This is a genomic window from Shewanella sp. CG12_big_fil_rev_8_21_14_0_65_47_15 (assembly GCF_002783505.1).
Taxonomy (GTDB): domain Bacteria; phylum Pseudomonadota; class Gammaproteobacteria; order Enterobacterales; family Shewanellaceae; genus Shewanella.
In genome coordinates, this window is the sequence record NZ_PFGL01000021.1 from 57672 (window position 1) to 112195 (window position 54524).

Below are 54524 nucleotides of genomic sequence, written 5' to 3' on the forward strand. Positions count from 1 at the left end.
TGAAATTTTACCCCTTCGACCTCGGCCTCATGCACTTCATAGGCTTCGGCGGGCATTTCTGCGCGGGTGCGGCGGTAAATTAAGGTCACATCGCAGCCTTCACGTACCGCGGTTCTGGCACAATCTATGGCGGTGTTACCGCCGCCAATCACGGCGACTCTCTTGCCGAGTTTGAGTTTTTTATCCAGACAATGGTCTTTTAAGAAATCCACTCCAAGGTAGCAACCGTCGAGTGTGCTGCCGGGGTAATCCATAGGCACGGCTTTTTGGGCGCCAATGGCGAGACAAACGGCATCAAAATCATTCACTAATTGCTTTAACTGGATCTCATGGCCGAGGCGAGTCTGGGTATGAATGGTTAAGCCATTACGACATAAGAGTTCAATTTCCTTATCTAAAATCGCCTTAGGTAAACGGTATTCGGGAATACCATAGCGTAACCAGCCGCCAGCCTGTGGCATGGCTTCAAAAATCTCCACCCTATGGCCTTGGTTGGATAAGTAATATCCGGTGCTTAACCCCGCAGGACCCGCGCCGATAATGGCCACTTTTTTACCTGTATCGGCAAGGCGGGGAGGCATATAACTCATGCCGCCATTTTCACCCTCGGCTAAATCCAGATCCGCGGCATGGCGCTTCAGTTGACGAATCGCAATGGGTTCATCGACGAGTCCGCGGCGGCATTCTGTCTCACAAAAGGCGGGACAGACTCGGCCAATCGATAGCGGCAGTGGCAGGGTCTGTTTAATCACTTTGACCGCTTCGCTGTGGTTGCCTTGGGCGATATGGTGAAGATAGCTTTGCACATCGACCCCTGCGGGACAGGCTTGCTGGCAGGGCGCTTCACAGTCGGCAAAATGATCGCTTAGGATCTTAGACAGGGCCTGTTGGCGTTTTTTACTGAGAAATTCCGATTGGGTAATGACCCGCATCCCCGTCTCGGCATGGGTTTCGCAAGCGCGAACGCAGCGCAGACTGGCATCGGCATTTTCAATTTGGACCAGGCACAAATTACAGGCTTGTTTATCCGAATGTGGCTCAAGGGTGAGTTGCCTTGAGGCTGGGCTTTGTTCGCATAAACTGGGGATAGCAATACCTGCCGCCCGCGCCACCTCTAGTAGTGTGTCGGTTGGCTTGGTCGACACGACTCGTTGATCATCAATTTGAAGTTCTATCATCCCATGGCCTTTTATATTTGTAGGGTACTTGCTGCAATGGCGCTGGGCCGCAGGCTTAGGTCGCTTCGAGTATACCCAGACTGTTTTAGAAGACGCTTATGGGCGGGGGAAGTTTGATACTGAATTGCAGCTTGTATCACAAACGCATTTGAGATTGTGCACTGGCGGGGTTTTGTTACTCGAGTTTTGTGACTCATTTGGCATATATAGGGCATCTAATCGCTATCGCTATTGATAGTTAACCCCTTTTTTCTGTGGCACCCAAATCGTTCGGCTAAATTTTCGCAGGATCAGGGTATTCACTAACGGATAGTTGTGAGTCTCGCCCTTCGAGCTATGGCTATTATGGTTGGAAAATAATCGCTTAAATCCCATTTAATAAACGCTGTGGCCTAGGTTTACAGGCGTTGTTAGGTTAAAATCCGCGGTTGCATACTGTTAATCACCGCCTCCTTTAATGGAAGATCAATTAAAGCGGCCAAATAAAGAAAGTTGAAAATTCATGTTTGAAGTTAATCCAGTAAAATTCAAAATTAAGGAGCTTGCCGAGCGTACGCAGCTTCTTAGGGGGTATCTTTGACTACGATGCTAAACATGAGCGTCTAGAAGAAGTCACCCGTGAGCTTGAAAGTTCCGATGTGTGGAACGAGCCAGAACGCGCCCAAGCCCTAGGCAAAGAGCGCGCCAGCCTCGAAGCCGTAGTCAAGACGATCGATGATATGGACTCAGGTCTTGAGGATGTCGAAGGGCTGCTAGAACTGGCCGTTGAAGAAGACGACGAAGATACCTTCAATGAAACCACCAAAGAGCTGGATTATTTAGAGAGCCGTTTGGCCGAACTCGAATTTCGCCGTATGTTCTCCGGCCCACAGGACGCCTCAAACTGTTACTTAGACATTCAGTCTGGCAGTGGTGGCACCGAAGCCCAAGATTGGGCCAATATGGTACTGCGTATGTACCTGCGTTGGGGCGATGCCCACGGTTTTAGCCCTGAGCTGATGGAAGTGACCGACGGTGATGTGGCCGGCATTAAGGGCGCGACTATTAAATTTACCGGTGAATATGCCTTCGGTTGGTTACGCACCGAAACCGGCGTGCACCGTTTAGTGCGTAAATCGCCCTTCGATTCCTCGGGCCGTCGCCATACGTCATTCTGCTCGGTATTCGTATACCCTGAGATTGACGATGATATCACCATAGATATCAATCCGGCGGATCTGCGGATCGACGTATACCGCGCCTCGGGCGCCGGTGGTCAGCACGTTAACCGAACCGAATCTGCGGTGCGTATTACCCACTTACCGACCAACACGGTAGTGCAGTGTCAGAACGACCGTTCACAGCATAAGAACAAAGATTCGGCGATGAAACAGTTAAAAGCCAAACTGTTCGAACTCGAAATGCATAAGCAAAATGCCGAAAAGCAAGCGGCCGAAGATGCTAAATCCGACATAGGTTGGGGCAGTCAAATTCGCTCCTATGTATTAGACGATTCCCGTATTAAAGACTTACGTACCAGCGTGGAGACGCGCAATACCCAAGCGGTACTCGATGGCGATCTGGACCGATTTATCGAAGCCAGTTTGAAATCAGGGCTGTAATCAATTCAAAGGTATAGACGAGAAATAAGATGACTGAACAAGTACAAGATGAAAACAAACTGATCGCCGAGCGTCGTGCCAAGCTAGAAAGCATTCGCCCAAACTGTAGCGCTAATGCTCACCCTAATACCTTCCGCCGCACCCATAAGGCGGCCGAGTTGCAGGAACAATACGGTCAAAACACTAAGGAAGAACTCGAAGCCTTAGGTTTTAAAACCAGCATCGCTGGCCGTATCATGGCAAAGCGTGGCCCATTCCTGGTGATCCAAGACGTGTCTGGTCGTATCCAAGCCTACGCTGAAAAGGGCGTACAAGCAGAACTGAAGGATCGTTACCAAGGTCTGGATATCGGTGACATCATCGGCGTAACCGGTCAGTTGCACTTGTCTGGTAAAGGCGATCTATACGTCAACATGGAAGAATACCAACTGCTGACCAAGGCATTGCGCCCGCTGCCAGAAAAATTCCACGGCTTAACGGACCAAGAAACCCGTTACCGCCAACGCTACGTGGACTTAATCGTTAACGAAGAGTCTCGTCAAGCCTTCGTGATGCGTTCAAAAGTGGTTGCTGCTATCCGTAACTTCATGATCAAAAAAGAGTTCATGGAAGTTGAAACCCCAATGATGCACGTGATCCCAGGCGGCGCTTCGGCCCGTCCATTTATCACGCACCACAATGCGCTGGACATGCCAATGTACCTGCGTATCGCGCCAGAGTTATACCTCAAGCGTTTAGTGGTCGGTGGTTTTGAGCGTGTGTTCGAAATCAACCGTAACTTCCGTAACGAAGGCCTGTCGCCACGCCACAACCCAGAATTCACTATGATGGAATTCTATATGGCCTATGCTGACTACAAAGATCTGATGGACTTAACCGAAGAGCTGTTAAGCTCTATCGCGATTGAACTCTTAGGCAGCGCGCAAATGCCCTACGGCGAGCACACCGTCGATTTCGGTGGCCCATATGCCCGTTTAAGCATGTTAGAAGCGATTCAGAAGTACAATCCTGACAACGCGACTATCCAAGCCATGACCTACGAGCAAGTGAAAGATCTTGAATTTATGCGTGAATTGGCAACTAGCCTTGGCATCAAGATCGAGAAGTTCTGGACCTGTGGTCAGCTATTAGAAGAAATCTTCGGTGAAACTGCTGAATGGCAGTTAATGCAACCGACTTTCATCACTGGCTACCCAGCGGACATTTCGCCACTGGCACGTCGTAACGATGACAATCACTTCATCACCGACCGTTTCGAATTCTTTATCGGTGGCCGTGAAGTAGCTAACGGCTTCAGCGAGTTAAACGATGCTGAAGATCAAGATAGCCGCTTTAAGGCGCAGGTTGATGCCAAAGACGCCGGTGACGACGAAGCCATGTTCTACGATGCGGACTATATCACTGCACTGGAACACGGTTTACCGCCAACAGCGGGTCAAGGTATCGGTATCGACCGTTTAGTGATGTTATTCACTAACACTCACACCATCCGTGACGTGATCCTATTCCCTGCGATGCGCCCACAGGCCTAAGCGCTTTATGGGTTGCAGATTAAACCTGCGACCCAAGCAGCATTGAGCGAACAGTAAAAAACCAGCCGTTTGGCTGGTTTTTTGTTTTGGTATATTCACTCTGTTAACTGATTAAAGGTATGAAAATACGTATTGAAAGTGGCTCTTCATCATCGAGTTAAGAAGCTCATCGCTGCTTTTGGATGAAGTTTTCTACTGCTAAAAATCATTTCCGCAGTGTTAGTCGCTAAGGTAAGTAAAAAGTTTAAATCTAGATGCTTAGTTATTCTCTTGGTCTAACTTTTTAAGCTGTTACATTTTTGTGATCTAGCTGGCGAAAAATACTGATATTGCTGATAAAAGTCGAGTTGTATTCTATGCCTTTCACCATAGACCTCTTATACTTAGCCTCAACTCTGTGCCGTAGCACATTCGACTTATTAACGACTCAGTGAAATCTACATGAAGATCCCTTTTCTGCTTGGTAGTTTTATCTTGGTATGCAGCAGTTTAACTGTTGCCGCGACAGCGCATTCTGCCGATTCGGCCTCTGTCACTACAAAAAGCACCGCCGCTAAAACCACTGCTACTAAAACGACAGCCGCTAAAAAAGCCCCTGCCAAGCAGGAAGTGGCCGCCAATAGTGCGCTGGTGGTGGATCTTAAAACTAACGAAATACTCTATTCCAGTAATCCCGATGCCGTTAGACCGATTGCCTCTGTGACTAAGCTGATGACGGCTATGGTGACCTTAGACGCTAAGCTACCTATGGATGAAAAGCTCGCCATCAATATCAACGACACTAAAGAAATGCGCGGCGTGTATTCTCGGGTGCGTATCGGCAGTGTGATTAGCCGTAAAGATATGTTATTGCTGACATTAATGTCATCTGAGAACCGCGCTGCCGCCAGTCTTGCCCACCATTATCCCGGCGGACACAAGGCCTTTATCAAGGCGATGAATGATAAAGCCAAAGCTTTAGGAATGAAAAACACCCGTTATGTTGAACCCACAGGATTGTCTGAAAAGAACGTCTCCAGTGCCAAGGATTTAGTCGTATTACTTAAAGCCAGTCAAGGCTATCCCATCTTAGGTCAACTAAGCTCAACCGAAAAGAAAACCGTCACCTTCGGTAAACCCAAATACAGTTTAGATTTCCGCAATACTAACCGTTTGGTTTACAAGGATAACTGGAATATTCATCTGACCAAAACCGGCTTTACTAATGAAGCAGGGCATTGTCTGGTGATGCGTACCGAAATGGCTAAGCGTCAAGTGGCTTTTGTGGTGCTCGATGCCTACGGTAAATACACCCATTTGGCCGATGCCAACCGTCTACGTAATTGGTTAGAAACGGGCAAAGTCACGCCTATCCCTGCGGAAGCTAAGCAATATAAAAAGCAGCGTAGTCAGCAGCAATTGGCTAAAGTGAGCCAACCCTAAGGTTTACAACTTGGTGCGTATAAGACAGATAAAAGACCGAGTGGCATTGCTACTCGGTCTTTTTACTTTTGCTTACTGCCAGTTAGGCATGTTCGAACATTAAGAATAAGTACACAATAAACAGCACTATATGGGTTGCGCCATGTAACGCATTGGTTCGACCGCTGCTAAAACTCACCTTGCAAACCATCAAACTCGTCACAAGTAGTACCATATCCGCAGGCGCTAGGCCTAAATGAACCTCTTGATCTATCACGCTACCTACAATCAACACCGCCGGAACTGTGAGGGCAATGGTGGCGAGCACTGAACCAAAATAGAGATTCATTGCGCGTTGCAGTTGGTTATTCAGCGCGGCTTTAAAGCCGCCAACGGCTTCGGGTGACAAAATCAAACAGGCCACAATAAAACCACCTAATGCTGGCGGTGCACCTAGGGCCGCCACACTGTAATTGATTGGCATAGCTAAGGTTTTTGCTAGCAGAATCACTATCAGTAAGTAACCTATCAGCAATATGGTGTGATAGGCATTACTGCGCAATATACCGTGGTGTTCCTTGTGATCCTCGTGGTCTGCATCGACGAAGAAGTGGCTATGGCTCTTGGTCTGGATCACTAAAAAGATGCCATAAAGCAGAATCGAAATAATGATCAGCATCCAAGACATGGGCTTAGACATGCCGCCGATAGTGCCGCCTTCGGTAAAATTGGGTAGTACTAAACAGAGCAGGGCAAGGGGAATGATCGCCACTAGGTAGGATTTGACCCCATCTAAATTAAAGTGTTGAGTGTGATAACGCCAGCCGCCAAGTAATAGAGTGAATCCGACTAATCCATTGATAATTAACATGACGACGGCGAACATAGTATCACGGGCCATCACAGGGTTAGGCTCACCCGTTAACATAACAGAGGAGATCATCACCACTTCGAGTGAAATCACCGACAGGGTCAAGATTAAGGTGCCATAGGGATCACCTAGTTTAATGGCGAGCGCGTCCGAGTGGCGCACCACTGTGAATATTGCCCAAGTCACTACGCCTAATAGGGCGAGTGATACTGGGATATAAGTTGAGAGGGCAGTGCCATCGGCAAGTAAGCTTTCGCCACCCGTCTTAAAGAATACTAAGGTGAGTATTCCCAGTAGCAGGGCAAGCTCATCTTTGATAAATGTCTTCATAGGCTATTTGTCCAAATCGAAAAAGGGCCGTCAGTATAGACATTGGTTATGGCACACTTTGCATGAAACTTCTTTTAGGTTTGGGGTTAGAGGCAGAAATTTGAACTTGATCGATTTTTTATTCAGAAGTCCTGCATTTTGGGGGATAGCTATTGGCTGTGCACTCGATGTAGTGCACAGCGCTTAAGTTTTAAGTCATGGGTTTTAGCTAATGGGCTTAAGCTTAAATGTTTAGGCTCAAATGCTTAGGCTAAAAAATAGGGAAAACATGGTCCGAGGTAATCACCGGAGGCGGTATTTCCTGATTTAAAAACTCGCCATGATGGTAGCTATTGATCACTTCTATCCAGCCATTATCCCTAAACTCGTATTGTTTACCATGAAACCTGCTCTGTTCGTCATAATTAGCTATTTCAAACACATAGTCTTCGGTATTGCGCAGTTCCCAGTGGCCGACTTGTTTACCTTGGTCGAAGCGTCCGTACCAATAACGTCTCTCAGAATTTGGCCTTGGGTTGAAACCGAACTCACCATGGGTGTACACCCAGTCGCCATCCTGCTGCCCATTGCGGTATTCGCCCTTCTCATACAATTGGCCGTTAGTGGCATAACGTTGTACTAATCCATCGGGCTTGCCATGGTTAAAAGTTATTAATTCAAGTAGTTGCCCAGAGCTGGTTTCATTATGGAATTCACCGTGGAGTTCACCATTAGCGTCGTAGCTAAAGGTGAGGGTGGCATCCTCTTGTTGTTTCTTCCAGGCGCCAACGGGCTTGTCGTTGGCATATTGGCCACTCTCGGCCACCCACGGCTCCCCTGTCTCATGGTTAATTTTCAGCATCTCGTAGGAGCCTTCGCGCTTGCCATCTTGGAAATATTCGCGGGTAATGACTTTTACAGTTTGAGTACGGTTTAGGGTTTGCAAATATAAACCCGTCAATTTGTTATCGATATGCTCGCTGCGGCTGATTAACTCACCTTGCTCAAATGTTTCGTTGAGGACCCATTTTTTAAGCTTGTCCTCCTCTGTGTTAGAGGTAAGTTGGCCTTCACTAAAGCGTTGATGCTTACGGTAAACCCAGTTGTTGTCTTGGTGTTTTTCTTCGGTTGAACTGAGCATTTCGCCCTTTTCATTGTATTTAACCGATAACTTCACATTCCATGGCGCCTCTATGATTTCCTTTTGGGCTATCTGGCCATTTTTAAAGTAATCCAACTGTTCACCGATTTTATAATCATTGTGGTAGCGGTAGTGGCGCTTTACCTTGCCATCGTCGAAATATTCGAAGTAATCCCCGTGTTTCTTACCTTTGACATAAGCTTGGGTCGAAATGATTTTACCAAAGCCCCAATTGGTCTCGTTGCCATGTGCAAGCCCATCCACCATAGGGGTTTCGAGGTGTAAGTTGCCATTGTCATAATACTGGGTAACACAAGTGCCACTATTACAGACTTTGCCCCTAAGCTTGCCCTCGCTATCAAAAAGCTCGCTTATACCGACTTCTTTGCCATCTCTATAGGTCGTTTTGTAACGGATATTCCCGCCTTCCCAGTAACCCGTTTCAAGGCCTTGTTTAACACCATTTTCATAGTGTGATTCAACATACAATTGACCCGTGGCGATATATTTTTTGAGCAGGCCATGAAGTTGACCTTGCTCGTTGCGAAAGCCTTGTTCATAGGGCTTGCCATCCTCAAAGTTACATTGATAAGCACCGCGGAATTGTTCGCTCGCGAGTGTTTTACCTATATTGTTATCGGCGAGGGAACTGGCGCAGAAAAGCGTATCTTTATCTTTGTAATAAATCTCAGCCTTATAATTGCCGTCGATCACTTCAGTCGATAGTTTTAAATAGTACAGAGCCTGTTTTTCATCTTTGACAACCTTCCAATGTTCATCGAGTAGCACATTGTCTGCATTGGCACTGGCATTGGCATTAGCACTGATAAGTGCGAGTGCTCCAAGGAGCAGTTTTAATATAAATAGACGCATAACTGCTCCTTATGGCAAAGGCTTAAAGGTGAATTCATAGGGGATGTCGACGGGGTTTTGAGAGAGCGTCATATAACTCACCTTAGCGGCAGGGCCTGCGACACTTAAATAGCGGCCATCGACCAAGGTCTCTTTAATCCGTAGTTCGGCATTTTCGGGCAGTCGAATCGTTAAGGATTTGCCCTGGGCATCCTCGACTTTAAAGTAGTTCTTAAGATCTTTACTCGGCTCATTGCCATAACCGGTTTTTGTTAGCCAAGCTTGCAAATCGATTAACCAAGGACGTGGATTAGCTGCCTGCTCTAAGGGTTGCCAACTGATATCACCTTGGCAATGGATCTTACCTTGGATGTGTTTATCGTAGAAAAACTGCCGCTCGCGGTCGGGAGTCATCAGGGTATAGGCTGGTCCATCGGGGGCATTGGGCTCAAACAGCCAAGTGACTGCGTGTTTCCCCTCATTAAAGCCTTGTTCTATTTCAGGTTTACAGGCACTCGCTAATGCGGCTGACATGGGGATATGCAGATTATGGCCATTGTCAGTCTCGGGTTTTATGCCTTGGATAGCACTGATTTCAGGGTTTGATGACTCAAGATCCTGATAGAGGAAGCCATCGAGGCTCGAATCGCCAAACTCGCTTAGGGGATTAGCCAGATTTTGGTTGTAGTCGCTAAATTTCACAAAGCGGATGTTCTTGGTTTGGCTTAACTCCGGCTGTGGCTGCTGCTCAATGACGACAACGGTTTTAGGGATCTCATCTAGCTTCAGTAGCAGGGCGCGGGTGCTAAGATGATGGGGATCATCGACACCGATTAATTCTCCCAGCAGTTCCTTATCCGTCACCGTTAGCCATTTGGGATAATCACCATCGCGACGGGCTTCGGCCATCTTTCCTTTAAACTGCTGAAAAGGAAGATTAATGTTTTGAGTTTTACTCTGCTTTGTCACGACTTTAAATAGCTTTGCCTCGGCGTCGAGCACCTGAATCGTGAGGCTCGCATCGCCGAAGGTATAGGGAGTGGCGATCAGTTCATCCCACGACTTTTCGACTATCTTATTGCTCTCGGGGATAAGCGTTAGCTTGGCAGTAATATGGTCTATTTGATTGAGTTTTTTAGCTGTGTCATCCCAACCCGTAGCGATAATATCCACCGAAGACTCAATCGAGCGGTTGAAATTCATCGCCAAACCTCCGCTGTGCTGCCAGAAGTCAATGTCTATCGGATTTCCGCTGGCATCAAAGGCGGCTAAGTCCTCATACTGCACATTGGCCACCACATATCGCGGGCTCATATTATGCACAAAGCGCAATTGCAGCACTTCTGGCGTGTCAGCGCCCCATGGGCCAATATTATCAAGAATACCTTGCTGATCAGATAATAAGGATTCTATAAACGCCTTATCATGGGCTTTATATTCCCGAGGTACGTCGCTTATGGGGTACAGCTCTTTTTGCAGATCATCTATATCACGCTCGGCATCGTAGTTAGCGTCGGCATGCCAAAGCATGTTCATGATATAAGGGCTATCCTTGGGCGCCATGGCGATGCGGCGGGTGAGGGTACTGCCTTTGCTCTCTTCCTGTTGAAAAAACGCCATGCTCTCTAACCAGCCGGTTTTGCGGTTAAGCTCGAACTTTCCATAGGCCTTAAAGTTGTCTTTCTCACCTTGTACTACTGCAAATAACTTATCTTCGGTCACTTGCTCAACCGTCCAAGTTAAGCGCGCGTCCATGGGGGCGCTGATGCTATACCCCACGCGAGGCTCGAGCGCCACGGGCAAGGTTGGGGTCTGTTTAAACAAGCTATTAAGATTAATCCAGTGCTCAAATAACTCTATGATATCTTTTTGATCCGCCTTCGCGATGGGCGTTAGCTGCCGTACTTCACCCTTGCTGAACTCCACATTAAAGCCGTCTTTAACCAGTTGCACTATTTCATTGGACTGGCTTTTAGGGTCGATATTACTCACCGGAATGGGCATGCCATAGTCGCTTATTTGCAACAGGTTAGGTTGGAGAAAAAAGTGGGCGTTATGGGTTAACGGCGTTGTTAAGCTGGCCGCTTTACCTTCTGCATCTTGCAATTGGTAATCCAGCAGCAATCGCGCCTGCATTACTTTGCGGGTTTCAAAGCCATCGTTGAGGCTTACGGTGGAAATAATCTGATACTCACTTTGAGTGGGGATGCTAGCTGACTTGCTTGAAAGCGAATTATCGCAAGCTGTTAACCCAAGAGTGAGCGTGACAGTGGTACAAATTACCCTGCATATCCCTATAGCCATCTGAACTCCATTGGCAACTTATGTTATTGAAATGTAAACTTATTCATTTGCAAATTGGCGACATTATACACAAAAAACGTCTCTGGAATAAAAAGCTCACACCCATATCAGGCTAAGATCAGTCATAAGTTTGCATGATGAATATGAGCCTAAGGTGAGAAAGCCGATTGCCCTGATAAGCCTTCATCCTTTACTCTTGTTAATGCCGCTAGATAACTCACAAGCTAGGGAAGATAAACCTGTGGTAGCTTGTTCAATGGAGAAAGAACGATGAGCCCACAACACAAACCTGACAATGCAGCGCTAGCTTCCCACCCTATCCCACAGGAGGCCTTTGATTGGTACGATGAATATGCCCACGGCATTATCGATCGCCGTGAGTTTATGGGGCGGCTCGCTGGATTGGTGGCACTGGGGTTTACCATGACCACACTCACGGGCGCACTCATGCCGAACTATGTCCTTGCCGAACAAGTGTCCTTTAACGATCCCAATATCCAAGCCAGCTATGTGAAGTTTCCATCCCCCGAGGGTTACGGTGAAGGGCGTGGCTATTTAGTGATGCCAAGCTCGCTGCTGATCCCAGGCAAAGACGCTGGCGAGCCTAAGACCTTAGATCCCACTAAAAAAGCGGCGGTAGTATTAGTCGTGCATGAGAACCGTGGCCTTAATCCCTATATCGAAGATGTGGCTCGCCGATTAGCGGCCAAGGGTTATATCGCCTTCGCTCCCGATGCACTCTATTCCCTCGGTGGTTATCCGGGCAATGATGATGCGGGCCGCGCCATGCAAAGCAGTTTAGATAGAGGCAAAATCGAGCAAGACTTTATCGCCGCCGCCCGTTTTTTAAAGGCGCATCCCCAGAGCAATGGCAAACTCGGCGCCGTGGGTTTCTGCTTTGGTGGCTATATCGTCAATATGCTCGCCGCGACCATTCCCGATGATCTCAATGCTGGCGTACCTTTCTATGGCACGCCTGCCGCCACTGAACTGCGTAGTCGAGTTAAGGGCCCGCTGATGCTGCAATTTGCCGCCTTAGATCAACGGATTAACGACACTTGGGCCGAGTACGAAACCCAGCTAAAGGCCAATAAAGCGGATTACGTCGCCTATCTATATCCCAATGTGAATCACGGTTTCCATAACGACTCCACTGGCCGATACGATAAAGCCACCGCCGAACTCGCATGGTCGCGCAGCTTAGCCTTCTTCGATACTCGACTGCATGGCGAGTAAAGCTCGGTTCACTCTGATCCCGCTTATTCTGATTAAGTCGATGAGTGACCGATTCCACGCGCTCTATATCATTCAAACAAAAGCCGACGCTAGCGTCGGCTCTTAGCCTAGATTTCCCACATATCTATGTGGGCTATTCGTGCTCGAGGATCACTTCTTTCAAGCTGTGGATCGTCTTCACATCGAGATCGCCCGGTTGCTTGCTCCAGGTGAGTCTTAGGTAATTGGCTAAGTCTTTAATCTGCTCGTCGTTTAACTCATCAGCATATCCCGGCATGGCATAAAAGCTGGTGGTGGGGTTGTAATGCTGGCTCTGAATGCCTTTTAGCACCACGGCGACGATATTATGCGGACTGGCCTTATCCAAGGTGGCGTTACCTGCCATAGCTGGGGCGACGTTGGGACGACCTTCACCATTTTGACCATGGCAACCGGCGCAGTAACCTTTGTAGAGCGTATAACCCGGCAGTTCAGGTTTATGGCCGTTAAAGGTGAGCGGATCCGGTTTAAGATCATCGTCGGTATCGAGCAGATAACTGCTCACCGCGCGCATATCATCCTCGGTTAAGTGGCTAAAGCTGTGATATACCACAGGATACATGCCGCCAAAGACGGTACCTTTGCGGGAATAGCCTTCAGTAAACAGCGACTTAAGATCCTCATGGGTCCAGTTCTGCCTGTTAAGCTCGACGGGGCGAATGTCCGATGCCTCTAGCCCTTCGATAATCGCACCCTCAAAGTGCTTGTCCTGCTCCATGGCAAACAGCGTGTCCCTTGGGGTGTGGCATTCACCGCAGTGCCCTAGGGCATTGACTAAGTAATTGCCGCGATTCCAATGCGCGCTTTTTTCCTTATTCGGGGTAAATTCCTTGGCATCGTGGGCGACTAAGTTCCAGGCTTTTAAGCCAAAACGCAGGTTAAACGGAAAGTAAACATCATTGTCGCGGTTAACTTGCTTGATGGGTTTAGTACTCATTAAATAGGCATAAATCGCCTTGGTGTCGTCGTCCGTGAGCAGGCTGTAGGACGTGTAGGGCATAGCAGGATAGAGGTTGCCGTTGACGCCAACACCGTGGTGCATGGCATCAAAAAACTCCTCGTAGCTGTATTTGCCAATTCCGGTTTCTTTATCTGAGGTGATATTGGTCGAGTACACAGCGCCAAAGGGGGGTTCGAACGGCAAACCGCCCGCGAGTTCGCGACCGCCTACCGCAGTATGGCAGGCCACACAGTCGCCTATCTTCATCAGATACGCGCCGCGTGCGATGTCGTTATTTGTTGTATTGCCACCTTCATCGGCAGCGCTGCTGGAACAGGCGAGCAAACCTAGCCCTAAACTCAGGAGTAGATTGTGACTCAACAGATTTTTTATTCTGTTAATGTGCGAGAAATGGCGCGGGAAATGGCGCAGATTGGCTGATGTCATCACAGGGTTAGCCCCTTAGTTTTGAGGATCAGATCTTTGACCGCCGCATAGTATTTTACGTAGCCAGTACAGCGACATACGTGTTCACTCAAGGCATCTTCAACGACTTTTTCGACTTGATCTTTAGCGATAGGTTGTCGCTCTAATCGCTCAAGCAGTGCGGTCGATTCATTGACAAAGCCCGAGGTACACCAGCCACATTGAAACGAGAAGTGCTCCAAAAAAGCTTCTTGCACTGGGCTCAGGGCGGTGATTTCGCCAAGGGAGTTTTGTCTAGCATGACCTTCGACAGTGCGGACGCGTTGACCATTAAAACGCTCGACGCCATTGATGCAGGTACGCACCACTTCGCTCATGCCTTGCTCGTCGTCGACGATCACGGTACAGGCGTGGCATACGCCCGCGCCACAACCAAACTTAGTGCCTGTGAGGTTCAAGTATTCGTGTAGAAACTCAATCATCATCACGCCATCGGCGACTTCAATCGGGCCTACGGCTTGGTTATTAATGGTCAGTTTAATAGACTGGCTCATGCCATGGCCTCCTTAATTTTTTTCGCTGTCATAGGTAAATCGTAAAAGCGGACATGGGTTGCTTGATACACGGCTTCAATCAGCGCCGCGACCACAGGGATCATCACTACTTCGGCGATACCACGGCTGGGATCGGTATCAGATAACTGTGGCAATAGGGTATGGCGTTGACCCCATACGCCCACATGCCGCGCTAACGGCACCTGATAGCGATTGAGGTTCCACGTACCATTGCCAGCGCCGGCTTCAAATGGCGGCAAGCCTTCATGCAGTGCATGGCCAATTCCCATCGCTAGGCCACCTTGAATTTGCCCTTCGACCAACTCTTTAACGATCACTTTGCCCGCCTCTAACCAAGTATGAGAACTCAGCAGCGTGACTTCGCCATTGCCCTCGTTTACGGCCACTTCAACCAAAGTGGCGCAGGGGGCATAATAAGTCACCATGGCATTGTTCAGTTCGGCCTTGGGATAACTCATGGCTTGACGATCGATCAAGTGATAGCCGTTAGACTTCATGCTGGCTTGGCGTGCCTTGATACTCATAGTCGTGTCGGAAGTGGCCGCAAACATCGCGTTGCCTTCGCCGTATTGCAGCGCCAGCGCATCGAGTGCTAAGCGCTCTTTAGTGCCAAGAATGTCGAAATCGGCTTCGGCCCAGGCCCAGCGATTAAAGGCATGGCCCATCACACCAACCACTAAGCCCATGTCGTGGGCGCGTTTTGCGAGGATATCGATGGACAGTGGCGGAAAGCCCAAGGCGGTTAACTTGCCATCGACCCAGCGACCATCCCGTGAGTTATGCAAATTAGCTGAGCCCATTGGGGTATTAAAATACAACTCGTTCCAAATCGAGACCGCCGCAGGCCACAGGCCGTGGCGATAGATAATATCGGCGGCGATGCGGCTGACATGGCTTTGATAATAGGCCGACATAGACGCCGACGAGGCCATGGCTTTAACGGGTGTCCAGCGTGGATTGGCCGCCATTTCATCTTGGCGTTGCTGCGAAATAATATAAGGATTATCGGTTTGCACTAATTGCATCGCATCCCAAATATCCACTTCGGCGAGTTTTACCTCATCGGCAAAGTTGCCGAGGGCATCGCTGACCACCACGGCTTGGGAGGTTTGCGTGCCCGTGCCCATTTCGATAAAACCGATTTCTAGGGTGATTTTACCGTCTTTCGCTAGGCGAACCGCCGCACTCGGCGCCGCTGCGCCCGTACCATAATCTTTGGTGGCGATAGCAAAACCGACGCCGTAACGCATCCCCGGATGTTTGGCCTCATAGTCCTTTTTATTCTCCACGCGGTTTTGCCACACGGGATCTTGCTCGGCCATGTCGAGCATTTCGCGGTAACGTAAAGTGCCGTTAGGGATCGCACCTTGAGTATTACGCTGGCCGGATTCCATCACGTTGGCGGCGCGCAGTTTAAAGGGATCAACCTTTAGCTCGTCGGCTATCTCGTGGATCATGCATTCCATCGCCGTCATCGATTGCAGCGTGCCATAACCGCGCATCGAGCCCGCATCTGGGTTACGCGACGCATAGGCGGTGGCGATAATATCGTTGCGCGGTGTGTAGTAAATGCTTTGCATCGCCGTCGCGCCAACCGAGGTTACAGACGGAGTAAAGTTGACGCGCCCGCCGCCATCGACTGTCATCTGCGAAGTTAAGGCTTGGATTTTTAAGGTCGATTTATCCACCGCTAAGCGGCTTTTCATGATGAACGGATGACGCTTAAGGCCAGACTGGAATTGCTCGAATCTGTCATTGGCGAGTCGAATCGGCCCCTTGGCATAAATGGCCGCGAGCACGCCGTAATAGGGGAATATCGAATGGTCTTTCGCACCAAATCCACCGCCGATATAGGGCGAGTGCACCACCAGATGTTTAACCTTGCCCGCGAGTGGGCCAGATAACAGCATGTGCACTGCCATCTCTTGAAAGTCCTGCGGCGACTGCGAGGTAATAACCGTATGAAAGGTTTGGCTAGTTGCGTCATACCAGCCGTTAAAGGCTTCGGGTTCCATCATCATAGGATCGATGATCTGGGTGCGATATTCCCGCTCTAACACTTGCCATTGTTGATTGGCTTGGGCGCTAGCAATTTGCTTATCTATCTCGCCCGCATAATAAAGCCCGCGCTCAGACACTGTCCCTTTGGCATTCGGATTGCCTAACCATTCTGGCTTGCGATCTTTTACGCTGGGGAAAAACAGCCCATCGTGGAGCGGGCTATATAAATCTTCCCTTGCGCCATTTTCACCTTCTACTCGTATAAGGCGCCAGCTGGCGTAGGGGTCTTTCGAGTCCGACACAAATGGCGTTTGCTCACCAAAGCGCAGTAAGGTCTGATCAAATTGCAGCAAGGACTTAGCTTGCTTAAAAGCGGGAAAACTGTCGAACAACAATATCGCCACCGCATGGCCTAAGTAGTCAGCGGTTTGCCCCTCGGCCAGTAACATGTTGTCACCGTAAAAATCGGGCAGCTTGATTTTATCACGGGCCAGATCGGCCGCAGTAATCACTTTATAGGGCTTAGCCGACGCGGGCAGATGGTCGAGGGAAAAGCCTTGATAAACATGGGAGGCATCGGCGGCGCGAAGTATAAAAGCGTAACCTTGCTGCTTGGGCCAGCCCTCCATGTCCATAGCGCGGTAATCACGGCCATAGACTTTTTGGCCTGTGACCTTAGCTATGCCGTCGTTACGAAACTTAGGTTTGGATTGACCATTAACCTGAGTTTGCCATTGGGCTGCCAGTTCAGGTGAGACAATCGCCGCATTCGCGCGACTCATTTCCCACAACAAAGGGGCCGAATATACGGCAACCCCGCCAATCACACATTGCTTGATAAAGGTCCGGCGTGACGTATTAGATGGTTCCATATTTCAACCTCAGTTGTGCTTCCGTGTCATATCAGCCGCGCTGCATGGTATCGCTCGATATAGGCTTGTTGTCGATCGACTTTTTATTGATTGTTGCGACATAGCTTTGATAAGCACTGAATAAAAATGTGTTGTTAGTCACGTTAGCATGTAGGGGGGAAAATGCAAATTTAGGGCACGGATAGCCGCAGTTTTAACCAAGCTACATCCGTGTGTAACCCTGTGTTATCAAGCTTTAACAATGATGTCCCAGAGTGATCCAACTCAGTTACGCTATGCCGATATTTTGTTCAGTGCTCTTTGAGCAGAGTCACTTGCTCAGTGCGCTCACTTGACCCTTATTTGCATGTCGAAATATGGCTCGCTTGCCAAAACCAAACCGCCCGTCACGGCTAGACTTCATGCCACAGCAAGAGTTAACGATAGTGCTATTTGATGGCGACTGGTTTAGTCATATGTATTCATACCAATATCATTAAATCAGCGTTTGCTTAATTACTTGATTTGTAATGCTAAAGTTATAGACAAGTGTACGCTATGTCGCTATCTTAGGTTTTTAACAAGGATGAGCTTTAATCGCGTACCCGCGATTCGAGTCACTTGCATCAGGACGATGTGTCTTTTCTTAGATACTAAATCCTCCTGCAAATTCGTGAATATGCTTTGGCACTTATGCTTGTTGCCACAGTGCTTATTGGCATTTTGCTCAATGTTTAGCAGTGGACGTTTTGAGTTAGTGCAACCTTGTTTTGATTGATGGCTTGGCTGACGGATGTTGGCGAAGTGCGGTAGCAATGGGGAAGCTTTGTTGGTTCACAATTTGTCGATTTACAAAATAGTGAACTGGTCATTTTGCGGCCTGTCGGCCGAGGTGAATCAAGGTCGTGGGGCTTCACCCCACACCCGACCAAGGAGGACTGCTCGTCCTATCCTCCTTGGATGCTCCAAGACGCCCCTAGCGAAGTTACATGCATTAGTTACTGGCCTAGCGCTTATTCGAAAATCACTAACGCTTCCGATGGTACATCCTGTACCCCGAAAGCTAGCTCGGCATCCATGCCTCGCTCACGTGATTTTCTTCAACGCCCGTCGGCAACTTCGCAGGGTATTGGCGTAACTCTTGACATTAGTGTTTATTCAAAAAACTTTATTAAAATTCAGATTGTTACTGGTATGACTACTATTTAGCTAAGGAATAAAATGTCTGTTGCTCTAAATACATTTAAGCGTGCAATCAATGATGCAAGAGCTTTGATCGAATGCTACGACGAACTAAATGGAAAACAGGAATCACAAGCATTGGGTGCATTAAAAAGAGCCGCTTTGATCATGACTATGACGGCTTGGGAAACCTATGTAGAAGATGTTGCTACAGAACTTTTCAACAACAAGTTTGGTGCACTAAAAGGGTGTCAAATTGGAAACTTTATGGAGCAGCAGTTTTCTACCCGCTTGAAAATGTTTCATAACCCCGACTCTGCTAAAACAAAGCAAATTTTTGAAGAGTTTTTCGGAATTGATGTTACAGAGCATTGGAAATGGCCGAATTATATCCCTAAACAAGCGAGAGAAACCCTTAATAATTGGCTCAAAAAGCGTGGAGATGCGGTACACCGTGCTCAAGTTGAAATTGGTGTACCTCAAATCATAAAACGTGATGAAGTGGATAAATGTATTCGGTTTATTACTGAATTGGTGACCGCTACAGATAAAGCACTTGATTCAGTTTAGTTAGAGTTGTATGAGCCACGATGAAACTAATACTCCAGATTACCTTAGGAATTTTGTTAGCAGGTTTGGTCACTTTGTTAGTGCGAATTGGCTATTTGAGTTATATCGAATACCGCCTGACACAAGGGATTAATGAGTTTGCTATGCAACAAAAGCAAACTGAACTTGCTCGCCAACAAGCCGTAAAAGAACGCAAGATTATTGAATATCAACAGCAACAAATTGCAATGCAACAGGCTGCGGAACAACGACGAATAGCACAACAAAACGAAGTCGCACGTATACGTAAAGCCGAAGCATGGCGCAAGTATTATCTTGTCCCCGAAGACTGTAAAAACTATAAGTCAGATGAACATATGGTCAACTGCCTAAACCATAAAGCCGATGCAAAAGCAGAATTTGATAGAGCGTATGATTCAGGGGAATTGGTACTTCCGAAATAAAGTAGTCGATATTTAAAACACGAAAAATGAGGTTGCCATATTTTTTTTTGAGCATGAAAGTGATGGCTTTCTTTTCCTTTTAGCTAACTCGTTTTTCATTGCTCAACGGTGATAAGTGTGCGTACAAATTATGTAAAAATTATACTTCAATAGATTTTACTCAAAAAAGAGAATTAAAATGGAAATAGTATCAGTAATAAATTATAAAGGCGGTGTTGGTAAAACAACAGTTACTTCAAACTTGGCAGCAGAGTTGGCTTGGAAAGGTAAAAGTGTGTTAATCCTAGATATGGATGCGCAAGCTAGTTTAACATTTTCTTTTGTCACACCTGATTATTGGGAAGCCAATTTAAAAGAAAATAGGACAATTAAGAGTTGGTTTGATTGTATTAGCCAAGGTAATTCGACAATGCCATTATCAGATTTACGAGTACGCCCAGAAGCAGTAAATAAATATTTTAAGACTAGAGGTGGTTGCTTGGATATCATTTCTTCTCACTTGGGGCTAATCAATGTAGATTTAGAGCTTGCTACATTACTCGGAGGGGCTAGCCCTTCACAAACTCAAAAAAAATATCTTAAAGTTCATGGTAAGTTAAGAGAAGAGTTGAGCAAGCTAGCTTTAGAAATGAACTATGATATTGTACTTATTGATTGCCCACCTAACTTTAATATAGTGACAAAAAATGCTTTAATTGCTTCGGATAAGATACTAGTTCCTGCCAAGCCTGATTACCTATCCACACTGGGAATTGACTATCTAAAATCAAGCGTAGAAGCACTAGTAGAAGACTTTAATTTCTATGCAAAAAAAGACGAAGAGTTTCATGAAGCATCGCCTGAATTTCTGGGTGTCGTATTCACAATGATCCAAATCTCATCAGGAAAGCCTATATCTGCACAAAGACAGTATATTTCCCAGACTAAACGACTAGGTGTGCCTGTATTTGATAGCGTTTTCAGAGAGAATAAAACTATTTTTGCTGATGCTCCAAGAAACGGGATGCCTGTAGTTTTAAATTCATACTCAAACAACACTTATAGTGATATTGTTAGTGAAATTGAAGTTTTTGTTGGTGAGTTTCAAACTAAGTTAGGATTGTAAAATGAAACACAACGTTATCGTAAAAAATTATTTGTCATCTGTCTTATCATTAATTGATGATTTGAGTGATTCTGATTTGGCCAAACTCGAATCTGGCAAGTTTGAACTCTCTATAAAGTTAATTGAAAAGGCTGGTGTAAAAGTTGATTTAAAACCAAAAAGTGAGTCTGAGTTAATTAATTTTGATCTTTTAATTGAAGAGCTATATTGCGTAAAGAGTAGGGGGTTAGGTTTGGAGGTTATCGAAAAACATCTAAAGTTAAAAAGTGATCTAGTGAAATTTGCTAAATATATAGATGTTGCTTTTTTGAAAAGCGACAGAGTTGAAAAAATAAAGGAGACCATTGTAGATGCAACGGTTGGAGCAAAACTAAGATCAAGTGCAATTCAGGGGAAGGAAATGTAAATAAGAGGCTGTTCATAACTCTGTGTCAGGTTAATTTCACAGATCGATATGGTTTTCAAATAGCAAAGACATATATGGCTACCTCGGGTTTAGCAAGGCCAATGTCCTATTTTATTCGAACTACATTTACGTTAATCGATAATTCACCTTTCACAACGGGGTATCAGTCGTTAATGGTTCGCGGTCTTGCAACCTGATGTTAAAAATAAAGAGTTGGCGTTAGTTGCGCCCTAATAAGTTCGAAATTGACGTATTCCCCTCATTAACAGGCATTATTTTTTACATTTGTTGTGCTGCCATCACTGCCTGTTTTCGATGTGTTATTAGCTGGCGGGATAAGTCCACTACGTGTTATCGATATATTGGTAAAAATACTCATATTTCTGGCCTTGTTCTTTGTTTTAAGGAGTTTGCTAGTAAAACTAGAATCAGAATCAATCGAGCCATATAAGGGTCTGCAGCTTCGGTTTAAATCAACAACACAGACAGCAGACTAAAGTGCTGCTGTCTGTGTTTATCCTTATTGATCTTCAGTGAGTGCATCCACAGCCGTTTGTGCCAACTGCTGCCAGATTGGGCTTTGCCATTCTAGTAAGTAACGACCAAACTGCCGTTTTGTTGATAAAATTGGGAAATTATCATTCAGAGGCTCATCCAGCATGGCTTTGCAGTAGTCCTGAATAGTGTCCTGAAGTGCCTTCAGGTCTGTTTTATCAGGATGATAAACCGCATTCAGTAAGGTCAGCTCAGCCAAAGTCGCAAGTACATAAACTTTCTCTTTGCCTGAGCATAGATTCAATTTCCAGCTGGTCATTTCAAGTGCTGCACACCAGGTGGTGCCGTATTTTTCCGACAACTTTTGTAAGCCCGCTGCATCGTCTGTTTTGTTGCGAATGGCAATAATGGACAGGTATTGAGTCAACAACCAGTGATTGGCCTGATCGATAGTCCAGGCGGCCTGATAAAACTCAAAACAGCATTTGTAGGCCTGATCCGCTTCTTTTTTGGCACCTATTAAATCCAGTGCTATGCCAATACGTTTTTCGCTGGCAGCACTTAAGCCCAGACGCATCGACCATTCTTCTTTGCTTAAATGATCATGGGGCTCATCGCGCCACTCTTTCAGCTCTTGCCGTATTGCTTCGGATAAAGCAGTCAGTTCTTGATGCACGTCAGTCTGCTGAGCGGGTGCTGTCACACCCTGAGTGATGGCTTTTACCAACTCATCAATACGGTCAAACTTCACTTCAATTTTGTGCTGGGTCTGGTTGGCATGGAACTGCTGCACCTGCAAGGCAAAATCAGGCGGCACAGTTGCATAAGCCACTATGCTGGCCCAGTCGTGGGTTTCGGGTGCGTCGGTGCGTAAGCGTTGGCGTAATTCGTGTAATACCCAGCGTGGGTCGTCCCCTTTGAGTAAACCGCTGTACAACACTTTGGCGGCTATGGCTGAGGCTTTCATCCACAGTGGAAACTGTGAGGCTATCACCCATGGAATACCGGAGCTATTAAGCTCGTGCGCTATGCTGCCGCCAGGTGTGAGCACCGAGTTGATATTGCCTGAGTCACAAGTGGCTAAAGTGACCAAGGTAGGGCGGCAGTGCGTGGTGCCTAAAGCATCGTTAGCCGTCAGCGCTATAGCCAGTCGTTCGCCGTCGACCACATCAATTTGCTCAGGGCCAGCCTCGCTGCACAAAGCGACGCCATAATGCTCGTCACCGGACTCCTGATAAGGTGCACCATGGGCCAGAATATGCACATGAGTGAACTCTTGTGTGGCACATAAGGTGCGTAATTGCTCAAGCGTCGCCTGTGGTAATACCGTCAGCAGCTTTTTCACTTCGTTGATACGTTCCTCCGGGCTGTCTTTTAATTTCACCCAGGGTTCTATGGCTTCACGCAGCGCCTGTAAATGCGACTGTGATGGCACATAACTGCCGGCTGGTGCTGCAAAAGCAAACAGAATTTTGGGTGTTCTGGTCCAATTCATCGGCAAAGGCCGACCACGGCGCACTTCGCGGGTGATAGACACCGGAGTGCGCATTTGCAAAAACAACGGAGCGCCAGTGCCAGGGAAACCATCTGCTGCTATGGCGGCTTCAAAGGGCAATAAACCCAGCTCAAAGGCCGACATCGATAAACTTAAATGCACCAGACTGCTTTTGCCTGCCGCGGCCGCGCCCAGTTCGGAAATCAGCGCCGGTACTTCAGCAAAAATGCGGCCCAGACTTTCACCTATATCCCTAAGTTCTGCCTGACGCTGATCGTCGGTGGCCGGATCTTTATCCAGCGGGTACTTCAGTCGCTTTAATCGCATCAGCAACTGGCGGTGTTCATAAGGAATATTGATGGTGACGGGGCCGTCCGAACCACAAAGCGCGATGTAATTGGTTAATGGCGACAATAACTGGTTGTGGGTAGGACCTGCTCTTAACAGTTCAAGCTTCACGCTGCTAATTTCGGTGCTTTGCGCTTTCATGTTAAGACCTCTCAAATTGCTTGATAATTTGCGGCTCGCCCGTGCCATCACCCTGCACATGAGTCAGGCTGCCGATGGCACCAGTGGCGGTTTTTTTAATAGAAACGGCACTGGTTTGATTCATGACAAAAGGCTGGCCGCCAAAACTGGCGTTGTCGATGCTTTCCATTTTGCCGTCGATCAGGATTTTATAGACGGGCTGAAAAGCAGCCTGATCTTTGAGCATCTCAGGTGTAAAACTCAGCAGGCGGATCCAGGTGCCGCAGTTAAAGTAATATCGGCCTGAACCCATGTCGATGGCGCGTTCCAGATGGGTATGGCCCGTGACAATAAAGTCGATGCTATTGCCAACTGCGGCAGTGACTTCTTTGTAGGTATCGTCTTTGTCATTGATATTAAAAGTGTTATCGCCAGATAACCAGTCTTTCATCGCGCGGCGTAAGGCTTCATCTTTGGGGATATTGCGGATCCAGCCGGTTAAACGGTCGAAAATCAGCTGGCCAGTGCCCAGTTGTCCATCCTGTTCAAATAGCTGAGCATTCGGAGTACCGAGGTTTTGTTCGGCTTGCAGCAACATGGCATCCACCACCTGACTGCCGGCACTGGCGTAGGTTCTCATGCCCTGCGTCAGGTTGCTGCCAAGCACCTGCGTCAACTGCGGCGGGGTAGCGCTTTGCTCTTCATGGGTCTGAAAACCATCCATCGATAAGCGTTGATTGACTTGTCCGCCGTCTATTGTTTTTCGTCCTACTATCGACAATAAATCGCCGATTTTTTTCGCCTGAGACGGGTCCAGCGCTACTAAAGTGCCGACAGCGGCCTGGGTTTCAGGTTTGAGCAGGTCAATCCATTTGTACTTTTCTTTGACCTGATTCATCACCTCTTTCACCATGCGGGTACCGGCATTGGGTGTCCATTCCTGTTGGGTTAAAGTACGGCCAGCATTGAGGCGTCGGCCCACTTTGGCTAAGTCTTCGTATCTGTTGAAATTCCAGGGGTCGACTTCGTTGCCATGGGTGCAGTAGACAGTAGCGCCACCGACAGTGCAGCTAAAACCTGCACCTATAGTGGAAAACTCAATGCTGGCGCGCTTTTGCGGGTTGTCTCCGGCCAGACGCTGTTGGATCAGGCGCTGTACCACGGGAAAGGAAATCTCCACATCGTGATTGCCGATAATAAACACTAGACTGCGGCGCTCTAACGCTACAAAAGCCGCCAGCGCCGCCCAAATGCCGGAGAAGGATGGGTTCGCCATAATGCTGCTGACCACTTCAACCGCTCTGTCGACCATAATGTAATCGGAGGATTTCTCCGCCAGGGTGTCAAACACATCACCGTTGAGCACCAAAGCCACCTGACCCGCAGGATTCTGCTGACCGACCCACTGAATATAACCGGCCAGTCGTTTGGTTTCGCGCAGCACCTGAAAACTGGGTTCAGCGCCGCCCATATGGATATCGGAAATGACATGCACTTCATCATAAGCAGGAAAATTGCTCATTGTGGTTAACCTCGTCGACACTTGGGGAGCAGCAATGCTGCTCTGTACTTTAAAAAGTTGGCGAAACAGAGAAAGCAACCATGTCACTGGTTTTGTGTAGCTTGGCATCTGTCCGGCCTGTTAGAGTTCAGCTGTTGGCGCTATGCCGGTAATACCTTCAGCCACCCGTTCAGACACTGCACTGATGGTCGCTATCGGGTTGGCGCCAACAGCTGTAGGCAACAAGGAACCGTCTGCCACATACAAGCCGCTGTAACCAAATACCTGACCAAAAGTAGCTAATTCAGCACTGGTGACGCCTTGCTCTGGACTATCGGCTAAACGACAACCACCCAGCGAATGCACTGTGACGTTACGCCGCATAGGCCAGAGCCAGTTCGGCATAGGGATAAAAGCTTTGCCGCCGCACCATTTTCTAAAACGCTCGCCGGTGGCCAGAATGGCGTTGTACAAGGACATGCTGTTTTTATAGGGCCACTTCACATGCAAATAACCTTGTTTATTCAGCGACATCACACCGTCGCCTTTATCTAGGCCCATGCAGAGCAAGACGCTGGTGGTGTAGGACAAGTCATTTTTAAGTAAAGACGTTAAGGCATAACCCAAATGGCCTGTACTGATGCCATGCACAAAGCGGGCAAAAGCCAGCCGTATAGTGCGAAACAGCACCTGCAGTTGAGATGCGCCGGGTTTTACCCCTTCGGTGTACCAGGCGGCAAAGTTTGGGTAGCTAGCATCTTCAAGAATAAAAGCTTTGCTGCGGTCGAAGTTTGTAAACAGGTTGTAATCTGTGCCCTGGGTGATCACAGGGCCATAATTTGGATCTGCTGATTTGTTGCCTTCGACAACAAAAGATAAAAAGTCGCCGTTACCGGAAAAATGCCGGCCCAATTGTTGGCTGATGTTCGGTAAGGTTTTATGCAGATCGCGACAGCGCATCAACAGCTCGTTGGTGCCTAAAGTGCCGGCCGACACCACCACTCGGCGAGTCAGGGCGCTGCACTCTTTATGTGCCTCTTTTAAATTCTGCCAGTAGACCCGGTAACCAAATTCACCATTCATGGCCGGGTTGTCCTGGCCAGAGGCATCAACAGGCACTATTTTTTGCGCCAGCACCTGAGTTTGAATATGGGCCTGATACCTGTGTTCGGCTACATGTAAGTAGTTTAAATCCAGCGTATTTTTTGAATGGGTGTTGCAGCCGACATCACATTCAGCACAGTAAACACAGGAGGTTTGTACGGCGCCATAGCGGTTTCTCTCCTGCACACCGATAGGGGTTGGATTATCAAAATCGTTGCCAAAAAACACGTTGATATCTAAAAGCTGAGAGTCGTGTCCATCGGCTTTGGCGAAGTTTTGAAATAACTCGGTGCGGATAATTTTGCGACGGGGCTCGTTATTTTGTGGAATGGGCCGTGCCCCCAGTACTTGTTTGGCAATGGCGTAATAAGGTTGTAATACGTCTTTTTGCGCGTTGGCTGGCCAGTTGCTGTCGAACACTTCATCCGGTGGCTGTAAAAACACGTTAGCGTAAATTAATGAGCCACCGCCTAAGCCTGCACTGATCACCGCATCCATATGATCAAAATTACGGATATCAAACAAACCGTGGCATTCTTCGCCTTGCAGTTTTTCCGGCATATCGCGTTTCTCTTGCGGAAGATTCCAGAAGTTGCGCGCCATATCGTGGGGTGAGCGGGCAAAGGATCCCATTGGGTATCGTTTACCCCGCTCCAGTAATAACACTTGTCCCGGCCATTTTTTTGATAGACGGCAGGTGTTGATAGCCCCCCCAAAACCACTGCCAATCACTATGGCTTCATAATCGTACTGAATACTCATGTTGTTCCCTCATTCGTAGAAGCCAGTTCTGCATCCGGCCTTTTGTCTTCCGTTTTTGTTGTATCCGGGCTGTTAGTTTTTTACTTTATGGCTGACATAAGTGGCCCATAACTGGCGGGCAAAAAAGCCGGTAAAGGCATTGATGATTTTGACTTTGGAGCTAAAGCCGTCGGCTTTGGTGACTGTGACTGTCGACAGTAGTTTCAGTAAATCCACAGCACCCAGACTTAAGGTACCGGCTCCTACCACAGGCCCTGATTTGTCAGTGCCCTGATGCAGCTGGGTATAGAGTGTGGTGGTTTCGGGCCAGAGTTTAAAAATGGAACCTTGGCGCACTTCTTTGCGGCCCGCCAGATAATACGACTGACCCTGATGTTCAAACGCCAGCTCGTACACCATCAGCGTGAGCTTTGGGTCATCCGTTGGCTTAAACAGATTAAAGACGCCACTGTGCGCCTCAATACCCATACCTAAAGGTGGAAAGTCTATGGTGCCAACCAGGGTGCCGGTATGCTCTGGGTCGACTATAAAGTCCGCCATCTCTGTGATACCCACTGTTGCGTGCATCGCAAGGACAGTGCCTGCCTGCTGGCCTTTATGCAGACCATCAGTCGGGTCCGTCGCGTCCAATGAAAAACCACCTTTCATGGTTTCTTTAAATTGAAGACCGGTTTTTTCTGCTGTCATTTTTAGGATCTCTGGCTCAAAGGGGACTCCCGCAGGGGTCATTAACTGAAAGTAACTGCTGGCATCGCTTCGGCCCATCTCAATCAGTTCAGCATGGCTAATCGCGCCCGTGTACAAAGCTGAATCCAGTGGGAGGGGGTGAGCAGGTTTAATCAGGTGCAAGATGATCGGCTTTTGATGGCCATAGGGTTGTTCGCCATTTTGAATTCGTTGATTCAGCTCAGCTATCAGGCGCAACTCTTTAATTAAAGCGCCGTTGGCACTCATTTCCAGCATTTGCACATAGGCATTCAGCGGACCACTGCGATACTCCGGAATATTGCCCATCACCCAAACCAGCCAGAGTTCATTGGCACCTGCTTTGACCGTATCCAGCAGATTGGCATCCTGAATAAAACCGGAATCCAGACACAAGCTCCCGTTGATTTCTACCGGCGGCATAGTGGCTGGCAGAGACATACCGGCAATCAGATGATCTTCTGTCAGCTCCGTATGCTGGGTGACCTGGTTGGTTTTAGTGGCAAAATTGCATAGATTAAAAGTGGCTTTAAGCCCAGTGGCAGCGCGGATTTTGTCAAAATGGATACCAAGGTGTGGATAGACTTTACGTCGAAACGCTTTGCTGGAACTGGCCGCGACAAAACCAGGGGGCCAGAGGTAATTGCTCAGCGGCATAAAGGAAAAAGTGCTACGCATTTTTAAACTGCGCCAGCGCTCGCAGATTTCTGTGCTGGTTAAGCCCGATAGCAGCATCGCCAGATTCAACGAACCACCGGATGTGCCATCCATATGCGAAAACGTCAGGCCACGTTTAAACAGCTCGTCCATCACACCAGCAGCATAAGACAAACGTAAACCACCACCAGGTAAAATCAGCGCTCTTTTGATGCCACTTTGTTCTGTCGTTGCTTCTGTTGCAGCGCCTTGTGGGATATGGGCCAGAACTGTCATTTATGAATTGTCTCCTGAGTCAGCAGGAATAGGGGCAGTTGGCGGCGGTAACCATGCCTCACTTAAGGTCAGATCGATCACAGACTCAAAACCTTCAGGGGCGACCTTAGGCAACTGCTCAAAATCGAGGAACCAGCTTTCGATATGATCGTCCAGTACACCGCCTATGGACGGCAAAAACACTGTCGCTATGGCCTTACCAATATTCAGTGCTTTTAACGGCTGTAAACGGGGGTGATCGCCAATAACAAAACGGGCTTTGGCTTTACTGAATAAATTCAGGCCTGCTTTGGCATTGAGGAAAATATCGGATTTCATCAGCATGCCGCGAAAGGAGCAGTAGTTTGACGCTTTGGTTTTAATAGGTAACCAGGCGCTGACAGGTTTATCTATTTCGACATAAGTCACCAGTTTGCCATCGAGGTCATACTGGCTGCTGACTTTGTCCTCCGTGATTAAAAAGTTCAGGCTACCCTGATGTTTTGGCATCCCCCAAATGCCTTTGCCGCCTTTAACCGACACTTCAGACGACACAGGCAAATCCACCACATACTGGCCGGTTTTAAACCAGTTCATAAAGATGGCGGGCAAAAGTCGTGGCGCAGGTTTTTCGCCATGGGTACAGCCTATGGCTATGCTGTATTCCACATATTTGCCGATAGGGGTTTCGCGGTAATCAATGACAGTGACAATCAGTAAAGCCGAGTTCCAGAGCCGCAGCGGATGAATACCTGCGGGTAAAAAGTCTTTGGCTTTTTCTGCATCTATAGGGAAAACGGCCATCAGTGCTGGTGAATTGACCGCTGAAACAGGCAACTTAAATGGAATACCATCCACCAGTGAAAACCTGTCAGTGTAATTTTTTATCCGCTTTGGTAAACCAAACATAAAATACTCCCTCATTATTACTTGTTTTGGCAGGGCAAAAACAACGGCCCGTTTTAGCTTTTATTCAGCTCTGCGATAATTAGCGGAAAGGTATCCATTGCAGCATTTTTTCCCATAAAAACATCGAGGTGTCCGTATTCAGGCAGCAGATGCAGGCTGTGATAATTTGGTGTTAAGGCATCAAAATAATTAAAACTTTGGATCTGGCTTTGCGGTAAAAAACACAGGTTTTTTTCGCCGCTAAAAAAAGCAAAGCGGGCATCTGTCCGTGGTTTTTCTGCTGTGAAATCTTTGGGGAGTTCAGCTAAATCCTGAAAAGACACTAAATGTCCTCGCTGCACACAGCGGGTGATTTGCTGGAAAAACCGCAGAGGCACGGCGCCAAATTCTTCTTTGAGCCATTCATGGGTGTCTTCATTGAGGTTTTCATGGCGCCAAAGGGCCGGAAAGCCACTGCCATAGGTAAAGCTGACTTGTTTGCAGACAGCGTTGTTGCATTCATGGTGAGTTAAATTCACCAGCAGGCTAATCAGTTTGGCGACAACACCGGGCGCAGATACGCCCCAGTGTGGATTCAGGTATTTGGTCATTTGCCGCACCAGCGGCACCATATACTGCAGCTTAAATTTGGACCAATCAGGAACGACGGGGTGCAAAGACACGGCGTTGCTGACAATAGTAGTGACTTCAGGCACTAAACCCGCGATGGCTGACATCATAAAGCTGGTGGAGCCCTGACAATGGATAATAGCTTTTAACTGGCGGGCACCGGTTTCAGCCAGAATAGTTTGCACAGCTTTAGGATGGTCGTATAAAGCGACCTGATCTAAAGTCCATAAATTAGGTGCAAAGGCGATACTGCCACGCCAGTTTTCCAGCCAGACATCATAACCTTCGCTAACCAGCGCATCGACTATGTTAGTCGTGACCGGAGCACGATAAATATTGGCCCGAACACCAGCGCCATGCACCAGAATAACAGGGCCTTTGTCTGGCCTTTTGTCGCCACGAATATGAATTAAGTTCAGCTCTATGCCATCGTCTGTGACAAAAGGGACTGTGCGTTCGGTATAAGCTTGATGAGCGGAGTTGTGTGACGACATAACTATGTTCCTTTTTTACTTTTAATATCCCTTTTTTGACGTCGATAAAAGCGTAGCACAGGTTTCTAATTTAGGTATGTTATTGGCTGGCGGGATGAGTCCACTACGTGTTATCGATATATTTGTAAAAATACTTATGTTTCTGACCTTATTTTTTGTTTTTAATGAACTTGCAAACAAGTATAATAGGTTGAATTTATTTGGTTAATCTTCACTTTCAAGATGTTCCGCTGACTGTGTTTATTGATTTATTTTAGGGATGATTTAAGCGTTTTTATGAAAAAAATTAGTTTTTTGAGTATGAGCATAGTGCTTGCTTTGACACTTGTTATCGGCCTTGCAGTTGATTTAATGGTTGAATTTAAGTCTGAATCGATTTTTATGCAGATGAATATTTTTAGCTTTAAGTTATTGTTCTCATTGCTTAGCATGTTCTGTGTGTATCTTGCTATAGCCGTCACTTTTAATTTGAAACTGTTACCTATGCTTATAGGTAAAGATTATCCGTCAAATTACTTTAAATGGTCTAAATTTAGACTTATAGAAGTGTTATTTTTATTTAACTTATGGTCTATGGGTGATTTGAAATATTTCACCATCTTAATAGTTAATTTCGCTTTGGTTGAGTTGATTCACTTATATTTAGTTTATAGAAGTATCAATAATGATGTTGAGTCAACTATATAAATAACGCTGAAATATATTTTAATACACCTTAATGACATGTTCCCTGATTGCTGTAAGATACGTCATTGCTACAGGGGAACACCTATCCCCTGCGAATAAATGAGGCGTTCATATTTTTGACTATACAAGTTATGGCAGCCTTGTCCTTGAAATAAAAGAATGTGCACGGTCGTTTACAGGTATCTGAAGGAAATCAACTCATGTTTTATGCACTATCTCTATTAGTTATTATTGCCATTTACATCGTATTGGAGATTATCGCAAGAGTGTTCAAATCCTCCGCCGCCATCGAACTTGAGCAAAGGCACCGGCATATAATGGCAAAAAAAGCCCTTAAAGCCGAGCAAGATGCAGCTAAGCGTATCCTTGATCGTATTACTCTCTCGGGATCTGAGAGTGCATTGCTTTCAAGTTTGGACTTTGATCAGGATTTGATTTTGAAGCTCAAAAAGTTAACTAAAAGTGAAGCCAAACCGCTGTTACAGATACACCATGAAGACATCACTTATGAATCACCGGACGCACCATGTGAAGGCATCTTCTTTCCTATTCCCGATGCTTATTTCCAGAAAAGTCTCAACTATGGGTCTGTGATTTGGGATTATGGCGATCTAATGGATGAATGCGAGTCTAAAGGTTACCTTCTTTTTATGAACGACTCACATACTTACGGCAAGGGTATGGCTGTAATTAAGGGGTCTGAAATTTGGGATGTGATCCGCTATAGAAAAACACAGGCCGATAATTTTGGTTTACGCACCGAAGATATTATAGAAAGACTTAAAACTTGGGATGTTTGTAGAGTGATTGGCGTGAGCTTTGATTGGGTGCTCATTAAGTTTACAAACTACAGCAGCGATCCCAATAGGTTAGCTCAAGAAATATATGCATTCTGCCCCGATACCGTAATGCAAGGTTGCGGCACTCTCGAGCATCTGGAAGACTACCTTGATGTCAGCGATGAAATACTACTGTGGTGGGATTAATGTTGTCAGAAGCGAGGCATTGAGTTTTGTGGTGATGCGAAATCTATAAAGACAATGATGCCCCGTCCTAAGATAGGTTGACAGTTTCTAGGCCAGCTCCAGTAGCTGGCCTTTTTCTATTATGCACCTGATTGGGTGTTTCCATACCCAAACTGACTGTTATATATGGATATATTTGGGGATTGCTGTTGATCCCCTTCTTGCCCTGGTGTGGAATGGCATTCCACGACTTTGATTTAAAAGTAAAAATGGACATTCATCGGTAATGGCGCGGTCGTAAACTTCTCGCTATGCTTGGGTTAAGCACTAAACAAGAAGGTTTGTATACCGCGCCCTCGCAGAACTCAAATAAATCTTGAACCCTCTCTTTAAAATCAGTCCCTATTATCTTGCTGTAGCCGCGTTGTTCAGTGCGCATTATGTTGTTTTACAATGGATGGCCTGTTTTAGCCTCTGCCTGTTTTAGCCTGATTTTTAGAGTCTAGATTACCCCTTCAAAAATCTTCAGAGTTTCTCTAACCCCCCCACTTTATTATTAGTTAAAGCCCAAAACCACCGTCGATATCTATGTAAGCATTGCGTAGGCCAATACTGGCATCGGAGATGAGGTAGTTAATCGCCGGGACAACATCTGCTGGCGTTAACACTCTGCCGACTGGGGTGGTGTTTAATGACTCAAAAAAGTCATTGATGGTAACGTCATTCATGCCAGCTTTGGCTTGGATTTCGGTTGCGGTAACGCCGGGGCGCACTGAGTTTATGCGTATGCCTCGGGCCGCGAGTTCAAGATTTAACACTCTTGCGAAACCTTCAAATGCGGCTTTGCTGGCGCTATATACGCCCGCGGCTGAAAATGCTTTTTGCACTGCAACACTAGAGATAAATACCACGCTGCAGGGGTTGTTCAAACATGGCAATAAGGCCTGCAAGGTGAATACTGGGCCAGTAAAGTTAATCGCCATTGTGCTGTTAAAGTTATCGGCACTCATCTGTTCAAACGGTGCCGGGTAAAACACGCCGGCGTTTAAAATCAGGCCGTCGAGTGTGATCTCATCCCTTTGTAACTGAGTTGCCATTTGCTGGATTTGCGCGATATTGGCGCTGTCACACAGTACTGGGATAACATTGCCGTCAAGTTGCTTAACGGCATGGTTTAAGCGGCTTTGGTTGCGGCCTGTGATGACTAATCTCGCACCTTGTTGCAACAAAGCGTGTGCGGTCGCTAGGCCAATACCCGCTGTGGCGCCTGTGATTAAAATCGTTTTGTTGTGAAGACGGGTTTGCATCTGTGTACTCCTGATGAGTGGTGAATCGTAGGCTTGACGCAGAAAAGCATACCTCGGAGAATGGTTCCCAATAAGGCGTGTAATAAGAAATGAATTGTTTCTTTACTGGAACCAATATGGCTATCGATACTTCAGCATTGCACCTGCAATTACCTAATTTATATATATTTCGTTGTGTCACTCAGTTAGGCAGTTTTCAAGCCGCTGCCGATGCGCTGCAATTGCCTCGTTCGTCCGTCAGTAAGAGAATTGCCCAGCTTGAACATCAACTTGGGCTTAGGTTGTTGCAACGCAGTACGCGCCAGCTCAATTTAACTGATTCGGGCACAGAGTTACTCGCCATCACAGATTCGCTGACAGAGCTGCTTAACAATACCGCTAAGCTCACCGAGCAAGCGCAAGCTAAACCCAGTGGGCGGGTAAAAATCAGTAGCTCAACCATCATAGGTCAACGTTATCTGTTGCCTTTACTGCCAAGGCTGAAACAACTTTTTCCTGGGATAGTGATAGACATCAATCTTGATGATCGCGTGGTCGACCTAATTGAGCTAGGGATAGATATCGCGCTGCGGGTCGGAGAGTTGCCCGATTCTTCATTGGTCGCGCGTCGTATCGGCACAAAATCATGGGCCTGTTTTGCCAGTCCCGCCTATCTTAAGCAGGCGGCCAAACTAGAGGTGCCCAGCGATCTAGCCGCGCACCAATGTTTAATCTTCCGTCATCAAAAGCTCGCCATGGACTGCTGGCATTTTCGCAGCCCAAATGGCGAAATTGAAACCCAACACATAGTGCCATCAACCGCTACGGATGATGGCCGAACCTTAGTCGAACTCGCCTGTATGGGCATGGGGATCATTCGAGTCGACCCTATGTTAATTAAGCCAGAACTGAGAGCCAGCCAGCTAGTGCCAGTGTTAGCCAAGTGGCAACACACAGATCCCGCGCCCATTCATTTAGTGTGTTTAGGAAAAGATGCGCGAAGCCGCGCCGTCAACGAAGTGTGGCAATATTTAAGTGAACATCTTAGCCAAGTACTCGCTGAATCATAAACGGAAAAGATAGGACAGAAAAAGACAGGACATATATAACTCTTTCAATGCGGAAACTTTATCCTAATGCCACAGAAGTCCACCTATCCCCTGCGAAGTTGCCGCGGGGCGTTGGAATAAATTGCGTGAGTCTCGGCATGGATGCCGAGCTAGCTTTCGGGGAAGGGGCGAATGAAAATCGGTGATTTTCGCGCTTATGAGCGAGAGGCAGGGATTGCCGAACTGGAGGGCTTTACATGGATGTAAAGCTGACCCATCGGAAGCGATAGCAATTTATCCATAAGACCAAGGTCAGTCTCTAATGCATGTAACTTCGCTAGGGTGAGTGCTGCGTAGCAGCGTTTCGAACGAGAGCCAGGGATGGCGAACTGGCTGTTAGACAAGGACGTTGTTCGGCAAGGGGAGATGCAAGAGGGGGATTGCTGTTGATCCCCCTCTTGCCCTGGTGTGGAATGGAATTCCACGACTTTGATTTTGATTTAAAAATTCAAACGAAGTTTGAATCAGCTTTTCAAACCGCGTTAGCGTAAGTCCGATCCAGATTACTCTGGATCACTCCCTATTCAGGGTCATAGTCCAACACTGGCGCTAGCCACTTCTCCGTCTCGGCAATAGTCATCCCTTTACGCTTCGCATAATCCTCCACCTGATCGCGGCCAATATTACTCACGCCAAAATAGCGGGACTTTGGATGGGCAAAATACCAGCCCGATACCGCCGCTGTGGGGAACATGGCGTAGCTTTCGGTGATGTTTAAGTCGATGGTTTCATCGGGCTTAAGCAAGTCCCATAACAAGCCTTTTTCGGTGTGGTCGGGGCAGGCGGGGTAACCCGGTGCGGGGCGAATGCCTTTGTATTTCTCGCGGATTAAGGCTTCGTTATCTAAGGCTTCATCGGCGGCATAACCCCAAAACTCCTTACGAACGCGCTCGTGCATCCGTTCGGCAAAGGCTTCGGCTAAACGGTCGGCTAAACATTTGAGCATAATGGCGTTGTAGTCATCGTGGTTCGCTTCAAAACGGGCGACATGCTCATCAATCCCATGGCCTGCGGTCACGGCAAAGCCGCCCATATAGTCGGCGACGCCGCTATCTTTTGGCGCCACAAAGTCGGCGAGGCAGAAGTTATCGTTACCGACCCGCTCAAGCTGCATCCGTAGATGATGGGTGGTCATTTCAACTGTGGTGCGCGACTCATCGGTATAGAGCTCGATATCATCGAAGCCAACCGTATTGGCGGGGAACAGCCCAATCACGCCCTTGGCGGTGAGCCATTTTTCATCGATGATTTTTTTCAGCATCGCCTGACCATCGGCGAACAGCTTTTGCGCTTCTTCACCGACAATTTTGTCACTTAAAATCTCGGGATAATGGCCGTGGAGTTCCCAGGCGCGGAAAAACGGCGTCCAGTCGATACGCTCAACTAAGTCAGTTAATGGATAGTCTTCAAACACTTGGCGACCGAGCACATTAGGTTTGAACGGGGTGTAATTGGCCCAATCGTGTTGGCAGCGATTTTCGCGGGCCGCTTCGAGTGACACTATTTCTTTGCGCTTGGCCTGGGATAAACGCTTAGTGCGCATATCGTCGTATTCGGCGTAGGTTTCATCGATAGTCGCTTGGCGGGTTTCGTTATTCACCAGTTTACTGACCATAGGCACGGCGCGGGACGCATCGGCAATATAGATGGCGCCGTGGGGATAATGGGGCGCAATTTTTACCGCGGTATGGATTTTCGAGCAGGTCGCGCCGCCGATAATCGCCGGAATCGTCAAGCCTTCGCGGTGGAAGGTTTTCACGTTATGCACCATCTCATCGAGGCTCGGAGTAATCAGCCCCGACATGCCGATAATGTCGATATTATGCTCCTTCACCGCCTCAAGAATCCGCTCCACCGAGACCATCACGCCTAAATCGAACACCTCAAAGCCATTACAGGCGAGCACTACGCCGACAATATTCTTGCCGATATCGTGCACATCGCCTTTTACGGTCACCATCAAAATCTTACCGTTAGACTGGCCTGCGACCTTTTCCTTTTCAATAAAGGGATTGAGGTAGGCCACGGCCTTTTTCATCACCCGCGCGGATTTCACCACCTGTGGCAGGAACATTTTGCCCGAGCCAAATAGGTCGCCGACGATATTCATGCCATCCATCAGCGGGCCTTCAATCACATCCAGCGGACGGGAGGCGACTTGGCGAGCAGCTTCGGTATCTTCATCGATAAATTCGGTAATGCCTTTCACCAGCGCATGGGCTAAACGTTGATTAACTGGCCATGAGCGCCATTCTAAATCTTCTTTTTTGGCGGCTGTGGAACCATCTCCACGGAATTTTTCAGCGATTTCAAGTAGCTGCTCGGTATTGCTCGAGCCTTCGACTGGGCAGGGCTGGTTGAGCACTACATTTTCGACCCGCTCTTTAAGTTCGGGGTCGATATCATCGTAAATCGCTAACTGGCCCGCGTTGACAATCCCCATATCCATGCCGACTTTGATGGCGTGGTAGAGGAATACCGCGTGGATCGCCTCGCGCACAGGGTTGTTACCGCGGAACGAGAATGACACGTTCGACACGCCGCCCGAGATCATTGCATGGGGTAGGGTAGCTTTAATCGCTTTAATGGCATCAATAAAATCGACGGCATAGTTATCGTGCTCATCGATACCCGTGGCAATCGCAAAAATGTTCGGGTCGAAGATAATGTCTTCGGGCGGAAAGCCGACCTTATCGACCAGCACGCGGTAGGCGCGGGTACAGATCTCTATCTTGCGCGCCTTAGTATCGGCCTGACCTTGCTCATCGAACGCCATAATAATGGCTGCGGCGCCATAGCGTTTGACTAAGGTCGCCTGCTCGATAAATTTGGCTTCGCCTTCCTTCAAGGAGATAGAGTTAACTATGCCCTTGCCTTGAATACATTTGAGGCCAGCTTCAATCACTTCCCACTTAGAGGAGTCGATCATAATCGGCACGCGGCTAATGTCCGGCTCGGAGGCAATCAAGTTTAAAAACTTGTGCATGATCTCCACGCCATCGAGCATGCCTTCGTCCATGTTGATATCGATGATCTGCGCGCCGCTTTCAACCTGTTCACGGGCGACATCGAGCGCCTGCTCGAACTTGCCTTCTTTAATCAGCTTTAAAAACTTGGCCGAGCCAGTGACGTTGGTACGTTCACCTACGTTTACAAATAGCGTTTGGGCATCGATAGTGAGCGGTTCCAAACCCGCAAGGCGGCAGGCAACGGGAATGTCGGGCAATACGCGAGGGTCATATTTTTCAACCGCTTGTCGAATAACTCGAATATGTTCAGGCGTACTACCACAGCAACCGCCGATAATGTTGAGCATGCCTTCACGGGCCCAATCTTCGATCACATTCGCCATGTCCTCCGGGGTTTCATCATAGCCGCCAAACTCGTTGGGTAGACCCGCATTCGGGTGCGCCGACACATAACATTCGCTGATACGGGACAATTCTTCGACGTAGGGGCGCAGCTCTTTTGGCCCAAGTGCACAGTTAAGGCCGATAGATAAGGGCTTGATATGGCGCAGGGAATTATAAAAGGCTTCGGTCGTTTGGCCTGTAAGCGTGCGGCCAGAGGCATCGGTAATAGTGCCGGAGATCATCACCGGCAAACGCGCTGGTGAATTGGCGCCAAATAAGTCATCGAAGACAGATTCAATCGCAAACAGTGCGGCCTTAGCGTTTAAGGTATCGAAAATGGTCTCGACCATAATGATATCCGCACCGCCCTCAATCAGCGCCTTAGTGGATTCTTTGTAAGCGGTCACTAACTCATCGAAGCTGATATTACGGTAACCTGGGTCGTTCACATCTGGGCTAATCGAGCAAGTACGGTTAGTGGGCCCTAACACACCGGCGACATAGCGTGGGATCCCCGTGGTCTTCTCGATTTCATCACAGGCCTGCCGTGCAAGGCGCGCGCCTTCACGGTTAATTTCGGCGGACAGCGACTGCATATCGTAGTCGGCCATGGCGATAGTGGTGGCGTTAAAGGTGTTGGTTTCAATAATATCGGCACCGGCATTTAAGTAGTCAGTGTGAATTTGTTTGATGATCTGTGGCTGAGTTAAGACTAAAAGGTCGTTATTGCCCTTTACATCGGTATGCCAATCCTTGAAACGCTCGCCGCGATAATCGGCTTCTTCCAGCTTGTAGCCTTGGATCATAGTGCCCATGGCGCCGTCTAAGATCAGGATGCGCTTCGACAGTTGGTTGCGAATGTCTGCCAGTATTTGGCCTGCTCGATGGGGTGATATCGCCATAAAATGATTACCTTTACTACAGCTAAGTTGAGTCCAAAGTACGCAATCCGGTGACAAATTGCATTTTATTATTGGATGTCGTTCGTTTTGTTTTGGACATTTAAACGTATAGACGTCCATAATACGCGACATCGGATTGTCAGGGCAAGATGAAAGTCAAATATGAAACAAGTTCGCTTATTACTGTTACGCCACGGGGAATGCGAGGGCGGAGCGATTCTTCGCGGCCGCGTTGATGTGCCCCTGAGCGAGAAGGGTTGGCGGCAAATGTCGGCGGCCATAGAGGCGCGGCCGGGGATTTTCCATGGGATTTATAGCTCCACCTCGAGGCGCTGCGCCGAATTTGCTAAGGCGTTTGCGGATTCATTGAGTGAGAAGGGGCAAAATCCGCATGTATCTAACCCCTTGGTTGTCACCCTGCTCGATAGCTTGCAGGAACTCGATTTTGGCGATTGGGATGGGCGCACACTCGAGGAACTATATCGACAAGAAGGCGAATTGCTGGCGGCCTATTGGCAAAATCCATGGCTCGCACCGCCACCCCGAGGGGAATCAATGGCGAGTTTTGAGCAGCGGATAAATGCCACCATCGAGGGGATTTTGGATCAAGCCTTTGCTGGAATGCCACAGCACTATCAAGCCCCCCCTGCTGAGTTAAGCAAAACATTAACCGTCGACGCTAATACTACACAAGTCACCACGATTTGGGTCATTAGCCATGGCGGTGTGCTCCGTCATTTAATGGCAAGGGCGCTTGGGGCGGTGCAGGTGCCAGGTTTTTATAGCCAGTTGACACTGCCAGAGGCCGCTGTGGTGGGCATCAATGTGCTCGAAGATGCACTCGGTGAGCGTTATTGGCGTTTAGACTGGCCTAGTGCCAAGTCAATGTGCACTTGATGCGGGAAATCCCTTGTCTGTGCTGGTTTATTTGTTAACCCAATTAATATCAGCGTTTTATCATTTAAACGGCATTGCCTTACCCGCTAGATATAGGATAATGCATTTTCTTGATGTTCCTGCTTAAGCGGAAACATCGCAGCAATAGGTGTTGGGAATGTACTCTTGGATATTTTGCTACTGCGATCAGTCGTGAAAACCCGAGCATATCAACCCATACATAATAGGGAATCGGGGCGCTGCCCGTCAGCCAGCCCGAACTGTACCCGCAACTGTGAGTAGTAAAAGAAGAACCTAGAACCTAGCCCCTTCTTCCCCTACAAGTCAGGAGACCTGCCTATTGCTGTTATCGCTGCATGCAGCCTTAGTTCTCGAGCGGGTAACTCGAGGGAGCAGAATACGATGACTATATTGGCCTTTTGGGCAAAGGTTTGTTTTTACGTGGGGGTTGTGTCTCAGTGAAGCCATCCCCATTACAGCCAACGAAAACCTCTATCCCGGATACCGCGCTCAAGGTGAGCGATTTGAGCTGGGTTATCGAGGGGAAAACCATTCTTGCGGATATTAGTTTTGCTTTGCAAACCGGCCAGATGCTGGGGCTTATTGGCCCTAACGGTGCGGGCAAGTCGAGTCTGCTGCGTTGTATTTACCGCTTTGTACGCCCAACCCATGGCAGTATTAGTCTTTTTAATCAAAATATTGAGCAACTATCGCCCAAGGCGTTCGCCTGCAAAGTTGCCGTTGTACAGCAGGATACTCCCCATTATTTTGATATGACGACCGAGCAATTGGTGGCGATGGGATTAACGCCCCATAAGGGCATGTTCGACACCAATTCTAGCGATGACAGGCAAAAGATCGTTAAGGCACTGGAAAAGGTGGGACTAAGCCAAAAACTGCACCAACAGTATGAGCGTTTGTCCGGCGGCGAAAAACAGCGTGCCCTTATCGCCCGCGCCATAGTCCAGCAGCCACAGTTACTGATTTTAGATGAGCCCACCAATCATCTCGATGTGCGTTATCAGATCCAAATCCTCGAATTAGTCAGGAGTCTTGGTATTAGCGTGTTAGCGTCAATCCACGATCTCAATTTAGCCAGCGCCCTGTGTGACCGTTTGCTATTGCTCGATAAGGGTTCAGTGAGTGCCATGGGTACACCGACCGAAGTGTTAACCGAGGCCCGTATCGCCGATGTATTCGGTGTCTGTGCTCAGGTATCGAGCCATCCACAACATGGCAATCCTTTGATTAGTTACTTTTATGGTTATCAAACGAAGCAGACCTTAGACGGGGCGCAAACACCCGAACTTTACCCCTGCGGACTTGAGGGGGATAAATGAAGCACGCAATGACACATATGCTCGGCAGTATGGTTAATCGCATTTTGACACCGTTAACACAACAGCAATGGTTGATCCTAGGATTCGTGGTCCTAGGGATATTAACGCCAATCGCCGCGGCGAGTTTTGGGGCGGCGACTATTGGTTTTTTAGATGTATTGCATGTGTTTATCACTAAGTTACCCCAGAGCTTTGGCACTCTTAATCCAACGAATGTGAATGGCATCACAGAGCGCATTGTGATGGAACTCAGGCTGCCACGAATTTTACTCGCCTTTGTGGCGGGGGCGGGGTTGTCTCTGGCGGGGAGTGTGCTGCAAACCGTGACCCGCAATCCACTGGCCGATCCCTATTTATTCGGTATTAGTTCGGGCGCCTCCTTTGGCGCTGTCGTGATGCTCACTCTCTTCACAGGATCTGGTTTATTTGGGAGTGTCGGGGTTGTTGTCAATACGGGGATCTTCAGTGGTTCTGGGGTATTTGCAGGTTTACTGTGGTTTAGCTTGCCCTTTGGCGCCTTTATTGGCGCCAGTTTATCTGTGCTGATTGTGCTTGCCTTGTCGGGGCTTGGGCTCAACAGCCAAGTGGAGCGCATGTTGCTTTCCGGTGTGGCGACCTCTTTTATGTTTGGCGCTTTAACCAGTTTGCTGCTGTATTTTGCTAGCCCACAGGCTACGGCATCGGTGCTGTTTTGGAGCTTAGGCAGTTTTGCTAAGGCCAGTTGGCCGCTGTTGATTTTACCGACCTTAGTGGTCGGTGCGAGTCTGCTGATCATTTTAGGCATGAAACGGCAGATCATGGCATTGCAGGCCGGGGATGAAACCGCCCATACCTTAGGGGTGAATGTGCCCAAATTGCGACTCAATATGCTGTTACTTTGCTCTTTAATTACGGCGATTTTAGTCGCTACCTGTGGCGGGATTGGCTTTGTCGGATTGATGATCCCCCACTCGGTGCGCTTATTATTCCCCGGCCGCCAGCCCATAGTGTTAACCGCCTTGGTGGGGGGATTATTTATGGTGTGGATAGATGTACTCGCCCGTTGTGTGCTCGGTAATCAAGAGTTACCCGTGGGCATTATCACCGCCGCGATAGGCAGTTTTTTCTTTTTGCTTATTCTGCGTCGGCGAAAAGTGACCAGTTAATTTAATGCTTAAGACGTATGGAAAATCGGCGTGGGATGCGTCGTAGTGATTCAATTTGGATTGGCAAGTGGAGTGTGAATGTCTCAATCAGCCGTTTCGTTTCAAATAAGCCCTGTGAGCAAAGTACAAGATCAGATAATTCAACAGAAAATAGACCTTAAGACTAAGCCGCCCGGCGCCCTCGGCCAGCTCGAATCCTTAGCATTGCAAATTGCCCGCATACAAGGGCCGCAGCAATTGCAGATAGTAAAACCGACCATGTTGGTATTTGCGGGCGATCATGGTATTGCCGCAGAAGGGGTGTCGATTGCGCCTAGCGAAGTGACCCGCCAAATGGTGCAAAACTTTGCCCACGGCGGCGCGGCGATCAATGTGTTCTGCCGTCAGCTGGGGTTTACGCTCGAAGTGATTGACTGCGGTATGTTAACGCCGGTTGAAGGTGTTGAAGGCATTATCGATCAGCGCCTTGGTGCTGGGACAGGCGCCATTCACTTAGAGCCCGCTATGGCGCTTGAAACCGTAGATAAGGGCTTTGCCATGGCGCGGCAGTTAATCGAACGCCACCACCAAGGGGGCTGTAATTTGGTCGCCTTTGGCGAGATGGGCATAGGTAACACTTCTGCTGCCTCTGCCATTATGGCGGCAGTCATGCAACTCGATGTGGCCGCTTGCGTTGGCCGTGGTACGGGCATTAATAGCGAAACCTTAGCGCGTAAATTGATTCTGGTCGAACTCGCGCTGCTATTGCATCAAAGCGCGCTGACAGGACCCAAACAAGTGCTCGCCTGCCTCGGTGGCTTTGAAATAGTGCAGATGACCGGGGCCATGTTGGCCGCCGCCGAACGTAATATGCTGGTGGTTGTGGACGGTTTTATCGCCACAGCCGCGGCATTAGTCGCAGTGCAAATTGACCCCAAAGTACGTGATTATTTGATTTTTGCCCATCAGTCCGAGGAGCAAGGGCATCAGCGTATGTTAGCCTATTTACAGGCTAAGCCTTTGTTATCCCTTGGTCTGAGATTAGGTGAGGGGACTGGGGCCGCCTTGGCATTGCCGCTGATCCAAGCCGCAGTAAATTTTTACAATCAAATGGCGAGTTTTAGTGATGCAGGTATTGAGGCTGTTGTATGATGTGCGCTGCTAAGTTGCTTATTTAAAATAATAACTTTTAGCCAACCGTTTTAACCTTAAACCTTGCAGCAAGTGTTAATTCACTAAGGATGCTTTATGTCAGAACGCGAAAGCTGGCACAAAGAGATAGATTTGTTTTTAGTTGCCATGGGCTATTTTACCCGCATTCCTATGCCCAAATGGGTCGAAGTCGATGCCGACAAACTCAATAAAGCCAGCCGTTACTTTGGTTTAGTGGGTTTGCTGGTAGGACTGTTGAGTGCCATTGTATTTTGGCTGACGCAAAACTGGTTGCCCGCCGGGGTGTCTGTGCTCCTCGCCATGGTGACCGGCGTTTTGCTTACCGGCGGATTTCACGAGGATGGCTTAGCCGACACCTTCGATGGTTTCGGTGGCGGTTGGACGGCGGAAGACAAGCTGCGGATTATGAAGGACTCGCGCCTTGGTAGTTATGGTGCTTTGGCCTTGATGTTAGTCCTGATGCTCAAGTGGCAATTATTAGTAGAATTAGCACTCTATGACCCAGTGGTCGCTGGGTCGGCGATGATTGTCGCTCACACTGTGAGCCGCGTGGTCGCCGCGAGTATTATCTTTACCGAAAAATATGTGCGTGACGATGAGACCAGCAAGTCTAAGCCATTATCGCAACATCAAGGCATTAATGAGTTATTTATCCTAGTTGCCAGCGGTGTGTTGGTGTTGCTTTTCCTCAAGGGCTTAGCCGCACTGTCCCTATTATTAGTGATGATAGGTTTGCGTCGATTATTTGTGGTTATTTTTAGACGCCAGATTGGCGGTTATACGGGGGATACCCTAGGTGCAGCGCAGCAAATATCTGAAATAGTGTGTTATTTCGTGCTGCTGGTTGTGGGTAGCATACTGTGATCCATTTAGTGCTAGGCGGCGCCCGTAGCGGCAAGAGCCGTTACGGTGAAGCCTTAGTGCGCCAGTATACGACCTTAGGATTCGATGCCTGCTATGTGGCGACAGCGCAGGCATTGGATGCCGAAATGGCTAGCCGCATTCATTTGCATCAGGATGGACGCGCCAAGGATGATATCGACTGGCAACTCATCGAAGAGCCCTTGGCATTAACCGCCCAGCTAACAGGTTTAGCTAAACCGGGTCGCGTGATTCTGGTGGATTGCTTAACACTTTGGTTAACCAATCAATTACTCGCCGCCAGTTCCGAGGACGAACCAGCCTCGACCGAAGCGGATTTTGCCGTCGATTTTGCAACATCAGTCTCAAAACGCGATGCCTTAGCCCATTGGCGCCAGGAAAAAAACGCCTTTGTCGATGGATTAAATACCCTTGAAGGTGTGGTGATTTTAATCAGTAATGAAGTTGGCTCTGGCATTGTGCCCTTAGGGGAACTCAGTCGCCAATTTGTCGACGAGGCGGGGTGGCTCAATCAAGCCGTTGCGGCGGTAGCGGACAATGTGACCTTAGTGGTGGCGGGTTTACCGCTGGTGCTTAAATCGAGTTAGTAGATTTTATCCTGTGCCGCTTTAGCGTTTAGTTCGTATTAAAAGATGATCCGTTTATCGTATTTTCCTCTATTGAGCGATGTGCTTGCCCATGCATTCAAACAAAGCGCCCGATCCCACGGCAACCGATAAAGCGTCAACGTCGACCTTGCCTCAAACACTGCCCCAAGGCGCCAAGGTATTAATGGTGCAGGGCACAACCTCGGATGCGGGTAAAAGCACGCTGGTGGCGGGGATTTGTCGTTTACTCGCCCGTGAGGGGATTAAGGTGGCGCCCTTTAAGCCGCAAAATATGGCACTCAATAGCGCAGTGACAATCGATGGCGGCGAGATTGGCCGAGCACAGGCGCTGCAAGCTGCGGCCTGTTATCTTGCGCCCCATACGGATTTTAATCCTATTCTGCTTAAGCCTAGCTCAGATACGGGCGCGCAGATTATTGTGCAGGGTAAAGCGTTAACGACGCTCGAAGCCTCGGCCTTTTTTGGACCTCAATCTAAAGATTACAAAGCCATGGCACTCGGCGCTGTGCTGGAGTCCTTCGCGCGCTTACGAACTCAATACCACACCATAGTGGTCGAAGGCGCGGGCAGCCCGGCTGAAATTAATCTGCGTGAAGGTGATATTGCCAATATGGGGTTTGCCGAAGCGGTGGATTGCCCTGTGATCATCATTGCCGATATCGATAAAGGCGGCGTATTTGCCCATTTGGTGGGCACCTTAGCGCTGTTATCCGAGTCGGAACAGGCGCGGGTAAAGGGCTTTGTGATCAATCGTTTTCGGGGCGATATTAGCCTGTTGCAATCAGGGCTCGACTGGCTCGAAGCCTATACCCAAAAGCCGGTATTAGGTGTACTGCCTTACCTGCATGATCTGCATTTAGATGCCGAAGATGCGCTGATAGATTCGCCCAATAAGCAGTCGAAGAGTCGCTTTAAGGTGCGGGTATTAGTATATCCACGCACCAGCAATCATACGGATTTTGATCCGCTTAGGCTGCATCCCGATATTGATTTTGACTATGTGTCACTGCAGACTCAGACGTTAGCTCAGACGCAAGATATTGCCGCCGATTTATTGATCCTGCCCGGCAGTAAAAATGTACGAGCCGATTTGGCCTTTTTGCGCGAGCAGGGTTGGGATCAGCAGCTTGCCAAGCATTTGCGCTATGGCGGTAAAGTGCTGGGGATTTGCGGTGGTTATCAAATGCTGGGCGAAACCATTGCCGATCCCTTAGGGATTGAAGACGTCTTAGGCACTAGTCAAGGATTGGAATATTTACCCATTACCACCGAATTTAAGGCGGAAAAACAGTTACGTAGCGTCGCAGGTGATCTGAAACTGCTAGGGCAGACAGTTACAGTAAAAGGTTATGAGATCCACTGTGGTGAGTCCCAGTATCTAGGCTCAAGTATCGCCGACAGACCAGCCCCATTATGGTTGAGAAGTGAGAACTGCCTTGACGAACGGGTGGATATGCCTTTTGCCGATGGCTGTTTAAGTGAGGACGGACAAGTGTTAGGCACCTATTTGCATGGACTATTCGATAGCCCTGATGCCTGCCAGTTGCTTCTGCAATGGGCGGGATTAAACGATGCTAAAGCAATCGATATCAATCAGATACGAGAACAACAACTGGATCGTTTGGCCGATGTATTAGCCGAACACTTAGACTTACCACAATTACAGACAATCTTAACCGCATCAGTTAAGCCGTAGGATGAACATCAGACCATGACAACAACAAACGATAATGACCAGGCGCAATTAAAGGCCGAACGCCACAGGGCTCGCCAGCAGAAAGTGAAAGCGAGTGTGGATGCTAAAATTGCCGCCGCCCAGGATGAAAAAGGCATTCTGTTAGTCTTAACGGGCAATGGCAAAGGCAAGTCGACTTCAGGTTTTGGCACTGTTGCCCGCGCCGTTGGCCATGGCAAAAAAGCCGCTGTGGTGCAGTTTATTAAAGGTACTTGGGAGTGCGGTGAGCGTAATCTGCTCGAAGGTGCTGGAGTCGAATTTCATGTGATGGGCACCGGATTCACCTGGGAAACCCAAGATAAAGAAAAAGATACCGCAGCCGCCTTAGTGGCGTGGGAAGCCGCCGAAAAACTGCTGCAGGATGAGTCTATCGATTGTCTTATGCTCGATGAGCTGACCTATATGGTGAGTTACCATTACTTGGATGTAGAGCGGGTACTTAACGCACTTAAAAATCGCCCGCCCATGCAGCATGTGATTATCACTGGCCGCGCCTGCCACCGTGCGATAATCGAGCTTGCCGATACCGTCAGCGAGGTCAACCCCATAAAACATGCCTTTGAGGCAGGAATAAAGGCGCAGCCTGGATTTGATTATTAAAATCAATGTTTTATCGTTATAACCATAAAGTGACATTCCCCATATCCATATGGGGCTGATATAAAAGGGCGGCCATGCCGTCCTGTTGCAACAATGACAATCCTAACTAGCCCTTTCGCTGTTCGTTTAGCTAGAAAGCTATTGCCCCAAAGTGTGTTTCGTATTTTGAATGCTTTAATCAAAATCAAAGTCGTGGGGCTTCACCCCACACCCGACCAAGGAGGACTGCTCGTCCTATCAAAAACGTCCATGTTAAATAGCCAGCTCGATATCCATATCTCGCGCTCAAAGCGGCCGTAGGCCTTCGCCCTTGGATGCTCCAAGACGCCCCTAACGGAGTTGAAAGCCCCTTGTGCTCATTGCCAAATTTGCTATCGCTTTCGAAGGATGCGCTTTACATCCATGTAAAGCTCCCCAGTTCGGCAGTCCCAGCCTCTCGCCCATAAGCACGAAAATCACCGATTTTCATTCGCCCCTGCACCTGCGAAAGCTAGTCGGTCATCCATGACCGAACTCACGCACTCTTTATTAAATCAAGAGCTCTATTCGCCCTGCGGCAACTCCGAGGGGAGGTGTATTCCTTGGAGTTTTGAGTCGTTAGATAGCGATTCATCAGAAAAAATAAGCGCAAAAATGAGAAAGCTAAAACGATATCAAGTGATTACCCATCAAACTGTATAAAAAACCGCTACCGCAAAAAAACAAATTCCTATAGCATCATTCATACCCATTTACACGGATGTGGCAGCGGCCATATTTGAGATTTAGTGAACAAGTGATTTATGCCCTGCAAACAGCGCATAAATACTAAGACGTTATATTTATGAAGGAACCTAATGAATAATACTGTACTTTTTGGTAATGGAATAAATCGTGTTTCTCATAATCCTGTTAGTTGGGAGGATTTGTTAGATACCATAAAAGGCTCAAATGTTTTTGATAATGGTAACCTACCAAACACTATGGTTTATGAGCGCATTTTCATGCAACAGCATGTGGCTATTGAGAGTCAAAAGGCTGATGAACTCAAAATCAAAAACCAGATAGCTGAAGCAATGCATTCTCAAGGTTCAAATGAAGTATTTGAATTACTAGCCTCATTGGATGTAGAGCATTATTTAACTACAAATTATGACTATGCTTTTGAGAAAACGTTAAGTTCTTCCCCTGAAAGATTGAGTACAGAAGAAGTATATAGCACCCGAAGAAAGAGGAAGTATTCAACTAGCAGTGGTAATAAATATCTATGGAATATTCACGGTGAAATAGAGCACCCTAAGTCAATAATGTTAGGCTTGGATCATTATTGTGGTTCCGTAAGCAAGATCGACTCTTACGTTAAGGGCACTTATAAACACACTGTGGAAAGTAAAATCGTCGACGTAGCTTCTATGCAAGAAAAACTAAAATCTCAATCCTATTGTTTAACCTCATGGATTGACCTGTTTTTTTCTAGCAATGTCCATATTGTTGGTCTCTCTTTAGACTATAGTGAAACCGATCTTTGGTGGGTACTTAATAAGCGAGCTCGCTTTGCTGCAGATGGATTTGTTTCCAATAAGATATACTTTTACACTAACCAAATGGATGAAGAGAAAATGGGACTTTTAAAGTCTTTTAATGTTGAGGTTGTAATTACAGATGTAATAAATAATGACTACATTGGTATGTATAAATCATCTATAAGTAAAATACAGAGTAAGCCTAAAAGGGAATCAGCAGCATAAATATAAGGCGCTCAAACGGACTCCGTAAAACTGTCACCTTTTTGGTAGTGTTCAAATTTTTGTGTCATTTCTTTAAGCTATACCAAAAAGAGATTATTTATAAAATCCTTTAACGTCTGTACCGACAGCTTTTTACCATCGAGATTGGGCATAGGGGCCTCAAGGATGATGCGATGAATAAACGTATTGTGATCTGTGCCGATGGCACTTGGAATCGGCCCGAGAAAGATCTTAAGGTCGATTTCCCCACCAATGTGCTGCGTCTGGCGAGGGCCATTAGCCCGATTGCGGCAGATGGCAAACCTCAGCAAGTGTTTTACGATTGGGGTGTCGGCTCCTATTACGATGAAGTGATCGGCGGCGCGACGGGGCGTGGACTGCATAAAAACATCATGGACGGTTACCGCTATCTAGTGCAAAACTACTCACCCGGCGATGAGATTTATCTCTTCGGCTTTAGCCGCGGCGCCTACACAGTGCGCTGTTTGTGTGGCCTTATCAATAACTGCGGCATCCTTAAACGTCCCGATGCTCGGCTTATCCAGCAAGCCTTTGACCATTATAAAAAAAGCAGCGCTCCCTTTGCCCCAGACGGTGAGAAATCCCTCGCATTTAGAGCCCAATACAGTCATGAATCGCGGGAGATTAAGTTTGTTGGCGTGTGGGACACGGTTGGCGCCATGGGGATCCCGATTTCCTTCCTCGGGTTATTTGAAGATAAAGACGAGTTTTACGACACTAAAATCGGCCGTAATGTACGCATTGCTCGCCATGCTTTGGCGATAGATGAGCATCGCAGCGACTTTGAACCCACGATTTGGCAACTGCGCGACAATATGGATATGCAGCAAGTATGGTTTGCGGGGGCCCATAGCAATATTGGCGGTAGCTATAAACCCGACAGGGACGGTTCCTTGTTGTCGGATAATGCGCTCGGGTGGATGATCGCCGAGGCGCAGCGATTCAATTTGGGCCTTGAGACCCATTTACAGGCGAGCTTGCGTCCCAATCCTTTGGCGACTCTACATGATTCACGGCGTAATTTTTATCGAATAAAGCAGGCTTATTTACGTCCGCTCGACCCCAGTAAGGCGCCAATATTATTGCATCGCTCGGTAAAAGATCGTTGGGAGCAGGACCCTCAATATCGGCCCAAAAATCTGCAAGCTTATCTTGATCGCTATGACTGGCCGACTGAGCTAATCAATTAACTACTTAAGGAATGATATGTATAAACAAGGCGTTATTGGGCTATTTTTCGGGCTATCTCTGTTGTGTTCGACTACTGTGTTGGCCCAGCCAGCTAAACGCATTATTGCCCTCTCGCCCCATGCGGTTGAAATGCTCTATGCCATAGGCGCAGGGGAGGCGATAGTTGCCACCACCGATTTTGCCGATTATCCCGAAGCTGCTAAGAACATTCCCCGTATTGGCGGTTATTACGGTATTCAAATGGAGCGAGTGTTAGAGCTTAATCCCGATCTTATTGTGGTGTGGGATTCTGGCAATAAGGCCGAAGATATTCAGCAATTGAAGACGCTGGGCTTTACGCTTTATGGGAGCGATCCTAAAACCTTAGAAGGAGTTGCCAAGGAGCTTGAGGAGTTAGGCCAATTAACGGGACATATGGAAGAGGCGAGTAAAGCGGCCGCAGCATATCGCGCACAGCTTATGGCATTACGCCTTGAAAATGCTAAAAAAACTGAGCCTAAAGTATTTTACCAACTCTGGTCGACACCTTTGATGACAGTCTCTAAAAACAGTTGGATCCAGCAGATTATCGATGTGTGCCATGGGCAAAATGTGTTTTATGCTGCCGATAGTGATTATCCGCAGGTGAGTCTAGAAAATGTGTTACTGACAATGCCCGAGGTGATTTTGCAAAGCCAAGAGGAAGGTAATGTGAAGGGAATTGATTGGAGCCAATGGCCCGAGATCCCTGCGGTTAAAAAACAACAGATCTTTCAAATTAATGCCGATCTATTGCACCGCGCGACCCCCAGAGCCTTACTCGGTGTTCAAGCCCTATGTGATGCCTTGGATAAGGCGCGTTAATCAGCAATTGTTATAGGACTAGGATTAAGGGGACAAGATGTCTGCGCAAACCAATGTGGAAGTGACGGTGAGTGATATGGGGTCATTAGTATTCGTGTGTGGCAAAATGGGCGCAGGTAAATCAACGCTATCGCGACAACTTGCCGAGGCCGAAAACTGCATTTTAATCTCTGAAGACGAATGGTTGGCGGCGCTATATCCCGATGAGATTAACGATTTTGATGCTTACCTGAGCTATTCAGCTCGCCTTAAACCTTTGCTTAAAAAGCATGTGCAGGAACTACTCTGTTCGGGTGTGTCTGTGGTGATGGACTTTCCTGCTAATACTGTTAATCAACGCCTGTGGTTTCGAAGCATTTTTACCGATAGTGGCGCCGCTCATAAACTTATTTACCTTAACCACAGCGATGCGCTTTGTTTGAGCCAACTCGATAAGCGCAGACAGAGCCACCCTGAGCGCGCCATGTTCGATACCGAGGCGATGTTTTGGCATGTGAGCGGTTATTTTCAGCCGCCGACTATGGCTGAAGGCTTTGATCTTGAAGTGATAGAAAGCTAAGTGACTGAATAAAAACAATAGGGAATATCATGTATCAAGTGCTTGAAGACGTTGCCTCCGCAAATGATTTTATCCGTTTACGACAGATTTCGGGGTTAAGCCCTCGACCATTGGCGGGCGCCATTAAAGCCTTGCCTAGGAGTTTATATGGCGTGCAGATAAAGCTCGCCGAGCGAACTGTGGGTATGGGGCGTGTGGTTGGAGACGGTGCGCTGAACTTTGAAATTGTCGATATCGCGGTCGATCCCGAGCACCAAGGCAAAGGTTTGGGGCGGCTGATTATGCAGCACATTATGGCTTATCTAGATCGTGAGGCTTTTGAAGGCGCGTATATTACCTTGATGGCCGATGTACCTGAACTCTATGAAAAATTTGGCTTTAAATTCAGTCGTCCCGCAAGTGAAGGCATGTATATGGTGAAATAACGCCGCTAACCAATACATTTTTAACTCAAGTTCCCGTAGCAGCACTCGCAGCAGTCGAACTTAAACAGCAGAACTCGAACAACAATCAAAGGAAGCTTAATCTATGAATACCTTACTTATTTGCTTATTTATCGCCATGTTATTACCCTATCTCGCCAAAGGCCCCGTCGCTTGGGCAATGGCAAAGGCGGGCGGTTATGACAATAACCATCCCCGCGCCCAGCAGGCACAGTTAACCGGGTTTGGTGCCCGCGCCTTAGCGGGACATCAGAATGCCTTCGAGTCGCTGTTGGTATTCGGCATTGCGGTATTAGTGGTTATCGCGACGGGCAAAGTGGATCCCACCGTCGAGTGGCTTGCGATCACCCATGTCGCGGCCCGTTTTGTGTATCACATTTTGTACCTTGCCAATAAGGGCACCTTAAGATCCCTTGCATGGTTTGTCGCCATCTTCAGCGCCTTTGGGATTTTCTTCCGGGCATTTTAAACGTCAAAAAATCAAACTGATGATTTTATCGCCGATATTCTGACGTTACTTAAGCTAAGCATAATTTATTGGCGTTCACTAAACTCCGTCAAATATGGTGGCTTTTAACGTCTTTCGTATTGATTTTTGGCGTTTTGAGCATTGATTCGTTTTGAAACTACTAAAGTGATGATATATAAGGATTTTGATTTATTCTATCCTATTGAAATTAGTTGATTATTTGACGATTTTAAGCCAGTAAATTGACAGTTTTCTTTACTAAAAACCTCAGTTATAGTCAGGCTGTTGATACACTTTTTGAGGTTTAGAAATCATGTTACGTCCGCTGATCTTCGGTGTAGTTGCTGCTGCATCTTGGTTTATTTACCAAGATGTTTCCGCTTACTTTGGTGTTGAAACAATTGATAAGTCATTTATTGCGACCGTGGAGCATAAGGTTGAAGAGCGAAAAGCCAAAGCTGCCAGCGAGCAGTATGCCCAGCAAGCAAAGATAAATGTTGCAGATTGCAACATAACAAAGACATGTGTTAACTGAGTCCTATCGCTCTCCCGTCTTAAAGAGACTGAGTGATTTCAAGAGACTGAGTGATTTCAAGAGACTAAGTGATTTCGTGGTCGTTCTTTAGGAGCTGGAGCTTTAGGACGGTGGCACAGTTAACGTTACTTTTGTTTAAAAAGGCATAGCATTTAAAAAGGCATAGGCTTGTCTACCTTAAGGGAACCTATGCCCAATTCAATGGGAACAATAGTGGCCGCATTATTGTACCGTATAGCCTTTGCCTGTTAAGCAGGCTGCGTTGGCCTTTTCAAATTCGGCGGCGGAGGCCGTTGGGGCTGCGGCAGGAGCTGGAGCTGGGGCAGTTTGTGGCTGTTCGGTCTTGGTTGCAGCCGCATTTTTCTCGGCGCGGCGATTACTCGATCTTTGTCCTACCAGTCCAACGACGGCCCCCGCAGCGGCGGCATCACTCTTATCATTATCCGTAATTGCCGCGGCACCTGAGGCGATGGCGGCTCCCTTAAGCGCTCCCCCCCTTTGTTTTTCGGTTGTTGCTGTTGTTGTTGCTGTTGCTGTTGATTCAGTGGCTACGGGTGCTGGGGTTGCTGGCGCCGCCGCTGTCGCCGCAGCGGGATCGTACCCTGTTTGTGCTATTGCCCAAGCAATACAAGCTTCTTCATCTGCTTTTTGTGTTTCTGGTGTTTGTCCTTGTGCAGGGAAAACGTACTGAGCACCGTAGCAAATTGGGCTGATAGTGACTGCAGCGATAACGGCGAAGGATAAAAAGTGTTTCATTATGCGCTCCTGGGTATTAAAGGCTGATTATAAAAAGCGAAATTAAGCCATTCGACGGATCTAAATATCAAACTCGTGCAATCAGTTTAGTCGTTTTAGGCTAATGTCGATAAAAATTTGGTCGCTGAGGGGGAAAGAGCTTAAGGGCAGCTAAGCCTCGGACGGTCGCTATCCATGATAGTGCTTAATTGGGTTAATCTCTGTGGATTTCTGATAGCCATTCTTACCAAAAATGGGATGTCTGAGCTTTTTTTTTTCCTGGATGCTCGAACGTGGCATCTGCTGTATAAGACGTACTAATGTCGCGATCACAGGATGTGAAAAAGCGGCCATGCCACCAACGATCACTTCTATGATTGTGCTTAATTTGGTTACTCCCTGTGTATTTTTGATAGCAGATTTTTATTTAAAATTTATGGCTGTCCGCTCTTTTGCTTTAATCCGCTTTATTGAAACTGGAATAAGTTGATGTATTTCAAATATAAAAATCAAAGTCGTGGGGCTTCACCCCACACCCGACCAAAAGAGGAAAAACGCTTGTTCCCCTTTTGGATATCCCCCGGCGTCCCTAGCGAAGTTACATGCATTGATTAGTGGCTTCGTGCTTATTCGAAAATAGCTAACGCTTCCGATGGTACATCCCCTATTAATTAAATAAAGAATCCGAAAGCTAACTCAGCATCCATGCCAAGCTCACGTTATTTTCTTCAACGCCCTTTAGCAACTTCGCAAGGGATGGTGTATTCCTTAAACTCTGGTGTTAATGGTCAATGATTAAGGCATAAAAGTTATGCCTGTCCGCAATTTTTATTCTTCTACCTCATTGATAATTTGGTATTTGAACCTAGAGCATAATCGCCAACGGTAGGCGAGTTATAGTAGCCATTATATTGATCCAATAA

42 protein-coding genes and 1 riboswitch (1 of these 43 only partly in view) are annotated in these 54524 nt (G+C 47.6%); of the genes, 26 read left to right on the plus strand and 16 right to left on the minus strand.

The features are described 5' to 3' along the window. Window positions 1–1178, minus strand: the start of a protein-coding gene (gene fdhF, locus COW15_RS06370; RefSeq protein ID WP_293631053.1) for a formate dehydrogenase subunit alpha. 3088 nt of this gene lie to the left of the window's left edge; only the first 1178 of its 4266 coding nucleotides appear in the window; its start codon is at window positions 1176–1178; its stop codon lies beyond the left edge, outside the window. Window positions 1179–1680: 502 nt separating this feature from the next. Here fdhF and prfB point away from each other — a divergent pair. From prfB to pbpG, 3 genes are all read left to right on the plus strand, one after another. After that, window positions 1681–2779, plus strand: a protein-coding gene (gene prfB, locus COW15_RS06375; RefSeq protein ID WP_293631055.1) for a peptide chain release factor 2 whose coding sequence is annotated in 2 segments (ribosomal slippage) — window positions 1681–1755 and window positions 1757–2779 — 1098 coding nt in all. Because the reading frame shifts where the segments join, the coding sequence is not laid out codon by codon here. Between the two features lie 29 nt (window positions 2780–2808). Then, a complete protein-coding gene (lysS, locus tag COW15_RS06380) occupies window positions 2809–4311 on the plus strand; it encodes a lysine--tRNA ligase (RefSeq protein WP_293631056.1) in 1503 nt (500 codons plus the stop codon). Between the two features lie 441 nt (window positions 4312–4752). Continuing rightward, window positions 4753–5733 carry a D-alanyl-D-alanine endopeptidase gene (pbpG, locus tag COW15_RS06385; protein WP_293631057.1) on the plus strand — a complete coding sequence of 327 codons (981 nt, stop codon included), beginning with the start codon at window positions 4753–4755 and terminating at the stop codon, window positions 5731–5733. An 82-nt stretch (window positions 5734–5815) separates the two neighbouring features. On the opposite strand, the gene COW15_RS06390 is transcribed toward pbpG, so the two are convergent. The 3 genes from COW15_RS06390 to COW15_RS06400 form a co-directional block, all read right to left on the minus strand. Beyond that, window positions 5816–6913, minus strand: a complete 1098-nt coding sequence (locus COW15_RS06390) for a calcium:proton antiporter (protein ID WP_293631058.1) — start codon at window positions 6911–6913, stop codon at window positions 5816–5818. Window positions 6914–7163: 250 nt separating this feature from the next. Continuing rightward, complete coding sequence (locus COW15_RS06395; RefSeq protein ID WP_293631059.1) at window positions 7164–8906, minus strand: hypothetical protein; 1743 nt, start codon at window positions 8904–8906, stop codon at window positions 7164–7166. Between the two features lie 9 nt (window positions 8907–8915). Next, entirely contained in the window at window positions 8916–11189 is a 2274-nt protein-coding gene (locus COW15_RS06400) for a hypothetical protein (protein ID WP_293631060.1), read from the minus strand. 270 nt (window positions 11190–11459) lie between these two features. On the opposite strand from COW15_RS06400, the gene COW15_RS06405 reads away from it, so the two are divergent. Beyond that, window positions 11460–12425, plus strand: coding sequence for a dienelactone hydrolase family protein (locus COW15_RS06405; protein ID WP_293631061.1), 966 nt, complete (start codon window positions 11460–11462; stop codon window positions 12423–12425). A 133-nt stretch (window positions 12426–12558) separates the two neighbouring features. Here COW15_RS06405 and COW15_RS06410 read toward each other — a convergent pair whose 3' ends face one another. Genes COW15_RS06410 through COW15_RS06420 form a run of 3 tightly spaced genes read right to left on the minus strand, consistent with a single transcriptional unit; the run spans window position 12559 to window position 17278 of the window. Next, a complete protein-coding gene (locus tag COW15_RS06410; RefSeq protein WP_293631104.1) occupies window positions 12559–13851 on the minus strand; it encodes a cytochrome c in 1293 nt (430 codons plus the stop codon). Continuing rightward, entirely contained in the window at window positions 13851–14384 is a 534-nt protein-coding gene (locus COW15_RS06415; protein WP_293631062.1) for a 2Fe-2S iron-sulfur cluster-binding protein, read from the minus strand. The genes COW15_RS06410 and COW15_RS06415 overlap by 1 nt, the downstream gene beginning before the upstream one ends. Continuing rightward, window positions 14381–17278, minus strand: a complete 2898-nt coding sequence (locus COW15_RS06420; protein WP_293631063.1) for a molybdopterin cofactor-binding domain-containing protein — start codon at window positions 17276–17278, stop codon at window positions 14381–14383. The genes COW15_RS06415 and COW15_RS06420 overlap by 4 nt, the downstream gene beginning before the upstream one ends. Window positions 17279–18478: 1200 nt before the next feature. Here COW15_RS06420 and COW15_RS06425 point away from each other — a divergent pair. From COW15_RS06425 to COW15_RS06440, 4 genes are all read left to right on the plus strand, one after another. Then, the gene (locus tag COW15_RS06425; protein ID WP_293631065.1) at window positions 18479–19009 is read left to right on the plus strand and encodes a HEPN domain-containing protein; all 531 of its coding nucleotides are present in this window, start codon (window positions 18479–18481) and stop codon (window positions 19007–19009) included. 20 nt (window positions 19010–19029) lie between these two features. Further along, window positions 19030–19452: a hypothetical protein gene (locus COW15_RS06430; protein ID WP_293631067.1), complete on the plus strand. Its 423-nt coding sequence runs from the start codon at window positions 19030–19032 to the stop codon at window positions 19450–19452. A 178-nt stretch (window positions 19453–19630) separates the two neighbouring features. Continuing rightward, entirely contained in the window at window positions 19631–20557 is a 927-nt protein-coding gene (locus COW15_RS06435) for an AAA family ATPase (RefSeq protein WP_293631069.1), read from the plus strand. Window position 20558: 1 nt separating this feature from the next. Then, the gene (locus COW15_RS06440) at window positions 20559–20963 is read left to right on the plus strand and encodes a hypothetical protein (RefSeq protein WP_293631071.1); all 405 of its coding nucleotides are present in this window, start codon (window positions 20559–20561) and stop codon (window positions 20961–20963) included. 520 nt (window positions 20964–21483) lie between these two features. On the opposite strand, the gene COW15_RS06445 is transcribed toward COW15_RS06440, so the two are convergent. The 6 genes from COW15_RS06445 to COW15_RS06470 form a co-directional block, all read right to left on the minus strand. Beyond that, window positions 21484–23442 (minus strand): CHAT domain-containing protein, encoded by a 1959-nt coding sequence (locus COW15_RS06445; protein ID WP_293631073.1) that lies wholly within the window; start codon window positions 23440–23442, stop codon window positions 21484–21486. Window position 23443: 1 nt separating this feature from the next. Next, the gene (locus tag COW15_RS06450) at window positions 23444–24943 is read right to left on the minus strand and encodes a metallophosphoesterase (RefSeq protein ID WP_293631075.1); all 1500 of its coding nucleotides are present in this window, start codon (window positions 24941–24943) and stop codon (window positions 23444–23446) included. Window positions 24944–25063: 120 nt separating this feature from the next. Continuing rightward, entirely contained in the window at window positions 25064–26788 is a 1725-nt protein-coding gene (locus COW15_RS06455; RefSeq protein ID WP_293631076.1) for a GMC oxidoreductase, read from the minus strand. A 72-nt stretch (window positions 26789–26860) separates the two neighbouring features. Continuing rightward, the gene (locus COW15_RS06460; RefSeq protein WP_293631077.1) at window positions 26861–28426 is read right to left on the minus strand and encodes a patatin-like phospholipase family protein; all 1566 of its coding nucleotides are present in this window, start codon (window positions 28424–28426) and stop codon (window positions 26861–26863) included. Then, window positions 28427–29314 (minus strand): acetoacetate decarboxylase family protein, encoded by an 888-nt coding sequence (locus COW15_RS06465; RefSeq protein ID WP_293631078.1) that lies wholly within the window; start codon window positions 29312–29314, stop codon window positions 28427–28429. Window positions 29315–29367: 53 nt separating this feature from the next. Next, entirely contained in the window at window positions 29368–30417 is a 1050-nt protein-coding gene (locus COW15_RS06470) for an alpha/beta fold hydrolase (RefSeq protein WP_293631079.1), read from the minus strand. A 276-nt stretch (window positions 30418–30693) separates the two neighbouring features. On the opposite strand from COW15_RS06470, the gene COW15_RS06475 reads away from it, so the two are divergent. Further along, on the plus strand, window positions 30694–31104 hold the full coding sequence (locus COW15_RS06475; protein WP_293631080.1) for a hypothetical protein: 411 nt from the start codon (window positions 30694–30696) through the stop codon (window positions 31102–31104). Between the two features lie 200 nt (window positions 31105–31304). Next, window positions 31305–32090, plus strand: a complete 786-nt coding sequence (locus COW15_RS06480) for a DUF4253 domain-containing protein (RefSeq protein ID WP_293631082.1) — start codon at window positions 31305–31307, stop codon at window positions 32088–32090. A gap of 539 nt (window positions 32091–32629) precedes the next feature. Here COW15_RS06480 and COW15_RS06485 read toward each other — a convergent pair. Continuing rightward, window positions 32630–33376: an SDR family NAD(P)-dependent oxidoreductase gene (locus COW15_RS06485; RefSeq protein WP_293631084.1), complete on the minus strand. Its 747-nt coding sequence runs from the start codon at window positions 33374–33376 to the stop codon at window positions 32630–32632. A gap of 116 nt (window positions 33377–33492) precedes the next feature. On the opposite strand from COW15_RS06485, the gene COW15_RS06490 reads away from it, so the two are divergent. Next, complete coding sequence (locus COW15_RS06490; protein ID WP_293631086.1) at window positions 33493–34425, plus strand: LysR family transcriptional regulator; 933 nt, start codon at window positions 33493–33495, stop codon at window positions 34423–34425. Between the two features lie 559 nt (window positions 34426–34984). Here COW15_RS06490 and metH read toward each other — a convergent pair. Next, window positions 34985–38719 carry a methionine synthase gene (metH, locus tag COW15_RS06495; RefSeq protein WP_293631088.1) on the minus strand — a complete coding sequence of 1245 codons (3735 nt, stop codon included), beginning with the start codon at window positions 38717–38719 and terminating at the stop codon, window positions 34985–34987. 162 nt (window positions 38720–38881) lie between these two features. On the opposite strand from metH, the gene COW15_RS06500 reads away from it, so the two are divergent. The 15 genes from COW15_RS06500 to COW15_RS06570 all read left to right on the plus strand — a co-directional run bounded on the left by COW15_RS06500 (window position 38882) and on the right by COW15_RS06570 (window position 52866). Continuing rightward, window positions 38882–39616, plus strand: coding sequence for a histidine phosphatase family protein (locus COW15_RS06500; RefSeq protein ID WP_293631089.1), 735 nt, complete (start codon window positions 38882–38884; stop codon window positions 39614–39616). Window positions 39617–39786: 170 nt separating this feature from the next. Next, window positions 39787–39972, plus strand: a riboswitch (cobalamin riboswitch). Between the two features lie 102 nt (window positions 39973–40074). Then, window positions 40075–40956 carry an ABC transporter ATP-binding protein gene (locus tag COW15_RS06505; protein ID WP_293631090.1) on the plus strand — a complete coding sequence of 294 codons (882 nt, stop codon included), beginning with the start codon at window positions 40075–40077 and terminating at the stop codon, window positions 40954–40956. After that, window positions 40953–42101 (plus strand): iron ABC transporter permease, encoded by a 1149-nt coding sequence (locus COW15_RS06510; RefSeq protein ID WP_293631091.1) that lies wholly within the window; start codon window positions 40953–40955, stop codon window positions 42099–42101. Before COW15_RS06505 ends, COW15_RS06510 begins: the two co-directional genes overlap by 4 nt. Before the next feature lie 78 nt (window positions 42102–42179). Continuing rightward, the gene (gene cobT, locus COW15_RS06515; protein ID WP_293631092.1) at window positions 42180–43232 is read left to right on the plus strand and encodes a nicotinate-nucleotide--dimethylbenzimidazole phosphoribosyltransferase; all 1053 of its coding nucleotides are present in this window, start codon (window positions 42180–42182) and stop codon (window positions 43230–43232) included. Between the two features lie 96 nt (window positions 43233–43328). Beyond that, window positions 43329–44117, plus strand: a complete 789-nt coding sequence (locus COW15_RS06520) for an adenosylcobinamide-GDP ribazoletransferase (RefSeq protein ID WP_293631093.1) — start codon at window positions 43329–43331, stop codon at window positions 44115–44117. Next, window positions 44114–44722 (plus strand): bifunctional adenosylcobinamide kinase/adenosylcobinamide-phosphate guanylyltransferase, encoded by a 609-nt coding sequence (gene cobU / locus COW15_RS06525; protein ID WP_293631094.1) that lies wholly within the window; start codon window positions 44114–44116, stop codon window positions 44720–44722. Before COW15_RS06520 ends, cobU begins: the two co-directional genes overlap by 4 nt. Before the next feature lie 184 nt (window positions 44723–44906). Further along, window positions 44907–46439: a cobyric acid synthase gene (locus COW15_RS06530; protein WP_293631105.1), complete on the plus strand. Its 1533-nt coding sequence runs from the start codon at window positions 44907–44909 to the stop codon at window positions 46437–46439. 15 nt (window positions 46440–46454) lie between these two features. Then, window positions 46455–47078, plus strand: coding sequence for a cob(I)yrinic acid a,c-diamide adenosyltransferase (cobO, locus tag COW15_RS06535; RefSeq protein WP_293631095.1), 624 nt, complete (start codon window positions 46455–46457; stop codon window positions 47076–47078). Window positions 47079–47914: 836 nt separating this feature from the next. Further along, on the plus strand, window positions 47915–48805 hold the full coding sequence (locus COW15_RS06540; RefSeq protein WP_293631096.1) for an SIR2 family protein: 891 nt from the start codon (window positions 47915–47917) through the stop codon (window positions 48803–48805). Window positions 48806–48978: 173 nt separating this feature from the next. After that, window positions 48979–50016, plus strand: coding sequence for a DUF2235 domain-containing protein (locus COW15_RS06545; protein ID WP_293631097.1), 1038 nt, complete (start codon window positions 48979–48981; stop codon window positions 50014–50016). A 16-nt stretch (window positions 50017–50032) separates the two neighbouring features. After that, entirely contained in the window at window positions 50033–50860 is an 828-nt protein-coding gene (locus COW15_RS06550) for a cobalamin-binding protein (RefSeq protein ID WP_293631098.1), read from the plus strand. Between the two features lie 37 nt (window positions 50861–50897). Further along, window positions 50898–51419 (plus strand): ATP-binding protein, encoded by a 522-nt coding sequence (locus tag COW15_RS06555; RefSeq protein WP_293631099.1) that lies wholly within the window; start codon window positions 50898–50900, stop codon window positions 51417–51419. Between the two features lie 29 nt (window positions 51420–51448). Further along, on the plus strand, window positions 51449–51844 hold the full coding sequence (locus COW15_RS06560) for a GNAT family N-acetyltransferase (protein ID WP_293631100.1): 396 nt from the start codon (window positions 51449–51451) through the stop codon (window positions 51842–51844). A gap of 103 nt (window positions 51845–51947) precedes the next feature. After that, window positions 51948–52331: an MAPEG family protein gene (locus COW15_RS06565; RefSeq protein ID WP_293631101.1), complete on the plus strand. Its 384-nt coding sequence runs from the start codon at window positions 51948–51950 to the stop codon at window positions 52329–52331. 313 nt (window positions 52332–52644) lie between these two features. Further along, window positions 52645–52866 (plus strand): hypothetical protein, encoded by a 222-nt coding sequence (locus COW15_RS06570; RefSeq protein ID WP_293631102.1) that lies wholly within the window; start codon window positions 52645–52647, stop codon window positions 52864–52866. 222 nt (window positions 52867–53088) lie between these two features. Here COW15_RS06570 and COW15_RS06575 read toward each other — a convergent pair whose 3' ends face one another. Continuing rightward, window positions 53089–53622, minus strand: coding sequence for a hypothetical protein (locus tag COW15_RS06575; RefSeq protein WP_293631103.1), 534 nt, complete (start codon window positions 53620–53622; stop codon window positions 53089–53091). Between the last annotated feature and the right edge of the window lie 902 nt (window positions 53623–54524).

Excerpts from the sequence above, each read along its gene's own strand:
- lysS (WP_293631056.1), top strand. The coding sequence starts at position 2,809 with ATGACTGAACAAGTACAAGATGAAAACAAACTGATCGCCGAGCGTCGT.
- pbpG (WP_293631057.1), top strand. The coding sequence starts at position 4,753 with ATGAAGATCCCTTTTCTGCTTGGTAGTTTTATCTTGGTATGCAGCAGT.
- COW15_RS06390 (WP_293631058.1), bottom strand. The coding sequence starts at position 6,913 with ATGAAGACATTTATCAAAGATGAGCTTGCCCTGCTACTGGGAATACTC.
- COW15_RS06395 (WP_293631059.1), bottom strand. The coding sequence starts at position 8,906 with ATGCGTCTATTTATATTAAAACTGCTCCTTGGAGCACTCGCACTTATC.
- COW15_RS06400 (WP_293631060.1), bottom strand. The coding sequence starts at position 11,189 with ATGGCTATAGGGATATGCAGGGTAATTTGTACCACTGTCACGCTCACT.
- COW15_RS06405 (WP_293631061.1), top strand. The coding sequence starts at position 11,460 with ATGAGCCCACAACACAAACCTGACAATGCAGCGCTAGCTTCCCACCCT.
- COW15_RS06410 (WP_293631104.1), bottom strand. The coding sequence starts at position 13,851 with ATGACATCAGCCAATCTGCGCCATTTCCCGCGCCATTTCTCGCACATT.
- COW15_RS06415 (WP_293631062.1), bottom strand. The coding sequence starts at position 14,384 with ATGAGCCAGTCTATTAAACTGACCATTAATAACCAAGCCGTAGGCCCG.
- COW15_RS06420 (WP_293631063.1), bottom strand. The coding sequence starts at position 17,278 with ATGGAACCATCTAATACGTCACGCCGGACCTTTATCAAGCAATGTGTG.
- COW15_RS06425 (WP_293631065.1), top strand. The coding sequence starts at position 18,479 with ATGTCTGTTGCTCTAAATACATTTAAGCGTGCAATCAATGATGCAAGA.
- COW15_RS06430 (WP_293631067.1), top strand. The coding sequence starts at position 19,030 with ATGAAACTAATACTCCAGATTACCTTAGGAATTTTGTTAGCAGGTTTG.
- COW15_RS06435 (WP_293631069.1), top strand. The coding sequence starts at position 19,631 with ATGGAAATAGTATCAGTAATAAATTATAAAGGCGGTGTTGGTAAAACA.
- COW15_RS06440 (WP_293631071.1), top strand. The coding sequence starts at position 20,559 with ATGAAACACAACGTTATCGTAAAAAATTATTTGTCATCTGTCTTATCA.
- COW15_RS06445 (WP_293631073.1), bottom strand. The coding sequence starts at position 23,442 with ATGAAAGCGCAAAGCACCGAAATTAGCAGCGTGAAGCTTGAACTGTTA.
- COW15_RS06450 (WP_293631075.1), bottom strand. The coding sequence starts at position 24,943 with ATGAGCAATTTTCCTGCTTATGATGAAGTGCATGTCATTTCCGATATC.
- COW15_RS06455 (WP_293631076.1), bottom strand. The coding sequence starts at position 26,788 with ATGAGTATTCAGTACGATTATGAAGCCATAGTGATTGGCAGTGGTTTT.
- COW15_RS06460 (WP_293631077.1), bottom strand. The coding sequence starts at position 28,426 with ATGACAGTTCTGGCCCATATCCCACAAGGCGCTGCAACAGAAGCAACG.
- COW15_RS06465 (WP_293631078.1), bottom strand. The coding sequence starts at position 29,314 with ATGTTTGGTTTACCAAAGCGGATAAAAAATTACACTGACAGGTTTTCA.
- COW15_RS06470 (WP_293631079.1), bottom strand. The coding sequence starts at position 30,417 with ATGTCGTCACACAACTCCGCTCATCAAGCTTATACCGAACGCACAGTC.
- COW15_RS06475 (WP_293631080.1), top strand. The coding sequence starts at position 30,694 with ATGAAAAAAATTAGTTTTTTGAGTATGAGCATAGTGCTTGCTTTGACA.
- COW15_RS06480 (WP_293631082.1), top strand. The coding sequence starts at position 31,305 with ATGTTTTATGCACTATCTCTATTAGTTATTATTGCCATTTACATCGTA.
- COW15_RS06485 (WP_293631084.1), bottom strand. The coding sequence starts at position 33,376 with ATGCAAACCCGTCTTCACAACAAAACGATTTTAATCACAGGCGCCACA.
- COW15_RS06490 (WP_293631086.1), top strand. The coding sequence starts at position 33,493 with ATGGCTATCGATACTTCAGCATTGCACCTGCAATTACCTAATTTATAT.
- metH (WP_293631088.1), bottom strand. The coding sequence starts at position 38,719 with ATGGCGATATCACCCCATCGAGCAGGCCAAATACTGGCAGACATTCGC.
- COW15_RS06500 (WP_293631089.1), top strand. The coding sequence starts at position 38,882 with ATGAAACAAGTTCGCTTATTACTGTTACGCCACGGGGAATGCGAGGGC.
- COW15_RS06510 (WP_293631091.1), top strand. The coding sequence starts at position 40,953 with ATGAAGCACGCAATGACACATATGCTCGGCAGTATGGTTAATCGCATT.
- cobT (WP_293631092.1), top strand. The coding sequence starts at position 42,180 with ATGTCTCAATCAGCCGTTTCGTTTCAAATAAGCCCTGTGAGCAAAGTA.
- COW15_RS06520 (WP_293631093.1), top strand. The coding sequence starts at position 43,329 with ATGTCAGAACGCGAAAGCTGGCACAAAGAGATAGATTTGTTTTTAGTT.
- COW15_RS06530 (WP_293631105.1), top strand. The coding sequence starts at position 44,907 with ATGGTGCAGGGCACAACCTCGGATGCGGGTAAAAGCACGCTGGTGGCG.
- cobO (WP_293631095.1), top strand. The coding sequence starts at position 46,455 with ATGACAACAACAAACGATAATGACCAGGCGCAATTAAAGGCCGAACGC.
- COW15_RS06540 (WP_293631096.1), top strand. The coding sequence starts at position 47,915 with ATGAATAATACTGTACTTTTTGGTAATGGAATAAATCGTGTTTCTCAT.
- COW15_RS06545 (WP_293631097.1), top strand. The coding sequence starts at position 48,979 with ATGAATAAACGTATTGTGATCTGTGCCGATGGCACTTGGAATCGGCCC.
- COW15_RS06550 (WP_293631098.1), top strand. The coding sequence starts at position 50,033 with ATGTATAAACAAGGCGTTATTGGGCTATTTTTCGGGCTATCTCTGTTG.
- COW15_RS06555 (WP_293631099.1), top strand. The coding sequence starts at position 50,898 with ATGTCTGCGCAAACCAATGTGGAAGTGACGGTGAGTGATATGGGGTCA.
- COW15_RS06560 (WP_293631100.1), top strand. The coding sequence starts at position 51,449 with ATGTATCAAGTGCTTGAAGACGTTGCCTCCGCAAATGATTTTATCCGT.
- COW15_RS06565 (WP_293631101.1), top strand. The coding sequence starts at position 51,948 with ATGAATACCTTACTTATTTGCTTATTTATCGCCATGTTATTACCCTAT.
- COW15_RS06570 (WP_293631102.1), top strand. The coding sequence starts at position 52,645 with ATGTTACGTCCGCTGATCTTCGGTGTAGTTGCTGCTGCATCTTGGTTT.
- COW15_RS06575 (WP_293631103.1), bottom strand. The coding sequence starts at position 53,622 with ATGAAACACTTTTTATCCTTCGCCGTTATCGCTGCAGTCACTATCAGC.